The sequence below is a fragment of the Actinomadura kijaniata genome, from assembly GCF_014138665.1.
Taxonomy (GTDB): Bacteria; Actinomycetota; Actinomycetes; order Streptosporangiales; family Streptosporangiaceae; genus Spirillospora; species Spirillospora kijaniata.
The window spans coordinates 754,902-802,968 of record NZ_JACJIA010000004.1; the positions used below are offsets into that span (position 1 = coordinate 754,902).

The 48,067-nt window shown below is 73.2% G+C and carries 46 protein-coding genes; 19 read left to right on the forward strand and 27 right to left on the reverse strand.

Translation table 11 applies throughout. From position 1 onward, the window contains the following. Together HNR61_RS47930 and HNR61_RS19520 are read left to right on the forward strand one after the other, a co-directional pair. Positions 1-3,073: ATP-binding protein (locus HNR61_RS47930; RefSeq protein ID WP_246443023.1), on the forward strand; the 3,073-nt coding region annotated here is incomplete at its 5' end. Continuing rightward, on the forward strand, positions 3,066-3,713 hold the full coding sequence (locus tag HNR61_RS19520) for a response regulator (protein WP_182844543.1): 648 nt from the start codon (positions 3,066-3,068) through the stop codon (positions 3,711-3,713). The genes HNR61_RS47930 and HNR61_RS19520, both read left to right, overlap by 8 nt. Here the strand turns inward: HNR61_RS19520 and HNR61_RS19525 are convergent. From HNR61_RS19525 to HNR61_RS19545, 5 genes are all read right to left on the reverse strand, one after another. After that, entirely contained in the window at positions 3,693-4,397 is a 705-nt protein-coding gene (locus HNR61_RS19525) for a response regulator (RefSeq protein WP_312897978.1), read from the reverse strand. The genes HNR61_RS19520 and HNR61_RS19525 overlap by 21 nt on opposite strands. Beyond that, a complete protein-coding gene (locus HNR61_RS19530; RefSeq protein ID WP_182844544.1) occupies positions 4,394-5,653 on the reverse strand; it encodes an ATP-binding protein in 1,260 nt (419 codons plus the stop codon). The genes HNR61_RS19525 and HNR61_RS19530 overlap by 4 nt, the downstream gene beginning before the upstream one ends. 5 nt (positions 5,654-5,658) lie before the next feature. After that, a complete protein-coding gene (locus HNR61_RS19535) occupies positions 5,659-6,393 on the reverse strand; it encodes an ABC transporter permease (RefSeq protein ID WP_182844545.1) in 735 nt (244 codons plus the stop codon). Then, complete coding sequence (locus HNR61_RS19540) at positions 6,393-7,307, reverse strand: ABC transporter ATP-binding protein (RefSeq protein ID WP_182844546.1); 915 nt, start codon at positions 7,305-7,307, stop codon at positions 6,393-6,395. Before HNR61_RS19540 ends, HNR61_RS19535 begins: the two co-directional genes overlap by 1 nt. Positions 7,308-7,416: 109 nt before the next feature. Further along, positions 7,417-8,859, reverse strand: coding sequence for an aldehyde dehydrogenase (locus tag HNR61_RS19545; protein WP_182844547.1), 1,443 nt, complete (start codon positions 8,857-8,859; stop codon positions 7,417-7,419). A gap of 128 nt (positions 8,860-8,987) precedes the next feature. On the opposite strand from HNR61_RS19545, the gene HNR61_RS19550 reads away from it, so the two are divergent. Then, positions 8,988-9,602, forward strand: a complete 615-nt coding sequence (locus HNR61_RS19550) for a DsbA family protein (protein ID WP_182844548.1) — start codon at positions 8,988-8,990, stop codon at positions 9,600-9,602. A 221-nt stretch (positions 9,603-9,823) separates the two neighbouring features. On the opposite strand, the gene HNR61_RS19555 is transcribed toward HNR61_RS19550, so the two are convergent. Both HNR61_RS19555 and HNR61_RS19560 read right to left on the reverse strand, forming a co-directional pair. Continuing rightward, on the reverse strand, positions 9,824-11,350 hold the full coding sequence (locus HNR61_RS19555; protein WP_182844549.1) for an FAD-dependent oxidoreductase: 1,527 nt from the start codon (positions 11,348-11,350) through the stop codon (positions 9,824-9,826). A 25-nt stretch (positions 11,351-11,375) separates the two neighbouring features. Continuing rightward, complete coding sequence (locus tag HNR61_RS19560) at positions 11,376-12,344, reverse strand: AurF N-oxygenase family protein (RefSeq protein WP_182844550.1); 969 nt, start codon at positions 12,342-12,344, stop codon at positions 11,376-11,378. Positions 12,345-12,540: 196 nt separating this feature from the next. On the opposite strand from HNR61_RS19560, the gene HNR61_RS19565 reads away from it, so the two are divergent. Next, positions 12,541-13,209 carry a TetR/AcrR family transcriptional regulator gene (locus HNR61_RS19565; RefSeq protein ID WP_312897979.1) on the forward strand — a complete coding sequence of 223 codons (669 nt, stop codon included), beginning with the start codon at positions 12,541-12,543 and terminating at the stop codon, positions 13,207-13,209. 193 nt (positions 13,210-13,402) lie between these two features. Here HNR61_RS19565 and HNR61_RS19570 read toward each other — a convergent pair whose 3' ends face one another. Together HNR61_RS19570 and HNR61_RS19575 are read right to left on the reverse strand one after the other, a co-directional pair. After that, positions 13,403-13,852, reverse strand: coding sequence for a deaminase (locus HNR61_RS19570; RefSeq protein ID WP_182844552.1), 450 nt, complete (start codon positions 13,850-13,852; stop codon positions 13,403-13,405). Next, on the reverse strand, positions 13,845-14,531 hold the full coding sequence (locus tag HNR61_RS19575) for a RibD family protein (protein ID WP_182844553.1): 687 nt from the start codon (positions 14,529-14,531) through the stop codon (positions 13,845-13,847). Before HNR61_RS19575 ends, HNR61_RS19570 begins: the two co-directional genes overlap by 8 nt. Before the next feature lie 160 nt (positions 14,532-14,691). Here HNR61_RS19575 and HNR61_RS19580 point away from each other — a divergent pair, with 160 nt between their 5' ends. The 3 genes from HNR61_RS19580 to HNR61_RS19590 are packed head-to-tail and all read left to right on the forward strand — an operon-like array spanning position 14,692 to position 19,533. Continuing rightward, entirely contained in the window at positions 14,692-15,825 is a 1,134-nt protein-coding gene (locus HNR61_RS19580; RefSeq protein ID WP_182844554.1) for an exonuclease SbcCD subunit D, read from the forward strand. Positions 15,826-15,841: 16 nt separating this feature from the next. After that, complete coding sequence (locus HNR61_RS19585) at positions 15,842-18,808, forward strand: AAA family ATPase (protein WP_182844555.1); 2,967 nt, start codon at positions 15,842-15,844, stop codon at positions 18,806-18,808. 2 nt (positions 18,809-18,810) lie between these two features. Further along, positions 18,811-19,533, forward strand: coding sequence for an aminoglycoside 3'-phosphotransferase (locus HNR61_RS19590; protein WP_182844556.1), 723 nt, complete (start codon positions 18,811-18,813; stop codon positions 19,531-19,533). A gap of 109 nt (positions 19,534-19,642) precedes the next feature. Here the strand turns inward: HNR61_RS19590 and HNR61_RS19595 are convergent, their stop codons facing one another. The 6 genes from HNR61_RS19595 to HNR61_RS19620 form a co-directional block, all read right to left on the reverse strand. Next, complete coding sequence (locus tag HNR61_RS19595; RefSeq protein ID WP_182844557.1) at positions 19,643-20,842, reverse strand: MFS transporter; 1,200 nt, start codon at positions 20,840-20,842, stop codon at positions 19,643-19,645. 132 nt (positions 20,843-20,974) lie between these two features. Further along, a complete protein-coding gene (locus HNR61_RS19600; protein ID WP_182844558.1) occupies positions 20,975-21,295 on the reverse strand; it encodes a GroES family chaperonin in 321 nt (106 codons plus the stop codon). Between the two features lie 9 nt (positions 21,296-21,304). Beyond that, on the reverse strand, positions 21,305-22,219 hold the full coding sequence (locus tag HNR61_RS19605; protein ID WP_182844559.1) for an NAD-dependent epimerase/dehydratase family protein: 915 nt from the start codon (positions 22,217-22,219) through the stop codon (positions 21,305-21,307). A gap of 13 nt (positions 22,220-22,232) precedes the next feature. Next, positions 22,233-23,177 (reverse strand): DMT family transporter, encoded by a 945-nt coding sequence (locus HNR61_RS19610; protein WP_182844560.1) that lies wholly within the window; start codon positions 23,175-23,177, stop codon positions 22,233-22,235. Between the two features lie 111 nt (positions 23,178-23,288). Further along, positions 23,289-24,050: an SDR family NAD(P)-dependent oxidoreductase gene (locus HNR61_RS19615; protein WP_182844561.1), complete on the reverse strand. Its 762-nt coding sequence runs from the start codon at positions 24,048-24,050 to the stop codon at positions 23,289-23,291. Positions 24,051-24,059: 9 nt separating this feature from the next. Continuing rightward, a complete protein-coding gene (locus HNR61_RS19620) occupies positions 24,060-25,520 on the reverse strand; it encodes a flavin-containing monooxygenase (RefSeq protein WP_182844562.1) in 1,461 nt (486 codons plus the stop codon). A 109-nt stretch (positions 25,521-25,629) separates the two neighbouring features. Between HNR61_RS19620 and HNR61_RS19625 the strand changes: the two genes are divergently transcribed. Genes HNR61_RS19625 through HNR61_RS19635 form a run of 3 tightly spaced genes read left to right on the forward strand, consistent with a single transcriptional unit; the run spans position 25,630 to position 30,727 of the window. Then, a complete protein-coding gene (locus tag HNR61_RS19625) occupies positions 25,630-28,077 on the forward strand; it encodes a DUF4132 domain-containing protein (protein ID WP_182844563.1) in 2,448 nt (815 codons plus the stop codon). Next, positions 28,074-30,338, forward strand: a complete 2,265-nt coding sequence (locus HNR61_RS49975) for a DUF4132 domain-containing protein (protein WP_312897980.1) — start codon at positions 28,074-28,076, stop codon at positions 30,336-30,338. The genes HNR61_RS19625 and HNR61_RS49975 overlap by 4 nt, the downstream gene beginning before the upstream one ends. Continuing rightward, positions 30,335-30,727, forward strand: a complete 393-nt coding sequence (locus tag HNR61_RS19635; RefSeq protein WP_182844564.1) for a hypothetical protein — start codon at positions 30,335-30,337, stop codon at positions 30,725-30,727. The genes HNR61_RS49975 and HNR61_RS19635 overlap by 4 nt, the downstream gene beginning before the upstream one ends. Here HNR61_RS19635 and HNR61_RS19640 read toward each other — a convergent pair. Continuing rightward, positions 30,699-31,703 carry a GlxA family transcriptional regulator gene (locus HNR61_RS19640; RefSeq protein ID WP_312897981.1) on the reverse strand — a complete coding sequence of 335 codons (1,005 nt, stop codon included), beginning with the start codon at positions 31,701-31,703 and terminating at the stop codon, positions 30,699-30,701. The genes HNR61_RS19635 and HNR61_RS19640 overlap by 29 nt on opposite strands. Before the next feature lie 76 nt (positions 31,704-31,779). Between HNR61_RS19640 and HNR61_RS19645 the strand changes: the two genes are divergently transcribed. The 3 genes from HNR61_RS19645 to HNR61_RS19655 all read left to right on the forward strand — a co-directional run bounded on the left by HNR61_RS19645 (position 31,780) and on the right by HNR61_RS19655 (position 35,118). Next, positions 31,780-32,604 carry a dienelactone hydrolase family protein gene (locus HNR61_RS19645; protein WP_182844566.1) on the forward strand — a complete coding sequence of 275 codons (825 nt, stop codon included), beginning with the start codon at positions 31,780-31,782 and terminating at the stop codon, positions 32,602-32,604. 319 nt (positions 32,605-32,923) lie between these two features. Further along, on the forward strand, positions 32,924-33,793 hold the full coding sequence (locus HNR61_RS19650; RefSeq protein WP_182844567.1) for an esterase/lipase family protein: 870 nt from the start codon (positions 32,924-32,926) through the stop codon (positions 33,791-33,793). Positions 33,794-33,918: 125 nt separating this feature from the next. Continuing rightward, positions 33,919-35,118 carry a PucR family transcriptional regulator gene (locus HNR61_RS19655; protein ID WP_182844568.1) on the forward strand — a complete coding sequence of 400 codons (1,200 nt, stop codon included), beginning with the start codon at positions 33,919-33,921 and terminating at the stop codon, positions 35,116-35,118. Positions 35,119-35,136: 18 nt separating this feature from the next. On the opposite strand, the gene HNR61_RS19660 is transcribed toward HNR61_RS19655, so the two are convergent. Further along, complete coding sequence (locus HNR61_RS19660) at positions 35,137-36,096, reverse strand: CU044_5270 family protein (protein ID WP_182844569.1); 960 nt, start codon at positions 36,094-36,096, stop codon at positions 35,137-35,139. Beyond that, on the reverse strand, positions 36,093-36,641 hold the full coding sequence (locus HNR61_RS19665) for an RNA polymerase sigma factor (protein WP_182844570.1): 549 nt from the start codon (positions 36,639-36,641) through the stop codon (positions 36,093-36,095). The genes HNR61_RS19660 and HNR61_RS19665 overlap by 4 nt, the downstream gene beginning before the upstream one ends. A 132-nt stretch (positions 36,642-36,773) precedes the next feature. Here HNR61_RS19665 and HNR61_RS19670 point away from each other — a divergent pair, with 132 nt between their 5' ends. Then, the gene (locus HNR61_RS19670) at positions 36,774-37,613 is read left to right on the forward strand and encodes an alpha/beta fold hydrolase (RefSeq protein WP_182844571.1); all 840 of its coding nucleotides are present in this window, start codon (positions 36,774-36,776) and stop codon (positions 37,611-37,613) included. 12 nt (positions 37,614-37,625) lie between these two features. Continuing rightward, positions 37,626-38,225, forward strand: coding sequence for a kinase (locus HNR61_RS19675; protein WP_312897982.1), 600 nt, complete (start codon positions 37,626-37,628; stop codon positions 38,223-38,225). Here the strand turns inward: HNR61_RS19675 and HNR61_RS19680 are convergent. The 3 genes from HNR61_RS19680 to HNR61_RS19690 all read right to left on the reverse strand — a co-directional run bounded on the left by HNR61_RS19680 (position 38,115) and on the right by HNR61_RS19690 (position 40,293). After that, positions 38,115-38,504, reverse strand: a complete 390-nt coding sequence (locus HNR61_RS19680; RefSeq protein WP_182844572.1) for a ClpX C4-type zinc finger protein — start codon at positions 38,502-38,504, stop codon at positions 38,115-38,117. The two genes, HNR61_RS19675 and HNR61_RS19680, sit on opposite strands and share 111 nt — an antisense overlap. Positions 38,505-38,585: 81 nt before the next feature. Continuing rightward, the gene (locus HNR61_RS19685) at positions 38,586-39,287 is read right to left on the reverse strand and encodes an HAD family hydrolase (RefSeq protein ID WP_182844573.1); all 702 of its coding nucleotides are present in this window, start codon (positions 39,285-39,287) and stop codon (positions 38,586-38,588) included. 115 nt (positions 39,288-39,402) lie between these two features. Then, the gene (locus HNR61_RS19690) at positions 39,403-40,293 is read right to left on the reverse strand and encodes a helix-turn-helix transcriptional regulator (protein WP_182844574.1); all 891 of its coding nucleotides are present in this window, start codon (positions 40,291-40,293) and stop codon (positions 39,403-39,405) included. Between the two features lie 258 nt (positions 40,294-40,551). Here HNR61_RS19690 and HNR61_RS19695 point away from each other — a divergent pair, with 258 nt between their 5' ends. After that, positions 40,552-41,568 (forward strand): zinc-dependent alcohol dehydrogenase family protein, encoded by a 1,017-nt coding sequence (locus HNR61_RS19695; RefSeq protein WP_182844575.1) that lies wholly within the window; start codon positions 40,552-40,554, stop codon positions 41,566-41,568. A gap of 251 nt (positions 41,569-41,819) precedes the next feature. Here HNR61_RS19695 and HNR61_RS19700 read toward each other — a convergent pair whose 3' ends face one another. Continuing rightward, positions 41,820-42,764: a hypothetical protein gene (locus HNR61_RS19700; RefSeq protein WP_182844576.1), complete on the reverse strand. Its 945-nt coding sequence runs from the start codon at positions 42,762-42,764 to the stop codon at positions 41,820-41,822. A 248-nt stretch (positions 42,765-43,012) separates the two neighbouring features. After that, positions 43,013-43,189, reverse strand: a complete 177-nt coding sequence (locus HNR61_RS19705; RefSeq protein ID WP_182844577.1) for a hypothetical protein — start codon at positions 43,187-43,189, stop codon at positions 43,013-43,015. 30 nt (positions 43,190-43,219) lie between these two features. On the opposite strand from HNR61_RS19705, the gene HNR61_RS50475 reads away from it, so the two are divergent. After that, entirely contained in the window at positions 43,220-43,537 is a 318-nt protein-coding gene (locus HNR61_RS50475; protein ID WP_376770262.1) for an SDR family oxidoreductase, read from the forward strand. Here HNR61_RS50475 and HNR61_RS19715 read toward each other — a convergent pair. From HNR61_RS19715 to HNR61_RS19725, 3 genes are read right to left on the reverse strand one after another with little or no spacing between them, the layout of a single operon-like run. Further along, the gene (locus HNR61_RS19715; protein WP_182844578.1) at positions 43,446-44,441 is read right to left on the reverse strand and encodes an ankyrin repeat domain-containing protein; all 996 of its coding nucleotides are present in this window, start codon (positions 44,439-44,441) and stop codon (positions 43,446-43,448) included. The two genes, HNR61_RS50475 and HNR61_RS19715, sit on opposite strands and share 92 nt — an antisense overlap. A 50-nt stretch (positions 44,442-44,491) precedes the next feature. Further along, positions 44,492-44,677 carry a DUF397 domain-containing protein gene (locus HNR61_RS19720; protein WP_182844579.1) on the reverse strand — a complete coding sequence of 62 codons (186 nt, stop codon included), beginning with the start codon at positions 44,675-44,677 and terminating at the stop codon, positions 44,492-44,494. Next, the gene (locus tag HNR61_RS19725; protein ID WP_182844580.1) at positions 44,668-45,429 is read right to left on the reverse strand and encodes a helix-turn-helix domain-containing protein; all 762 of its coding nucleotides are present in this window, start codon (positions 45,427-45,429) and stop codon (positions 44,668-44,670) included. The genes HNR61_RS19720 and HNR61_RS19725 overlap by 10 nt, the downstream gene beginning before the upstream one ends. A 197-nt stretch (positions 45,430-45,626) precedes the next feature. On the opposite strand from HNR61_RS19725, the gene HNR61_RS19730 reads away from it, so the two are divergent. Both HNR61_RS19730 and HNR61_RS19735 read left to right on the forward strand, forming a co-directional pair. Then, positions 45,627-46,058: an ATP-binding protein gene (locus tag HNR61_RS19730; protein WP_182844581.1), complete on the forward strand. Its 432-nt coding sequence runs from the start codon at positions 45,627-45,629 to the stop codon at positions 46,056-46,058. Next, a complete protein-coding gene (locus HNR61_RS19735; protein ID WP_182844582.1) occupies positions 46,055-46,282 on the forward strand; it encodes a hypothetical protein in 228 nt (75 codons plus the stop codon). Before HNR61_RS19730 ends, HNR61_RS19735 begins: the two co-directional genes overlap by 4 nt. On the opposite strand, the gene HNR61_RS19740 is transcribed toward HNR61_RS19735, so the two are convergent. Continuing rightward, positions 46,267-47,604: a tetratricopeptide repeat protein gene (locus tag HNR61_RS19740; protein WP_220509482.1), complete on the reverse strand. Its 1,338-nt coding sequence runs from the start codon at positions 47,602-47,604 to the stop codon at positions 46,267-46,269. The two genes, HNR61_RS19735 and HNR61_RS19740, sit on opposite strands and share 16 nt — an antisense overlap. Positions 47,605-48,067: the final 463 nt, after the last annotated feature.

A 48,067-nucleotide genomic window follows, 5' to 3' on the forward strand; every position in this document is an offset into this window, starting at 1 on the left:
CGAGGGGCGGCTCGGCGGTCAGGCGCAGGTGCGGGGTGTGTCGGGGGTGTGGAAGGACCTGACCGACAACGTGAACTCGATGGCCAACAACCTGACCAACCAGGTCCGCAACATCGCCCAGGTCGCCACCTCCGTCGCGGGCGGCGACCTCACCAAGAAGATCACCGTGGACGCGCGCGGCGAGATCTTCCAGCTCAAGACCACCATCAACACGATGGTGGACACGCTGTCGGCGTTCGCCGACGAGGTGACGCGCGTCGCCCGCGAGGTCGGCACCGAGGGCGAGCTCGGCGGCCAGGCCCGCGTGCGCGGCGCGTCCGGGGTGTGGAAGGACCTCACCGACAACGTCAACGCGATGGCCAACAACCTCACCTACCAGGTCCGCAACATCGCGCAGGTCACCACCGCCGTCGCCAACGGCGACCTCACCAAGAAGATCGACGTGGACGCCCAGGGCGAGATCCTGGAGCTCAAGACCACCATCAACACGATGGTGGACACGCTGTCGGCGTTCTCCTCCGAGGTGACCCGCGTCGCCCGCGAGGTCGGCAGCCGCGGCGAGCTCGGCGGCCAGGCGCAGGTCCCCGGCGCGTCCGGGGTGTGGAAGGACCTGACCGACAACGTGAACCTGCTCGCCTCCAACCTCACCACCCAGGTCCGCGCCATCGCCGAGGTCGCCAGCGCCGTCGCGCGCGGCGACATGACCCGCTCCATCACCGTCGTGGCGCAGGGCGAGGTCGCCGAGCTCAAGGACAACGTCAACCTGATGGTGGCCAACCTCCGCGAGACCACCCGCGCCAAGGACTGGCTGGAGAGCAACCTGGCCCGCATCGCCGGGCTCATGCAGGGCCACCGCGACCTGGTCGAGGTCGCCGGGCTGATCCTGTCGGAGCTGACGCCGCTGGTCGCCGCGCACTACGGCGCGTTCTTCCTGGCGCAGCGCGAGAAGGGCCGCGAACCGGTCCTGCGGCTGATCGCGGGCTACGGGTACCGCGGCCACCACCGCCGCAAGGAGGAGATCGAGTTCGGGGTGGGGCTGGTCGGCCAGGCCGCGGTGGAGCGCAAGCGCCTCATCATCGTCGACGCCCCGCCCGACTACATCAAGATCTCCTCCGGGCTGGGCGAGGCCGCCCCGGCGTGCGTGGTGGTGCTGCCGATCGTGTTCGAGGACGAGGTGCTCGGCGTGATCGAGCTGGCGGCGTTCAGCCGGTTCTCGGACGTGCACCTGGCGTTCTTCGACCAGTTCGTGCACACCATCGGCGTGGCGATCAACACGATCATCGCGAACGCGCGCACCGAGTCGCTGCTGGCCGAGTCGCAGCGCCTCACCCACGAGCTCCAGGAACGCTCGGCCGAGCTGCAACGCCAGCAGGGCGAGCTGCGCCGCTCCAACGCCGAGCTGGAGGAGAAGGCGGCGCTGCTGGCCCAGCAGAACCGCGAGATCGAGGTGCAGAACACCGAGATCGAGCAGGCCCGCCGCGCCCTGGAGGAACGCGCCGAGCAGCTCGCGCTGTCCTCGCGCTACAAGTCCAACTTCCTGGCCAACATGTCGCACGAGCTGCGCACCCCGCTGAACAGCCTGCTGCTGCTGGCCAAGCTGATGTGGGCCAACCCCGACGGCAACCTCACCGACGAGCAGGTGCAGTTCGCCCGCACGATCTACGGCGCGGGCCGCGACCTGCTCCAGCTGATCGACGACATCCTCGACCTGTCCAAGATCGAGGCGGGCAAGATGGAGATCCACCCCGAGGACATCCCGCTGACCAAGCTGGTGGACTACGTCGAGGTGACGTTCCGGCACGTGGCCGTCGAACAGGGCCTGGACTTCGAGGTGGCGCTGGCCGACGACCTGCCGCGCACGCTGCGCACCGACGAGCAGCGGCTCCAGCAGATCGTCCGGAACCTGCTGTCCAACGCCATCAAGTTCACCAGCGAGGGCGCGGTCCGGCTGGAGGTCTCGGTCGCCGGCGGGGTGGTGTTCGGGTCACCGGCGCTGCACGCCTCCGAACGGGTGATCGCGTTCAGCGTCATCGACACCGGCGTCGGCATCGCGCCGGGCAAGCTGGAGGTCATCTTCGACGCGTTCCAGCAGGCCGACGGCACCACCAGCCGCAAGTACGGCGGCACGGGGCTGGGCCTGTCGATCTGCCGGGAGATCGCCGAGCTGCTGGGCGGGGAGATCAGGGCGCGCAGCGTCCCGGGGCACGGCAGCACGTTCGTGCTGTACCTGCCCGAACGCAGCCCGCACGGCCCCGGCACGGCGGAGCCGTCCGGTGACGGCGTGGAGGTCCCGGCGGGCCTGGCGGTGACGCCGCCGCCCGGCCCGGACGCGCGGATCGAGACGGCCGCGCGGCTGGCCGACCCGGGCCCGGTCGTGGCCCGCGACCCGCTGTTCGAGGGCCGCACGGTGCTGATCATCGACGATGACATCCGCAACGTGTTCGCGCTGTCGACCGTGCTGGAGCGGTCGGGGATGCGGGTGCTCTACGCCGGTGACGGGCGCAAGGGCATCGAGACCCTGGAACGCGAGGACGGCATCGCGCTGGTGTTCATGGACGTGATGATGCCGGAGCTGGACGGCTACGCCACCACCCGGGAGATCCGCGCGATGCCGAGGTTCGCCGGGCTGCCGATCGTCGCGCTGACCGCCAAGGCGATGAAGGGCGACCAGGACAAGTGCCTGGCCGCCGGGATGTCGGACCACGTCACCAAGCCGGTGGAGATCGAACGGCTGTTCGCGGTCCTGCGCCACTGGCTCGACACCCCGAAACCCGCCGACGAACAGCATCCCACCGGGGAAGAAAAACCCGCCGACCAGGGAAGACCTCTCAACAAGGGGCTCGCCGACCCGGTGGAGCCCATCGGCCGAGGGAAGCCCGCCCGAGAGGAAAAGACCTCCGGCGAAGGCACGCCCTCCAGCAGGGAGAAGCCCGCCGACAAGCAGAAGCCCATCGGCCGGGAGGGACCCGCCGAGCAGCGGAAGGCCGGCGAAGAGGGGATGTCCTCCGGCCAGGGGACGTCGGGCGATCAGGGGGAGTGCATTGACCGGCGGAACGGAACCGTTCATGGATGACGCGACTCGTGTGCTGCTGGTCGATGACCAGGAGGAGAATCTGATCGCCCTGGCGGCGATCCTCAAGAACGTGGACGCCCGGGTCGTGTCGGCGCGGTCGGGGGAGGACGCGCTGCGGGCGTTGATGACCGACGACTTCGCGGTGATCCTGCTGGACGTCGTGATGCCGGAGATGGACGGCTTCGAGACGGCCTATCACATCAAGCGCAAGGACCGGACCCGCGACGTTCCGATCATCTTCCTGACGGCGGCGCGCAGCGAACCGGACCTGGCGTTCCGCGGGTACGCCGCCGGGGCGGTGGACTACCTGGTCAAGCCGTTCGACCCGTGGGTGCTGCGCTCCAAGGTGGAGATCTTCATCGAGCTGCACCGGGCCCGCCGCCGCGCCCGTGAGCAGGCGGCGATCATGAGTGGGCTGGTCCCCGGCCTGACGGACCTGGTGCGGGGCGTGACGCTGGTCGGCGAACTGCACGAACGCATGGCGTCGGTGCGGGAGGCGGCGGTCGCGCTGGGCGACGCGGTCGACGAGGACGCGTCCGCGGTCCACCTCAAGGAGGTGTGCGACCGTCTCAAGAGCGAGCTCGCCCGCCTGGACGCCGCCCACGCCGCGGTGCTCGGGTCACCGGTCGCCGGGGCGTAGCAGTCCGCGGTCGAACGCGGCGGCGACGGCGGCGGCGCGGTCGTTGACGCCGAGCTTGGCGTAGAGGTGCAGCAGGTGGGTCTTGACGGTCGCCTCGCTGACGAACAGCTTCGCGGCGGCCTCCCGGTTGGTCGCGCCGCGCGCGACCAGGCCCAGCACCTCCCGCTCGCGGGGGCTGAGGGGCTCGGCGGGAGGCGCCTGGACGGGGGCGCGCAGGCGCTGGAGCAGCAGCGCCGCCACCGACGGCGACAGCACCGACTCGCCGCGCGCCGCCGCCCGCACCCCGCGCAGCAGTTCCTCCTGCGGCGCGTCCTTCAGCAGGTAGCCGGTCGCGCCCGCCTCGACGGCGGGCAGCACGTCGCGGTCGGTGTCGAACGTGGTCAGCACCAGCACCCGCGCGGGCAGGCCCCGTTCGGCCATCCGCCTGATCGCGGTGACGCCGTCGGTGCCGGGCATCCGCAGGTCCATCAGCACCACGTCGGGCCGCAGCCCCTCGGCCAGCCGGACCGCCTCCGCGCCGTCGGCGGCCTCGCCGAGCACGGTGACGCCGGGCACGCCGGTGAACATGCCGCGCAGCCCGTCCCGCACCACCGGATGGTCATCAACGATCAGCAACCCGACCGAAGCACCACCCGTGCCGCCGTTCGCGCCGTCGGCCGTGCCGTCGTTCGGGTCGGGGCTCACGCCGGGCTCCCGGCGGGGACGGCTGGGACGCTCGCGTAGACGGCGGTGCCCATGCCCGGCTCGGACTCGATTTCCAGGGTTCCGGCGACGCGGCTCACCCGGCGGCGCATCGCGGTCAGCCCGTAGCCGCCGTCCGCGCGCGGCCGGACCAGCTCGGGTGCGAATCCGGTCCCGTCGTCGCGGACGTCGAGGGTCACCACGTCGCCCATGTAGGACAGGGTGACCGCGACGCGGGTCGCGGCCGCGTGCTTGGCGACGTTCGCGAGGGCCTCCTGCGCGGTGCGCAGCAGCGTTCCCTCCACCTCCGGATGCATGGGCCGCACGGTACCGGTCGTGGTGACCTCGGCGGGAACGCCGTGGTCGTCGCTCCAGCGCCGCGCGGTCGCGGCGAGCGCGTCGGGCAGCGCCGCGTCCTCCAGGGCCTGGGGCCGCAGCGCGCGCACCGAACGCCGCGCCTCCGTCAGGCTCTCGCGCGCCATCCGCTGCGCCAGGTCGATGTGCCGCAGCCGCCGCGTCTCGTCGTCGCGCGCCTGCTTGGCGGCCTGGAGCTGGGTGACGACCCCGGCCAGGCCCTGGGCGATGGTGTCGTGGATCTCCCCGGCCATCCGCTGGCGCTCGTCGTGGACGCCCGCCTCGCGGGCCTGGGCGAGCAGCTGGGCCTGGAGCCCGGCGTTCTCGGCCATGGCCCGTTCCAGTTGGATGTTGGCCTCGGCGAGCTGCTCGATCATCGCCTTGCGGCGCAGGGACTCCTGGTCGCCGCGCCAGGCGAAGAAGGCGAACGCCCCGGCCATCAGCGCGTTCACCGTGAGCATCCCCACCCAGACCGGCCAGCTCTCGGCGGTGATGTTGCCGATGCCGCCGATCTGGGACACCGCCGCCAGCGACGCGGTGGCGACCACGCCGGGGACGCGCCAGGCGGCGGGCAGCAGGAACGCGTACAGGTAGCCGGAGATGATCGCGAACCCGAACATCGGGTTGACGAGGACCAGCGCGGTGAGCAGGCCGAGCAGCCCGACGTAGGAGAGGGTGCCGGGCAGGGGCCGGTTCCGCCAGCGGGTGTACCGGAACGCCATCCAGGTGACCCACAGCGCGGTGGCCCCGGCCAGCGCCAGCACGGCCAGGACGCGTCCGGGCGAGGAGTGGTCGACCAGCAGCGCGAGGACGGTCGCCACCGTCAGTGACACGTGCGGCACGGCCGACAGGCCGAAGCGTTCGCGGCGCTGCCATGCCTCCAGCCCGGTCGTCGGCCCGTCCATCCCGTCTACTCCCACCGGAAGAGTCTGGCGGCGGCCACGGTGGCGACCAGTCCGTAGAGGGCCATTATCGCCAGCTGGGAGATCCGGACGTCGTGCCCCATCCAGGCGTCCCGCATCGCCCGCAGGCCCGCGCCGAGCGGGGTGAGGTCGCAGACGCGCTGGAGGAGGCCCGGCATCCTGTCGTAGGGCAGGTACACCCCGGCGAGGAACAGGCTGGGGAAGAACAGCAGCGAGCCGAGGGCGTTCCCGGCCCGCGCCGACGGGGCCACGGCGGTGACCAGCGCGCCGATCGCCAGCAGCGCCCCCAGGCACAGCAGCGCGGCGGCGGCGAACGCGGCCGGGTCGCGCGGCAGGGCGGTGCCGAACACCGCCGTCCCGACGGCGAGCAGCGTCGCGACCGACACCAGCGCCGCGCCCGCGTTGACGACGAGCTGGGCGACCAGCAGGGCCGACGGTTTCACGGGGGTGGCGCGCATCCGCCGCAGCACGCCCTTCTCCCGGTAGTCCGACAGCACGCCCGGCATCATCATCAGCGCCAGGATCGCGAACGCGACGGCGATGCCGAGCGCGGCCATGTACTCGGTGAGGGCCTGCCCGCCCAGGTCCTCGGCGGGCCGGTCGGCGTCGGGGACCAGCCCGAACCCGAACAGCAGGGCCAGCGGCAGCGCCAGCGCGAACAGCGGGGTGAGCAGCTCGCGCATCCGCAGCCGGAACTCGACGGCGATGATCCTGCCGAGCATCAGACCTCCAGGGGGCGGCCGGTGAGGGCAGGGTAGGCGTCGTCGAGGGTGCGCCGGTCGATGCGCAGCTCGGCGACCAGGACGTGGTCGCGGGCCAGCGCGGCGGTGACGGCGGTGGCGAAGTCGCCCGCGCCGGTGACGACGACGCGGCGGCCGTCGCGTTCCACGCCGGTCACGCCGGGCAGGGACGTCAGCAGCGACGGGTCGAGGTCGTCGACGGGTCGGAAGCTCATCCGGTGCTCGCCGCCCACCCGCGCGATCAGCTCGGCGGGGGTGCCGGTGGCGCGGACCCGGCCGCCGTCCAGCACGGTGACCCGGTCGCACAGCTCCTCGACCTCGTCCATGAAGTGGCTGACCAGCACGACGGTGACGCCGGACTCCCGCACCCGGCGGATCAGCCGCCAGGTGTCGCGGCGGGCCTGCGGGTCCAGTCCGGTGGTCAGCTCGTCCAGGAACGCGACGCGCGGGCGCCCCACCAGGGCGAGCGCGATATGAACGCGCTGCCGCCAGCCGCCCGACAGCTTGGAGTAGCGGACGTTCCGCTTGTCCTCCAGCCCCCAGTCGGCGAGCAGTCCCGGAAGGTCGCGGGGCTCGCGGTAGAACGAGGAGTACAGCTCCAGGGCCTCCCCGACCCTGATGGACCCGGGCAGCCCGGTCTCCTGGAGCTGGACGCCGATGCGCTCGCGCAGGCGGTCGCCCTGGGCGTGCGGGTCCATCCCGAGCACCCGGACGGTCCCGGTGTCGGGGACGCGCAGCCCCTCCACGCACTCGACGGCGGTGGTCTTCCCGGCCCCGTTCGGCCCGAGGATCCCGAAGATCTCGCCCTCCGCGACGGTGAAGGAGACGCCGTCCAGCACGGGCCGTCCCCCGTACCGCTTGCCGAGGTCCTCGACCTCGATGACCGCATGACTCATGCCTCCAGCGTCGCGGCCGCGGGGGCGCCCCCACATCCTCCGATCGGTTCCGGAAAGGCTGATCCCCCGTATCCACCGAACGGGGGACACGGGGGATCAGGGGGGCGGGTCAGGAAGCCGGGTGGGGCCGGGGGATGGCCTTGTGCTCCAGGTAGGCGGTCAGGCCCTCGGGGCCCAGCTCGCGGCCCAGGCCGCTGTCCTTGTAGCCGCCGAACGGGGTGTTGGGGTCCAGCACGTAGAGGTTGACGCCGCAGCTTCCGGTGCGGATGCGGCGGGCGACCTCGACGCCGTGGTCCACGTCGGCGGTCCAGACCGAGCCGCCGAGGCCGTAGTCGCTGTCGTTGGCGATGCGGACCGCGTCGTCCTCGCCGTCGTAGGGGATCAGCGCCAGCACCGGGCCGAAGATCTCCTCGCGGGCGATGCGCATGTCGTTGGACACGTCGCCGAACACGGTCGGGGCGACGTACCAGCCGCGGTCGTGCGGGCGGGTGAGGCCGCCGGTGAGCAGCTTGGCGCCCTCGTCCTGGCCGACGCGGATGTAGTTCTCGACGCGCTCCTGCTGGCGGCGGGCCACCAGCGGGCCGATCTCGGTGCCGTAGTCGGCGGGGTCGCCGACGTTCAGGCCCGCGACCATCGCGGTGAGGGCGTCGGCGACCTCGTCGTAGCGGCTGCGCGGGGCCAGGATGCGGGTCTGCGCGGCGCACGCCTCGCCGTTGTTCATCAGCGACGCCATCTTGAAGCCCTCGATGGTGGTCGCCAGGTCGGCGTCCTCCAGGATGATCGCCGCGGACTTGCCGCCGAGCTCCAGGGTGACGGGCTTGAGCTGGCGGCCGCAGACCTCGCCGATCTGGCGTCCGGCGGCGGTGGAGCCGGTGAAGGCGACCTTGTCGACGTCGCGGTGCGCCACCAGGTACGCGCCGACCTCGCGGCCCGCCGGAACGAAGTTGATCACGCCGTCGGGGACGCCCGCCTCGCGGACCCACTCGGCCAGCAGGTAGGCGTCCAGCGGGGTCTCGGGGGAGGGCTTGGCGACGACCGTGCATCCGGCGAGCAGGGCGGGGGCCAGCTTGAGCATCAGGGTGAACTGCGGGACGTTCCAGGGGTAGACCGCCGCGACGACGCCGACGGGCTCGCGGGTCACGGTGACCGGGCCGAGCATGCCGGGCCGCTCCTCCTCCCAGGGGTAGGAGGCGGCGAGGTCCGCGTAGTACTGGAGCACCATCTGCGGCAGCGCCGCCTGCCCGAAGATCGAGAACAGGATCGGCGAGCCCATCTCGGCGGTGACCAGGTCGGCCATCTCCTGCTGCCGTTCGGCGTAGATCGCCGACAGGCGGCCGAGGACCGCGGCGCGTTCGGCGGGCGTCATCCGGGGCCAGGGCCCGTGGTCGAACGCCCGGCGCGCGGCGGCCACGGCGGCGTCGACGTCGGCCTCGGTGCCCTCGGGGACGCGGCCGATGACCTCCTCGGTGTGCGGGGAGACCACCTCGATGACGCCGGTTCCGGCGGGGGCGGCCCAGTTCCCGCCGATGAACAGCCGATCGTGCTCGCGCATGCCGGTACGCCTTCCATCCCGGGGTTTGACCGAATGCTTGCTTGGTGAACAGCATCGCACGGCTCCCCCGGGGATTGGCAAGAGGCGATGAGACGCCAGTCTCACCCAAAACGGGGAAGGCTGGGGGCATGACGGACACGACGATCGCCGACCTGTGGTTCGACCCGGCCTGCCCCTACACCTGGATCGCCTCCCGCTGGCTGCTGGAGGTCACCGAGGTCCGCCCGGTGGAGGTCCACTGGCACCTGCTCAGCCTGGCCGCGCTCAACGAGGACAAGGAGGAGGACCCCGAGGGCGACACCGAGGGCTACCTGTGGCTGCCCGCCCGGATCTGCGCCGCGGTCACCGAGCGCCACGGCCAGGCGGCCCTCGGCCGCTTCTACACCGCGCTCGGCGAACGCGTCCACGGCGGCGAGTGGACGACCGAGACCGTGCCCGACGCGCTCACCGAGGCGGGCCTGCCGCCCGAGCTGGCCGGGGCCGCGATGGACACCGGCCTCGACGACGCCGTGCGCGCCTCCACGCGGGAGGGCGTCGGGCTGGTCGGGGAGCACGTCGGCAGCCCGATCATCGCGGCGACGCGGCCGGACGGCGGGCGCGCCGCGTTCTTCGGCCCGGTCCTGTCCCGCATCCCGCGCGGCGAGGAGGCCGGGCGGCTGTGGGACGGCACGCTGCTGGTCGCGGGCGTCCCGGGCTTCCACGAGCTGAAGGGCGCCCCGCACGCCGCGCCCGACTTCGACTAGACGGTGTTTCAAGGCCCTGGCCCACGGCGCTCGCCCCGGGGGCTAGGCCGTGTTTCAAAGCCCTGGCCCACGGCGCTCGCCTGGCGGCTCGCACCTCACCAGGGCTCGGCGAGCGCGACATCGCTTCGCGATCTGACCTGCGGGCCCTCGCCTCCGGCGTCGGGCCCGCAGGTCAGGTAACGCGCTCGCGTGCGCGGCTGAGGCCCACTTTGAAACAGGCCCTAGGCGTAGGCCGCGCCGAGGACCGCGTCGGGGCGCCGGGACCGCAGCAGCGCCTCCAGCTCGGCCACGTCGGCGGCGGGCTCGGTGAGGAGGCCCTCGTTGTAGTCCCGCACGAGCGTGGCGACGGTCTCGCGCGCGCACGACTTGTTGGTGCCGATGAACCCGGTCGGGCCGCGTTTGATCCAGCCGGTGACGTAGGCGGCGTCGGCATCGGTGACGCGCCCGGCGGTGTGCGGGACGGTGCCCGACGCCTCGTCGAACGGCAGCCCCGGCACCGGCAGCGCCCGGTAGCCGATCGAGGCCAGCACCAGCCCGGCCTCGACGTGCTCGACCTCGCCGGTCGGAACGGCGTGGACGGCGCCGTCGCGCGCCTCCAGGGCGGTGCGGGCGAAGTCCACGCCGTCGCCGGTGAGGCGCTGGGGGGCCAGCAGGTACCGCAGGACGACGCGCCGCCGGGCCCCGGCCGCGTCGCGTCCGGCGAGCTCGCGCAGCAGCCGCAGCTTGTGCCGGAGGGAGTGGGAGGTCTCGTCGGCGCCGGTGAGGTCGAGGTCGGCGGCCGGGACCGACACCGCGACGTCCGGCGCGTTCGCCAGGCCGACCAGCTCGGGCAGGGTGAACGCCGAGTGCGCCGGGCCGCGCCGCCCGACCACCCAGACCTCCTCGATCCGGCTGCCGCGCAGCGCCGCCAGCGCGGCGGGGGAGATGTCGGTGGCGGCCAGCCGGTCGGGGTCGGCGGTCAGGACGCGGGCGACGTCGAGGGCGACGTTGCCGTTCCCGATCACCACGGCGCGCCGGTGCGACAGGTCGAACGCGCGGTGCGCGTGGTCGGGGTGGCCGTTGTACCAGGCCGTGAACTCGGTGGCCGGCACCGCCGCCTCCGCGCCCGGGACCGTCAGGCGGCGGTCGGCGGACGCGCCGACCGCGTAGACGACGGCGTGGTGGTGGCGCAGCAGCTCCCCGTGCGTGACGTCGCGGCCGACCTCGACGCCGGTGTGCAGGTGGAAGCCGGGCTGCGCGGCGATCGTGTCGAACTGCCGGGTGACGCGGCGGGTGCCCTGGTGGTCGGGCGCGACGCCGGCGCGGGCCAGGCCGTAGGGGGCGGGCAGCTTCTCGTACACGTCGACGCGCGCGCCGGGAACGGTCAGCACCTCGTCGGCGGCGTACATCGCGGCGGGCCCGGACCCGACGATCGCCACGCGCGGCGGCGTCGGCCGCGCCCTCACCTTCAGCCGCGGCGGGACGGGGGCCAGGACCGGCAGGCCGTCGCGGGACCGGTCGCGGTAGAAGTCGGCGTTGATCTCCAGGAACGGAAGCTGCGCCCCCTCCAGCCTCCGGTGCGGGACGATCGCCCCGACCGGGCACGCGGTCACGCAGGCCCCGCAGTCGACGCACGCCCGCGGGTCGACGTACAGCATCTCCGCGGTGTGGAAGTCCGGCTCGTCCGGGGTGGGGTGGATGCAGTTCACCGGGCAGGCCTGGACGCAGGAGGCGTCGTTGCAGCAGGACTGCGTGACCACGTGGGTCATGGATGCTCCCTCTCCGTGCCGGGGTTCAGGCGGCGGGCTGGGCGGTGCGGTGGGGCTCGCTGCGGAAGCGCGACGGGTCGCCGTCGATGCCGAGCCTCTTCCACAGCCGCCGGGACGCGGCGTTCATCAGGCCCAGCTCCTCGGCGAGGGTGCGCACGTCGCCGAAGTAGGCGCGCAGGATCTCCTGGGACCTGGGGCTGTCCCAGAACGCCTCGCGCATCACCTGGCGCGGGATGTCGAACCTCCTGGCCATGTCACGCGGCGGCGTCATGATCGCCCCGGCGAGCCAGCGCATGATGATCGGGAAGGCCAGCGAGGTGGCCGCGCGGCCCGTCCTGGTCTGCCGCCGGACCCGCTCGGTGAGGAAGCGGTGCGCGAACGAGATGTGCCGCGCCTCCTCGGCGATGTGGATCTGCATGGTGCGCAGCAGCGCGGGCGGCAGCTCCTCGCCGCGCCGGATGGCGTCCTTCTGGAAGTGGTCGATCGGCTCCTCGCCGGCCAGGATGCCGATGAAGAAGACGATGGGCAGGTAGGCGCCCAGGTGCCAGAAGTGGGAGGTCGCGCGGTAGTCGGCGCGCATGCCCGGCACGTCGACGCCGATGCGGTTGACCAGCTCCTGGAACATCTGGATGTGGTTGCACTCCTCGGTCATCTCGTGGAGGCAGTACCGGAACTCCGGGGTCTGGTTCGGCAGCCGCATCGCGTACTGCATCATGCCGCGGATCAGCACGCTCTCGAACTGGAGGCCGACCTTCTGGATGTTGGCGATCCGCCACATCCCGATCTCGATCTTCCGCTCCTCCGGCAGCGCCCGGTACCAGGGGTGCGCGCCGAGCGGGTCGCAGTCGTCGGGCAGGATCCAGCGCGGGTCGTCCGGGTCGATCCGGTATTCGGGGGAGTCCCAGTCGATGTCGAGGTAGGGGTCGAAGCGCCGCGCGACCGAGCCCTCCGACAGGGTCGCCAGCACGTCCCGGTACTCCTGGTCGATCATCATCCGCAGCCACCTCCGGGGGTGTCCCGCGTCGCCGCCGCGCGGGCCAGATTTACGATTGCGCCCTGGACTGTAAATAGTAAGTGATCCCTTGGTCAAGGGAGAAGGGTCCTATAGTTGGGGTGGGCAACATCACCCTCATCCCGCCGCCCCGTCGGCGACGACCGGCTGACACCGCGACATGACTGCGAGACGACCCGTGACCGAACCGGCTGACGGCGCGCCGGACGACGCCCCGGCGCCCGGCCGGACCCGCCGGGGGGCGGCGGGCCGGACGCCCGACGAGATCCGCGCCCTGATCCTGGACGCGGCCGCCGAGTGCCTGGTGGAGGGCGGCTTCGCCAACGGGCGGCTGCTGTCGGCGATCGCCCGCCGCGCCGGGATCTCCCGCCCCACGCTCTACAAGTACGGCGGCACCGTCGAGGACATCCGCGAGGCGCTGGTCCGCCGCGAGATCGCGGTCTTCGCCGAGGACCTGATCCCCCGGCTGCGCACCGCCGCCTGGACCGGCGACGACCTGGTGGACCTGCTGGTGTTCGTGGTCGGCTACGGCCGCCGCCACCCGCTGCTCCAGGCCGCGCTGCGCGACGTCCCCGAGATCATCCTGCCGGTGTTCACGGTGAACGCCGAGTCCACCATCCGCCGCATCTCCAAGCTGCTCCAGCCGCTCATGCAGGAGCACATCGACGCCGGACGCGTCCCGCCGGTGGACGTGTCGCTGCTGGTGGACGCGCTGTTCCGGGTGGCGGTGTCGCTGATCCTGGTGCGCGGGCCGCTCGACCTGGACGACCCCGAGACGCTGCGCGGCTACCTCGACGTCGCGCTGGGCGCGGTCGCCGACCTGCGCGCCCAGCCGGTGCCGAGCTGACCCGGCACCGGGACTAGGCCGTGTTTCAAAGCCCTGGCCCACGGCGCTCGCCTGGCGGCTCGCACCTCACCAGGGCTCGGCGAGCGCGACATCGCTTCGCGATCTGACCTGCGGGCCCTCGCCTCCGGCGTCGGGCCCGCAGGTCAGGTAACGCGCTCGCGTGCGCGGCTGAGGCCCACTTTGAAACAGGCCCCTAGGCGCCGGGCAGGTGGGCGTTGGGCCGCCGGGCGCGGTCGGCCAGTTCGGGGATCACCACGACCTCCACGCCGTGCGCGCGCAGCAGCTCCGCGCCCGTCCCCTCCACGAACAGCGACGGCTCGGACCAGGCGAACACCACCCGCCGCACCCCCGCCGCGACGATCAGTTCCGCGCAGGGCCGGGGCCGCGACCCGCGCCGCCCGCACGGCTCCAGCGAGGAGTAGACGGTGGCGCCGCTCAGGTCGGCCGCGCCGAGCCGGGCGAGCGCGGCCTCCTCGGCGTGGTCGTGCGGGTCGTGCTGCCGGGAGAATCCGCGCGCCAGCTCGCGGCCGTCGCCGTCCACGACCACCGCGCCCACCGAGAACGCGGTCGGCGACGGCGGGCACCGCTCGGCCAGGTCGCAGGCGAGCCCCAGCCAGGCCCGGTCGCCGGGGCGCTCAGCCACGCGCGCCCCCGACCAGGTAGCGCAGCAGCGCCAGGTTCCCGATGCGGGTGACCTCCTCCAGCCGCATCGGCCGGTCGGGCGACTGCGGGAAGACCCCCGACTTGGCGAACCGGGGCGCCGACGGGTCGCCGATGAAGAACGGCGCGACCACCAGTTGCAGCTCGTCCACCAGCCCCGACGTCAGGAAGTGCGTGTGGATGCCGCCGCCGCCCTCCACCATGAGCCGCCGCACGCCGCGCGCGCCCAGGTCGTTCAGCATCGCCGGGAAGCTCACCGGGTCCCCGGCGTCGACCACCTCGGCGCGGTCGCCGAGCCGGACCGCCACCTCGTGCGCGGTCTGGGAGTGGGAGTAGACGAGCTTGGGCGCCTCCCCGGTGGTGAAGAACCGCGACTCCGGGTCCAGGTCGCCGCTCCAGGTCACCGTCACCTTGACGAGGTCGGGGCTGCGGCCGCGCGCCTTCCGCCTGGCCCGCCGCGCCTCCGACTTGACCAGCAGTTTGGGATCGTCGCGGCGGACGGTTCCGGCCCCGACCAGGATCGCGTCGCAGGTCGCGCGCACGTCGTCCACCCGGTCGAAGTCGGCGGGGCTGGACAGCCGCAGCCGCTCGGGGGAGGCGTCGTCGATGTAGCCGTCCACCGACATCGCGCAGCTCAGCAGCACATAGGGACGCTCGCTCACGCCGTGAGCATAGGGCAGGAGACCCGCCGGCGCGTGCGGTGATGAAAACATCACTCCTTGTGACCGAAAAGGATCGTGTCGGCCCGGAAGTGTGATCCTTTGGTGCGGACCGGCGTTTCTGTGCCGGATGTGCCCCCGTGGTGCCTAAGGTGAGTGCGCGATGCGAATCCTCCACACCTCCGACTGGCACCTCGGCAGGTCCTTCCACCGCGAGGACCTGCTGACCGCGCAGGGGACGTTCGTCGACCACCTGGTCGAGACGGTGCGCGCCGAACGGGTCGACTGCGTGCTGATCTCCGGGGACGTGTACGACCGGGCGCTGCCCGGCGTGGACGCGGTGAGGCTGTGCAACGAGGCCCTGGAACGCCTGGTCGCGCTCGGCGTCCGCGTCGTGCTGATCGCGGGCAACCACGACTCGGCGCACCGCCTCGGCTTCGGCTCGGCGCTCATGGACGCCGCGGGGGTCCACCTGCGCACCGACTTCGCGCGGGTGGGGGAGCCGGTCCTGCTCGACGGCGCCGCGGTCTACGGCGTCCCCTACCTGGAGCCGGAGCTGCTGCGCCACGACTGGGAGCTGGACGAGCGCAGCCACGCCGCCGCGCTGACCGAGGCGATGCGCCGCGTCCGCGCCGACGCCGCCACCCGCCCCGGCACCCGGACGGTCGTGCTGGCGCACGCGTTCGTCACCGGCGGCGAGGCGTCCGACAGCGAGCGCGACATCTCCGTCGGCGGCACCTCCCACGTCCCGGTCGGGGTGTTCGAGGGCATCGACTACGTGGCGCTCGGCCACCTGCACGGGCGGCAGGCGATGACCGACCGCGTCCGCTACTCGGGGTCGCCGCTGGCGTACTCCTTCTCCGAGGAACGCCACCTCAAGGGCTCCTGGCTGGTGGACCTGCGCGACGACGGGATGGAGGCGGCGTTCGTCGAGGCCCCGGTGCCCCGCCGCCTCAAGCGCCTGCGCGGCACCCTGGAGGACCTGCTCCACGACCCCGCCCTCGACGCGTACGAGGACCGCTGGATCCAGGCGACGCTGACCGACGCGCGCCGCCCGCCCTCGGCGATGGAACGCCTGCGCCGCCGCTTCCCGCACGCCCTGGTGCTGGGCTTCGAACCGCGGGAGGGGCCGGGCGAGGACGCGCGGACCTGGACCGAGCGGGTGAGGGGGCGCTCCGAGCTGGACGTGGCGGGCGACTTCGTCGCCGAGGTCACCGACGGCCCGGCGGGCGAGGCCGAACGCGCCCTGCTGCACGAGGCGTTCGAGGCGTGCCGGCTGAAGGAGGCCAGAGCGTGAGGACGGGGGGCGGGGCGTGAGGCTGCACCGGCTGGAGGTCACCGCGTTCGGGCCGTTCTCCGGCACCGAGGTGATCGATTTCGAGGCGCTGTCGGACGCGGGGCTGTTCCTGATCCAGGGGCAGACCGGCGCGGGCAAGACCAGCGTGCTGGACGCGGTCTGCTTCGCCCTGTACGGGGCGGTGCCCGGCGTCCGCAACGACGTCAAGGGCCTGCGCAGCGACCACGCCGCTCCGGGCGCCGCGCCGCGGGTGGTGCTGGAGGCCACCATCCGGGGCCGCCGGTTCCGGATCACCCGGTCCCCGGCGTGGGAGCGGCCCAAGCTGCGCGGCACCGGCACCACCACCGAGAACGCGAAGATCGTGCTGGAGGAGCACGACGGCGACTGGACCGGCCTGACCACCCGCATCGACGAGGCGAGCGACCTGGTCGGGCAGTTGCTCGGGATGAACCGCGACCAGTTCTGCCAGGTGGCGATGTTGCCGCAGGGGGCGTTCGCGAGCTTCCTGCGCGCCGACGCCGCCGAGCGCCGCAAGGTGCTGGAGCGCCTGTTCGCCGCCGAGGTGTTCACCCGCGTGGAGACCTGGCTGGCCGACCGCCGCGCCGCCACCCACCGGCAGGCCGAGGCGCTGCGCGCGCGGGTCGCCGACGTCGCGGGCCGGATCGCCGAGGTCGCCGCCGCCGAGCTCCCCGCCGACCTGCCGCCGGAGGCGCTGCCCGCGTGGGCGGCCGAGGTCGCCGCCCACCACGCCGACATCCTGGCCTGCGCCGAGACCCTGCGCGCCGAGGCCACCGCCGGCCTGGCCGCCGCGCGGGCCGAGGGGGAGGCCGCGCACGCGCTCGCCGAGCGGCAGGCCCGCCACGCCCAGGCGCTGCGCCGCCGCGAGGCGTTCACCGAACGCGCCGAGGAGCGCCGCCGCCTCACCTCCCGCCTCGACGAGGCCGAGCGCGCGGGCCGCGTCGTCGGCCTGGTCCGGCAGGCCCGCCGCCACGCCGAGCAGGCCGACCGGTCCCGCCGGTACGCCGCGCACCTGCGCGAGCGGGTGGAGCCGCTGGTCGGCGCGGACGTCGCCGAGGACGTGCTGGGCAAGGCCGAACGCGACCGCCGCGACGAGATCGCCACCCTGGACGGCCGCCGCGCCGACGCCGAGCGCCTGCGCCGCTACGACGCCGAACGCGCCCAGCTGGCCGGGGAACGCGCCCGCCTCGAACCCGCCGCCGCCGACCTGGCCCGCCTGCTCACCGAACTCCCCGACCAGGTGCGGGCGCGCGCGAGGGCGCTGGAGGCGGCCAACGTCGCCGCCGCCGAACGCCCCGGCGCGCAGCACGCCGTGGAGACCGCCGAACGCCGCTTGGCCGCCGCCCACCGCCGCGACCGCCTGGACGACCTGGTCGTGCAGGCCGAGGACGCCCACCGCGCCGCCACCGACGTCGCGCAGGAGGCCCGCGACCGCGTCCAGGCGCTGCGCCAGGCCCGGCTGGACGGCATGGCGGCCGTGCTGGCGCGGGAGCTGGTCCCCGGCGAGCCGTGCCTGGTCTGCGGCTCGCCCGACCACCCGCGCCCGCTGGCCTCCTCCACCGACATCCCGGGCCAGGACGAGGTGGACCGCGCCCAGGCCGAGGCCGACCGGGCGCAGTCCCGGCGCGAGGAGGCCGCCGCCGAGGTCGCCCGGCTCCGCGCCGAGCACGCCCACCTGGCCGAGGACGTCGGCGACACGACCGCCGAGGCGCTCGCCGAGGACCTGGAGGACGCCCGCGCCGCGCTGGAGTCCGCCGCCGCGCGGGCGGCGGAGGCCGACCGGCTGGCGTTCGAGCTGAGCCGGGCCGAGGAGCGGCAGGACAAGGCCCGCGCCGAGCACGACCAGCTCACCGAGCGCCTCACCCGCAACCGCGCCCGCGACGAGGAGCTGGCCGCCGAGCGGGACCGGCTGGCCGCCGCGCTCGACGAGGCGCGCGGCGAGGACCCGTCCCTGGACGCCCGCGTCGCCCGCCTCACCCGCGAGGCCGACGCCCTGAAGGAGGCCGTCGAGGCGGAGCGGCAGGCCGCCCACGCCGAGCGCGCCCACGCCGAGTCCCGCGAGGTGGCGGCCACCGCCCTGGCCGACCAGGCGTTCCGCACCGCCGAGGAGGCCCTGACCGCCTGGCTGGAGGACGAGGAGCAGGGCGAGCTGCGCGGCCGGATCGACTGGTTCAGCCGGGAGGAGGCCGCCTTCCGCGACCGGCTCGCCGACCCCGAACTGATCGCCGCCGCGGCCGAGCCCGCGCCCGACCTGGACGCGCTGCGGGCCACCCTGGAGACCGCCGAGGCGGTCCACACCACCGTCGCGTCGTCCGCCGAACGCGCCGCCCGCCGCCGCGCCCGCCTGGCCGAGCTGCGCGCCGACCTCGACGCCGCCGTCGACGCCTGGCTCCCGGCCGCCGAGGAGCACCGCGTCGCCGAGCACCTGGCAGGGGTGGCCTCCGGCAAGTCGGGCGCCAACCGCCTGGGCATGTCGCTGTCGGCGTACGTCCTGGCGGCCCGCCTGGAGCAGGTCGTGAACGCCGCCAACGAGCGCCTGGCCCGCATGTCGGCGGGCCGCTACGCCCTGCTCCACACCATCGACAAGGCGGCGGGCGACCGCAAGAAGGGCGCGGGCGGCCTGGGGCTGCGCGTCACCGACGCCTGGACCGGCCAGGACCGCGACCCGGCGACGCTGTCGGGCGGCGAGTCGTTCATCACCTCGCTGGCGCTGGCGCTGGGCCTGGCCGACGTGGTGACGGCCGAGGCCGGCGGCACCGAGATCAACACGCTGTTCGTGGACGAGGGCTTCGGCACCCTGGACGAGCAGACGCTCGACGAGGTGATGGACGTCCTGGACGGCCTGCGCGACGGCGGCCGCGCCGTGGGCATCGTCAGCCACGTGGCCGAGCTGCGCGCCCGCATCCCCGCCCAGCTCCGCATCCGCAAGGGCCGTACCGGCTCCACGACGACGGTGATGGTGTGACCATGGACCTCTCGGAACTCCTCGGCCCCGGCGCGGTCTGGTCGTCCGACCACGAGGGGGCCAGCGGCACGGTCCGGCGGGTGACGGCGGGCGGCGGGACGTTCTACGTCAAGCAGGGCCCCCCGGCCGCCGCCGAGCATCCGCGCCTGCGCTGGCTGGGCAAGTACCTGCCGGTGCCCGAGGTGGTGGCGTTCACCGGCGGCGCGCTGGTCCTGGCCGACGTGGGCGCGCCGTCCCTGGAGGGCGCCGCCCCGGCCGACATCGGCGCCGTCATGGGCCGCGCCCTGCGGGCCCTGCACACGCTGCCGGTCCCCGACTGCCCGTTCGACGGCCGCCTGGCCACGGTCCTGGAGCGCGCCGCCGCCAACGTCCGCGACGGCGCGGTGGACCCGGACGACTTCGACGACGACCATCGGGACCTGACCCCCGGGCAGGTCCTGGACCGCCTGTTCACCACCCGCCCGCCGACCGAGGACCTGGTGGTGGCGCACGGCGACTACACGCCGTCCAACGTCCTGCTGCCCGCGTCGGGCGACCCGGTGCTCATCGACGTTTCGGCCCTCGGCGTCGCGGACCGCTACCGGGACCTGGCGATCGCCCGGCGCGACCTGGTCGAGGACCACGGCGAGGCGGCGTGGGAGGCGTTCTGGGAGTCCTACGGACTGGTCCCCGAGCCCGACGCGGACCGCCTGGACTACTACCGCCTGCTGGACGAGCTGTTCTGATCCCCCGGCCGGGCGGGCGAAGGCCCCGCGCCGATGACGGCCGGGGGGCGACGCGGGGCCTTCGGTCCAGGGGGACCTGCCCGTGTTACGGGCGATCACGGCGAAAGGTTCATTCCGGGCCTGGAGGCGCCCCGCGCCACGGGAGGGTCAGGGCCGTCGCCAGCAACAGCAGCGCGCCGGCCGCCATCGCCACGCGCGGCGCGGTCAGCGTCGCCAGCAGCCCCCAGGACAGGACGCATCCGGCGCGGGCGAGCTGGGAGGTCACCGACCAGGCCGTCAGGACGCGGGCGAGGCCGTCGCGGGCGGCGCGTTCCAGCCGGTACGTCGCCATGATCGGGTTGAACATGCCCATGGCGAGGACCGTGCCGGTGTGGACGGCGATGATGAGGGCGAGCCCGCCCCAGCCCGGCCCCGCCAGCGGCAGCAGCGGCATCCACAGCACCCGCGCGACGCCCGCGCCGAGCAGCACGGCCCGCCGGTTCCGCCGGGCCAGCCGGCGGCCGACCCGCGCCCCGACGACCCCGGCGACGCAGGGCACGCCGACCGACAGCCCGTACTGGAACGGCGTGAACCGCAGCTCGCGCAGCATCAGCACCGCCAGCACCGGCGCGACCGCCATGATCAGCGCGCTCACCGCCACGGTGTTGAGGAACAGCGGCCACAGCACCCGGTCGCGGCGGATGATCCGCCACCCCTCGGCGATCTCGCGGCTCCGGCGGGCGTCCCCGGCGCGGCGCGGCGGGGCGGGCTCGGCGGCGCGCAGGGACCGCACGCCCACCGCCGACAGCAGGTAGCTCGCGGCGTCCACCAGCATCGACGCGGCGGGCCCGAGCGCCGACACCAGCAGCCCGCCGACCGGCGGCCCCACCGCCGAGGACGTCCACTGCACGCTCTCGAACCGGGCGTTGGCCGCCGTCAGCGCCTCGGCCGGGACCAGCGCCCGCAGGTGGGGGCCGGAGGCGGCCACGAAGACGATCTGCCCGACCGCCATGAGCACCGCCGCCAGCAGCAGGTGGACGTAGGTCAGCGCGTCCAGCGCCAGCGCCACCGGAACGGTCAGCAGCACCGCGCAGCGGGCCAGGTCCGCGCCGACCAGCAGCGGCCGCTTGCGCCGGAACTCCACCCACGGGCCGAGCGGCAGCGCCAGCAGCGCCCCGAACGCCCCGCCCACCGCCATCAGCAGCGACACCTGGAACGCGCCGACCGCCAGCACCGTGACCGCGAGCCACGCGAACACGTCGGTCGCCACCGCGCTGCCGACCGCGCTGACCGCGTACGCGGTCCACAACCGCGAGAAGTCCGTTCCCACGCCGGTCCCTCCACCTCGACGACCAGCGCAAGCAGACCGGATCCGGCGTCCGGAGACAAACAGCCGCCGGGCGTGGGGGGACAACCGGCGGTTGTCCGCGCCGGTCGCCGGGGGCGCGGGGCGCCCCGGGGGTCAGAGGTAGAGGCCGGTGCCGTGCTCGGGACGCTCGGAGGCGATGGCGTGCAGGTCGCGTTCCCGCATCACCAGGTAGTCCTCGCCCTGGATCTCCACCACGAACTGGTCGTCGGGGTGGAACAGGACGCGGTCGCCGACCTTCACGGTCCGCGCGTGGTGCCCGACCCCGCAGACCTCGCCCCATTGCAGGCGGTTGGACTGCTCGACGGTGGCGGGGATGACGATGCCGCCGCTGCTGCGGCGTTCCCCGCTGTCCTTCTCGACCTTGATCATGACACGGTCGTGGAGCATCTGGACTTCGAACTTGGCCTCGGACACGCTGGGAGTTTATCCGCCCGATCGGGGCAGGGCGCGCCACGCGCCCTCGATGATCTCCGGCAGCGCCGACCGCTCGGGCCGCCAGCCCAGGTCGCGGCGGATCGCCGCGGAGTCCCCGACCAGCAGCGGGGGCTCGGGGCGCGGGGGCCGCCGCAGCACCGGGACGGGCCGTCCGGTGACCTCCTCCACGGTCGCGACCACCTCGGCGACCGAGGCCCCGGAGCCGCCGCCGACGTTGTAGACTGCCTCGGCGCCCGGCCGGGCCGCGTCCAGGGCCGCGACGTGCGCCGCCGCGAGATCGTCCACGTGCAGGTACTCGCGGACGGCCGAACCGTCGCCGTTGACCTCCAGGTGCGGGGCGTGCCCGGCGGCGACGGCCAGGGCGCGCGGGATCAGCCGGGTCGGGTCGGGGTCGGGGCGGCCCGCCACGGACCCGGCGGCGTTGAACGTCCGCAGCACCACCGCCCCGGCCGCCCCGGTCCGCGCGTGGTACCGCACGGCCTCCTCGGCCGCGAGCTTGGACGCCCCGTACGGGCTGGCCGGGGCGGGCGGCTGCGTCTCGGGCACCGGCTGGACCGGCGGCGCGCCGTACACCGCGGCCGTCGATCCGTACACCACGCGCGGCGCGGGCACCGCGCGCAGCAGGTTGACGGTGCCCTGCACGTTCACCTCGAAGTACCGCAACGGGTCGGTGAACGACTCGCGGACCCGCGTCAGCGCCGCCAGGTGCACCACCGCGTCGAACGGCCCGTCGAACGTCAGGCTCCCGGCGTCGAGCAGGTCCCCGACGACCGGCCGCACGCCCGGCGGCAGGTCCCGCGCGGCGTCGCGGACCAGGCCCGCCACCTCGTGCCCGGCGGCGACCAGCCGCCGCCCCACCGCGTACCCGACGTACCCCGCCGCCCCCGTGACCAGCACCCGCATGGCCGCCAGCCTCTCACCGGGGCGCGACCGCGCGCGAACCCGCCCCCCGCACCCCGCGCGCCGACTCCTCCTCGTACCGGGGGAACAGCAGCAGCGCCGCCAGCGCCAGCGCGAACCCGGCGGTCCGCAACGCCGACGGCCCGCCCTCCCGCGGCCACGCCTCCCCGAACAGCACGGCGCTGCTGAGCACCAGGTACATCCGCCCGATCACCGTCAGCACCGTCGCGACGACCGCGACCCGGCACCGCTGCAACGCCACCTGCAACTGCCCCAGCGCGATCGCCGCCATCCCCAGCGTCAGGTACGGGTAGGGCGACCCCAGCACCGCGACCGCGTCGCCGGTGTCCTCGTACACGAGGGACATCCCGCGGATGCCCGCCTCGGCGAGCCCCGCGCACACCCCGGCGCCGATCCCGTAGGCGACCCCCGCCAGCCGCCGCGCGTGCCGCCCGGCGCCGCGCCGGTCGCCGACCAGCCACACCAGCCCCGCCACCAGCACCGCCGGGGCCACCACCGCCAGCATCGCCCACGGTTCGCGCAATGCGGCGGTCAGCGACGGCTCGGCCCGCAGCGGCCCCGCCGGCTCCGCCGACAGCCCGATCAGCATGGTGGCCAGCACGAACAGCGCCACGCTCGCCCACTCGCGGACGACGAGGCGCTCGCCCAGCCGCGCCACCGCGTAGACCACCAGCAGCACCAGGCTGACCGCGAACACCGGCTGCGCCACCGCCAGCGGCAGTTCCGCGAACGCCACCACCTCCGCCGCCAGCCCCACGAACAGCAGCAGCCCGCCCGCCAGCCACACCGGGTCGGTCAGCATGTGCCAGGCCACGTGGAAGGGGCGGCTGCCGCGCAGCGGCGGCATCCGCCCGGCCGCGGCACGGAACACCAGGAACGCGGTGTAGTAGGTGACGGTGGCGAACAGCGCGAGGGCGGCGTGCCCCAGGTCGTGGCCCATGCGCGGAGGGACCTCTCAGCGGACGGCGGGCGGGTGCGCCGGAGGTCCCCCCGCTCCGGCGGTGTCAGGACACCCTGCCGTGTCCCCGCCGGTAGATCAAGACCGGGCCGGTCAGTCGTACCTGCGGCCCGTCCGGGCCGACAGCCGCCCGACGAGGTCGCGCGGCATCATCCGCGTCGCCGCCACGATCGCCTTGTACTGGGCGCCGGGGACGCTGACCTGGACGCCCCGCCGCAGGTCCCGCAGCGCGGTGTCCACGACGGCGTCCTGCTCCAGCCACAGGAACGACGGCACGTTCGAGGTGTCCATCCCCGCCCGCTGGTGGAACTCGGTGCGCACGAACCCCGGGCACAGCGCCATGACGCGCACGTTCCCGCGCCCGGCGATGTCCTGCGCGACGCCCTGGCTGAACCCCACGACCCATGCCTTGGACGCGCCGTAGGTGCCGCGCGAGGCGAACGCCGCGACCGACGACACGTTGACGACGCCGCCCCGGCCGCGTTCCAGCATGCGGGGGAGCGCGGCGGAGGTGAGGCGCAGCACCGCCTCGCAGTGCACCTTCAGCATCGCGAGCTCGTCGGAGACCGGGACGTCGAGGAAGGTGCCCTTGTGGCCGAACCCGGCGTTGTTGACCAGCAGGTCCACGCCCTCGCGCAGCCGCGCCTCGGCGGCGGCGATCCCGTCGTCGGTCGCCAGGTCCGCGACCAGCGTCCCGGCGCGCACGCCGTAGCGTTCGGCGAGGTCGCGGGCGCTCCTGTCCAGCCGCTCGCCGTCGCGCGCGAGCAGCACCAGGTCGAATCCGTCGGCGGCCAGTCGGCGGGCGAACGCGGCACCGATCCCCGCGGTGGCTCCGGTGATGAAGGCAGTCGGCATGCACCGAGCCTAGGACGCGCGGCGGGCGGTGAAGTCGCGGGGGTCGGGGCGGCGGGTCGCCCGGCGGTAGGCGAAGGTGAAGCCGGGCCAGTTGTTGACGACCTTGCCGTCGGCGGTCATGTACCAGCTTTCGCAGCCCGCCTCCCAGACGGTGGCGCGCAGCCGTTCCTGCATCTGGCGCCCGAACGCGTCCTGCACGTCGGCGCGCACCTCGATCCAGTCGAGCCGGTGCCGCCGGAGCGCCTCGACGCACCCCAGCACGTACCGGAACTGGGATTCGAGCATGTAGATGATGCTGTTGTGCCCCAGGTTCGTGTACGGCCCGTACAGCAGGAACAGGTTGGGGAAGCCGTGCACGGTGATGCCGAGGTGGGCCTCCGCTCCGTCGCGCCACTCCCGGCCCAGCTCGCGCCCGCCCCGCCCGTGGATCCGCATCGGCGCGAGGAACCCGGTGGACCGGAACCCGGTCGCGTACACGATCACGTCGGCCTCGTGGGTGGCGCCGTCGCGGGTGACGATCCCCGCGGGGACGACCCGGTCGATCGCCTCGGTGACCAGTTCGACGTTCGTCCTGGTCAGCGCGGGATAGTAGTCGTTGGAGATGAGGATGCGCTTGCATCCCATCGGGTAGTCCGGCTCCAGGGCCGCGCGCAGCCCGGGATCGGGGATCTGGCGGTGCAGGTTCCGCCGGAACCGCGCCCTCATCCCCTCCATCAGCTTCGGGTACTTCACGAACGCCAGCGCCCGCGACTCGTACAGCGCGTAGGTCCTCGCGCGGCTCAGGTGGTAGGCGCCGGGCACGCGTTCCAGGACGGTCCTCTCCCAGTCCCGGTAGGGCCGGTCGGGCTTGTCGACGACGTAGGGGGCCGACCGCTGGAACAGCGTCAGCCTCCCCGCGACCCCGGCGATCTCCGGAACGATCTGGACGGCGCTGGCGCCGGTCCCGACGACCGCGACCCGCTTCCCGGCCAGGTCCACCCCGTGGTCCCAGCGCGCCGAGTGGAAGCCGGCGCCCGCGAACGTCTCGCGCCCCTCGATCGGCGGCAGCGCGGGCCGGTTGAGCTGCCCGCACGCCGAGACCAGCACCCGCGCCGACAGGTCGCCGTCGCTGGTGGAGATCCGCCACAGCGCCGCGTCCTCGTCGAACCGAGCCCCGGTCACCTCGCACCCGAACCGCACGTGCGGCAGCACCTCGTACTTGCGCGCGCAGTGCCACAGGTACTCCAGGATCTCCCGCTGCGGCGGGAACCGGCGGCTCCAGTCGGTCCTGGGCTCGAACGAGAAGGAGTACAGGTGCGAGGGGACGTCGCAGGCCGCGCCGGGGTAGGTGTTGTCGCGCCAGGTCCCGCCGAGCCCGCCGGCCTTCTCCAGCACCACCAGGTCGTGGATCCCCGCCTGTTTGAGACGGATCGCCATCCCGATCCCGCCGAACCCGCTCCCAATGATCACAACCGTGCGCGGAGAGGCCATCGCTGCGTCCCGAATGTCGTTCTGGCTGTCGACCTCCGAGCGTAGTGACCGACGGGTCACCTGAACAGCCTCACACGCTTCTGTCGGCCGCCCCTGGCATGATCCCGCCATGCCCCTCGACGACCTGCCCGCGGACTGCCTCCGCGACGACACCTTGGACGGCGTCCGCCTCGACGCCCTGGAACGCGGCGCGTGGCTGCCGGACCTGCTGCGGCGGGGGATGGCGGACGCGCGGCGCCTCCGCGACGGCGAGCCGGGGGCGTTGCGGGCGGTGGAGCGGATCCGCGCCGAGATCTCCGAACGCCTGGCCGCGCTTCCGGCCGGGGAGACCCGCCCCGCCGTCCTGGCCTTCCTGCTGGCCGCCGCCCGGGAGGCGCAGGTCGCGTGGTACTTCGGCGCGCGCGTGACCCCGACGCTGGCGAGGACCGAGGGCTTCGGGCCGTCCGAGACCGCCGTGCTGGTCCGGGCCGCCCTCGAATACGAGCGGTCGGACGGTTGGTTCACCGACGTGACGAAGTTCGCCGCACGCGTCGCCGAAGGGCTCCCCGCCGAGGAACGCGCGGCGGCGGACGAGTGGCTGCGGGCGCTCCAGGAGCGGGTGCTCGCCGACCCGGCCTTCGCCGGAGGCGAGCGGAGCGCGCTGGTGCGGCGGCTGGAACGGCTGCTTCCCGAGCGGGACCCGGCGCTGCTCCCCGAGGGCATGGTGCCCGGACGGCAGTGGTGGGCGGCCCCGCTCCGCGACCGCCTCGCCGAGGCGCCCACCGCCGGGCTGGCCGCGCTCGTGTGGCACCTCGCGGTCTTCTCCGGACCGCGCCCGCCGCAGAAGTGGCGCAGGGAGTGCGTCCGTCTCGTCGAGGCCGCCAAGGCGGGGGAGACGCTCGTGGCGTGCGTGCGCGAGATGGCCGTCGAACCCGAGGAGGTCGAGCGCGGGCACGGCGACTACGTCGACCCCGCCTACAAGGACCTGGCCTGCGGCGTCCTGTGGGCGGCCGCGCTGACCGCCGGGGCGGAGACGGCCCCGCACCTGGAACGGCTCGCCGGGCTGGCGGGCATGTTCAACCGCGCGACCTGGGACGGCAAGCTCGCGGGAGCGGCCGTCAACGCGCTCGGCGCGGTCGAGGACCCCGCCGGTCTGGACGCCCTCCGGGAACTGGACGCCCGCCTCCGCCACAAGGCGCTGCGCAAGCAGCTCGACACCGCGATCGAGACGGCCGCCGGGCGCCAGGGCGTCACCCCGCGGCAGCTCGTCGAGAGCGCCGTCCCCGACCACGGCCTGGCCCCCGGCGGCACGCTCACCCGCACGGTCGCCGGCCACACCGTCACCCTCGCGGTCGAGGACGCCGTCACCGTCCGCCTCACCTACACCGCCCCCGACGGGACGGCCCGCCGCACCGCGCCCCCCGCCGTCAAGGACGCCCCCGAGGTCACCGAGATCAAGGCGCTGGCCAAGCGCGTCCGCGCCACCCTGGCCGCCGAACGCCGCCGGGTCGAGGCGCTGCTGTCCGCCGACCCCGAGTGGTCCCACGACGAGTGGGCCCGCCACTACCGCGACCACCCGATCGTCGGCGTCATCACCCGCGACCTGATCTGGGACTTCCAGGACGAGGCGGGGGAGTGGCGCGCCGCCCTGCCCGCCGACGCCCCGCCCGCCGCTGCTGCGAGGACCGTCCGGCTCTGGCACCCGATCCACCACACGCCGGACGAGATCCGCGCCTGGCGCGCCACCGTCGCCGACCGCGGGATCCGGCAGCCGTTCAAGCAGGCGTTCCGCGAGATCTACCTGCTGACCCCGGCCGAGGAGGAGACCGCCGTCTACTCCAACCGCTTCGCCGCGCACATCGTCCACTACAACCGCTTCTACGCCCTCACCAAGGAACGCGGCTGGCAGTCCAACTACCTCGGCCGTCACCACGCGGGCGCGTTCGGGCAGGCGCGCGGCACGTTCGGCGACGGAGGGTGGCGGGCCACGTTCGAGCACACCCCGGCGACCGAGGACTTCGACTGGGCCCCCGAGCACGCCGCCACCGACCGGATCGTGTTCGAGCGCCGCGCGGGCAAACGCTGGACCGAGGTCCCCCTCGGGGAGGTCCCGCCGGTCGTGTTCAGCGAGGCGATGCGGGACGCGGACCTGTTCGTCGGCGTCACCTCGATCGCCGCCGACCCCGGCTGGGTGGACCGCGGCGACGACCGGTACACCGAGTACTGGCGCACGGCCACGTTCGGCGCGCTCACCGCGACCGCCGAGACCCGCCGCGCCGCCCTGGAGCGCGTCCTGCCGCGCCTGCGGATCGCCGGCCGCTGCGAGCTGACCGACCGCTTCCTGAAGGTCAGGGGCGACCTGCGCACCTACAAGATCCACCTGGGGTCGGCCAACATCCTGATGGAGCCCGACGACTCCTACCTGTGCATCGTGCAGGCCAGGGGCGGGACGAAGGTCCACCTGCCGTTCGAGGACGACCGCCTGTCGCTGATCCTCAGCAAGGCGCTCCTCCTCGCCGCCGACACCACGATCACCGACGAGACGATCCTGCGCCAGATCCGGAGGACGGTCCCGTGACCCCCGACCAGATCCGCGTCGCGCTCCGGACCGGCGACCACCACGCCCACCCGGCCGTCGACCTGACCGCGCTCAGCGCCACGGACCTGGGCGACCTGCTGCCCGACGCCTACACCAGCGCCTCGACCGGCCTGCGCTTCCTGATCGAGGACGAGGCGCAGGCGCGCCCGGCGGACTTCACCCCGCGGGCGTGCCTGCGCCTGTTCGACGCGCTGGTCACCGACCTGGACCGGCGCGACTGGGCCGACCTCGGCCTCGGCCTGGCCGCGCTGCTGCGCTGCACCGGGCCCTGGCCCGACGGCCTGGCCGAACGCGCCGACACCCTGGCCCGCTTCATGAACGCCAAGGGCGAGGACCGCCACGTCCACGACCAGCTCGCCGTCGCGGCCCTGGCCGGTCCCGACCGCCACCGCGAGACCGCCGAACGCCTCGTCTCCGGCCGGGGCCCGAGCGCCGAAAGGGAACTCGACCTGATGTCCCGCTGGCCCCTGGTCGACCGGGTGCGGTTCGCCGTCCTGCACGGCGTCGCCGAGAGACGCCGCGCGATGGTGCCGCCCGACACGGAGGAGCGCCTGCGTTCGCGCCCCGGCTACCTCGGCTTCCTCTACGCCGAGCTGCGGGAGGCCGAACGCCGCCTCGCCGACATCCAGTCCGGCAGGACCCCCTACAAGGCCGACGCCGCGTTCACCCCCCACGAGGTCGAGGCCCTCGAACGCGCCCTCCGCGCGGCCCTGGCCAACGACGAACCCTGGCTGCCCGACTACCTGGCCCGCGTCCTGCCCGCCACCGCCGTCGCCCCCACCGCGGCGAGGACGCTGCCCTCCCAGGCGTTCCTGTACGCGGTCGCCCGCGCGGGCCAGGACCACCCCACCCCCGAGCTGGTCACCGCGCTCCGGCACGTCAAGACGGTCGTCCGGCACGCGGGAGTGCCCAAGCAGCTCGACAAGATGCTCAAACGCATCGAGGCGGCCCTCGCCGAACGCACCGACGTCGCCCTCCGCGTCCCCGACCCCGGCCCCCTGCGCCGGCGCGTCGGCGACCACGAAGCGGAGATCACCGTCACCGACACCGCCACCCTGGTCTGGCACCGCGACGGCAAACCGCTGCGCGGCGTCCCGGCCGCCGTCCGCGCCGACCACAGGACCGTCCTCAAGGACCTGCGCGACCGCACCAAGCGGATCAACACCCAGCTCGCCACCCTCGCCCGCGCCCTCGAAGGCGGCTACACCGCCGACCCCGCCCACACCTACGCCCGCTGGCGGTCGGCCCTGCTCGACCACCCCCTGGCCGGGGCCGTCGCCGGCCGCCTCATCTGGGAGATCGACGGCCGCGCCGTGCTGCCCGCGCTCCAGGACGTCCCGGACGCCGCCCCCGACGCCCCGGTCCGGCTGTGGCACCCGATCGGCCACGCGCCGGAGGAGATCCGCGCCTGGCGCGACCTGATCACCGAACGCGAGCTGCGCCAGCCGTTCAAGCAGGCGTTCCGCGAGATCTACCTGCTGACCCCGGCCGAGGAGGAGACCGCCGCCCACTCCCACCGCTTCGCCGCCCACCTGGTCCACTACCGCCGCCTGTTCGCGCTGTTCCGCGCCCGGGGCTGGAGGAGCGACCTGCTCGGCCCCTGGGACGGCGGGGACGAGGACGAGGCGACGCGCGTCCTGGCGGCGGGGGAGTGGCGGGTGGCGTTCCGCCACGTCTACGCCGACCCCGCCGGGGAACGCGAACTCGCCTCCACCGACCGGGTCCGCTTCTCCCGCCGCGAGGGCGGCGCCTGGCGGGAGGCCCCGCTGCGCGAGGTCCCGCCCGTGGTGTTCAGCGAGGCGATGCGCGACGTGGACCTGTTCGTCGCGGTGACCTCGATCGCCGCCGACCCCGACTGGACCGGCCAGGGTCCCGGACGCGCCTACTGGGAACGCGACGGCTTCGGCGCGCTCACCGCGACGGCCGAGACCCGCCGCGCCGCCCTGGAGCGCGTCCTGCCGCGCCTGCGGATCGCCGGCCGCTGCGAGCTGACCGACCGCTTCCTGAAGGTCAGGGGCGACCTGCGCACCTACCGGATCCACCTGGGGTCGGCCAACATCCTGATGGAGCCCGACGACTCCTACCTGTGCATCGTCCCCGGCCGGTCCGACCCCCGGGTGTTCCTGCCGTTCGAGGACGACCGCCTGTCCCTGATCCTCAGCAAGGCGGCCCTGCTGGCCGCCGACACCACGATCACCGACCCGACGATCCTGGCCCAGATCCGACGAGGGGAACGATGAGCGCCGTCACCTTCCGCGACGAGACCGCGACCGGCACGTCCCTGGCGGGGTTCCAGGTCACCGGCCTGCCGTCGACCATGACCGTCCGCGAGCTGATCCGCCTGCGCGTCCGCGAGGAGGTCGCCCGCCACAACGCCCGCCCCGCCTCCCGCTTCAACGGGCTGGTCCAGCCCGACGACGCCGAGGCCGACCTGAACGGCTACCACCTGCCCCGCGCCCGCCGCCTGGACTGGGAGCGCCAGGCCGACATCGCCGAGCGGGCGTTCCTGCGCAACGGCTTCTTCGTCCTCACCGGCGACCGCCAGGTCGACGACCTCGACGAGGTCGTCGACCTGACCGGGGACCCCGACCTGGTGTTCATCAAGCTGATCCCGCTGGTCGGGGGCTGACCGGATCGGCGGCCTCGCGCCGGAAGGCCGCGCGGTAGTCCCTGGGGCGCCGGCCGGTGTGCTTGGCGAACAGCGCGGCGAAGGTCCCCGGGTCCCTGTACCCGACGGCGGCGGCGACGGCGGCGACGGTCTGGTCCGTGGTCTCCAGCAGATGGCGGGCCCGGCGGACGCGTGACGCCTGGAGGTACTCCAGCGGGCTCTGGCCGGTCTCGCCGGAGAAGCGCCGCAGCAGCGTCCGGGTGCTGACGTTGCAGGCCGCCGCCAGCGCGGTGAGGTCGTAGCGGGCGGCCAGGTCCTGGTCGAGCCGGCGCATGACCCGGTGGGAGAACTCGTCGCCGGGCCGGGGCAGCAGCCGGGCGTCCATGTAGGGCGACTGGGACGACCGCGCGTCGTCGAGCAGCGCGATCCGCGCCGTCGTCCGCGCGACGCCCGCGCCGCTGTGCCGCCGGATCACCTCCAGCGTGAAGTCGTACATGGCGCTGAAGGCCGCCGTCGTCGTGACCCCCCGGTCGGTGACGACCAGCTGCTCGGGCCGGACGTCGGCGTCCGGGCAGCGCCGGGCGAGCCGGTCGGCCAGGAGCCACGCCGTGGTGGCGCGCCGCCCGTCGAGCAGCCCCGCCTCGGCGAGCAGGAACGCGCCGACGCAGATCGACACGACCGCGCGGCCCGCGTCCGCGTGCGCCCGGATCGCCGCGACCTCCGGGCCGAGCGGCGCGAGCCTGCCGTCCACGTCCAGGCCGGGAGCCAGCTCGAACCCCGGCACCACCAGGACGTCCACCTCGCGCAACGGCGAGACGGCCAGCTCCTGCCCGCCCGACGCGACGACCCGCCGGCGCGGCGAGACGACCGAGACCCGGTACCCCGCGTGCCGCGGCCCCGCGACGTGCGCGGCCATCGTCAGCAGGTCGGGCACCCCGAAAACCTCGGACGCGAAACACCCCGGATAGGCCAGGACCCCGATCCTCAATGCGCTCACGCCTGGCGAGATTACCCCCTTGTCTGGCGATCCGGCCTCTCGCGGTCCGCCGCGCCCACCGTCCACGCTGGTCGCCATGAACGCCGCAGACCACCCCCTCGACGACCCCCTCGACGACTTCTCCCACCGCCGCGTGGACGTGGACGGGACGGTGAAGACGGTCCACGTCGCCGGTTCCGGCCCGGCCGTCGTCCTGATGCCGGAGATGCCCGGTATCAGTCCCGACGTTCTGCGCCTGGCCCGGTGGATCCGGGACGCGGGCTTCACCGTCCACGTCCCCTCGCTGTTCGGGACCGACGGCGCCCATCCCACGACCGAGGCGGGCCGCGAGGTCATCCGCCGCGCCTGCGTCAGCGCCGAGTTCCGCGCGTTCGCCGGGGGCGGCACCAGCCCCGTCACCGCCTGGCTGCGCGGTCTGGCCCGGCGGGCCCACGCCGAATGCGGCGGGCCGGGCGTCGGCGCCATCGGCCTGTGCTTCACCGGCAACTTCGCCCTCACCATGACGCTGGAGCCGTCCGTCATCGCCCCGGTCGTCAACCACCCGTCCCTGCCGCTGGACGACCCGGCCGGGCTCGAACTCGGCGACGAGGACGCCCAGGCCATCCGCGAACGCGTCACCCGCGACGGCCTGCGGGTGCTCGCCTACCGGTTCGAAGGCGACCGCTGGTGCACGGGCCGGCGCTTCGCCGCCTACCGGCGGCTCCTCGGCGACGCCTTCGACGGCCGCGTCCTCGACGGCGCCGTCGCCAACCCGGACCCGCCGCCGTTCTTCCGCGAGATGGTCGAGACGCCGCACAGCATCGTCACCGCCCACCTGGTGAACGAGGAGGGCCACCCGACGGTGAAGGCCCGCGACGAGATCCTCGCCTTCCTGGCGGAACGGCTCCAACCCGGCGGCTGACCTCCGCCCGCCGGATCGAAAGGACCGCGGCCGCGGCGTGACCAGCGGGAACGCCGCGCCCCGCGGGTTTTTGTGCGGGCCTGCTAAGCGGCCGGTGAAAGCCGGGCCTTCGCCCACAAGACTGCCGGCCGCGGCGGCCGTACCTTACTGGCAGCTCCCCAGGGGAACGGCGCCGCCCCTCTCCCATCCACCCCCACGGCAGGTTTCACCGAACGCCCGGACGAGGATCCCGCAACGCCGCGGGCCGGCCGGAGAAGGTTCCCGCCCCTCGCCGGGCGCGTTCGGCATGCCCTCGCCGTGCCTTCCGAAGGAGAGGCAGATGCCTTCCCACCGCACCCGCCCGCACACCCGCCTGCGCGCCGTCGCGGCGGCCGCGCTGGCCGCCGCCGTCGGCCTCGGCGTCATGACCCCCACCGCCGCGCACGCCGAGATCTCCCCGCCCGGGGCCAACGACTGGAACTGCAAGCCCTCGCTCACCCGCCCCCGGCCCGTCGTGCTGGTGCACGGCACGTTCGAGAACATGGCCTTCAACTGGCAGAAGGTCTCGCCCGCCCTGAAAAAGGAGGGCTACTGCGTCTACGCCCTCAACTACGGCGGCGCCCCCGACGCGCCCATCCAGGGCACCGGCGACATCCCCACCTCCGCCCGGCAGCTCGCGGCGTTCGTCGACCGCGTCCTGGCCGCGACCAGGACCACCAAGGTCGACATCGTCGGCCACTCCCAGGGCGGCATGATGCCGCGCTACTACCTGAAGAACCTCGGCGGCGCCACCAAGGTCAACAAGCTGATCGGGCTGGCGCCGTCCAACCACGGCACCAACATGAGCGGCCTGGTGGCGCTCGGCAGCCTGCTCGGCATCACCCAGGCCGTCGTCCGGGCGGCCCCGGCCGCCGGCCAGCAGATCACCGACTCCGCGTTCCTGCGCGACCTCAACTCCGGCGGCGACACCGTGCCCGGCCCGACCTACATCGTGCTGGCCACCAAGTACGACGAGGTGGTCACCCCCTACACCTCCGCCTACCTCAACGGCTCCAACACCCACAACATCCTGCTCCAGGACAAGTGCCCGAACAACACGAACGCGCACGTGGGAATGAACTTCGACCCCGTGACGATCCGGTTCGTCCTGAACTCCCTGGACATCCGGGGCCCCTACTGGCCCATCAACTGCTCCAACCCGCTCGGCTGACCCACCCCGGCCCGGCCGTTCCGCCCGCCCGGCGGAACGGCCGGACCGATGGCTTACACGACCGCTGACTCCTGGGTATTTTGCGGCCTACCGATGTGATGCGGCTACGGCGACATGTGGGGCCTATGCGCGACCGGCTGTTGCAGGAACTCTCCGAGGACGAGACCGCCGAGATCGTCGCGCTGCTCCGCGCGGAGGTCCCCGGGACGATCCGGGAGGCCGTCCGCGAGATCGAGGAGGAGTTCCCGCAGTACACGAGGCTCCAGGACCCGGCCCACGCCGACTTCCTCGAACGCACGGTGGAGCGGTCGATCGCCGGTTTCCTGGAACTGCTGCTCGACCAGCACGCCTCGTTCGACGCGGCGACGTCGTTCTTCCAGCGCGTCGGGGTGATCGAGACCGAGGAGGGGCTGTCCGAGGAGGTCTCGCAGGCCGCGTTCCGGCTCGGCGCGGCCGTCTCGATCCGGCGGCTGACGGCGGTGGCCGAGAGCCATCCCAGCGTCACCGTCACCGTCATGGGCCAGGTCGCCGCGGCGGTGCTCGACTACCTCAACACGATCGCGGCCGCCGTCTCCGAGGGGCACACCGACGCGAGCGCCCGCGCCACGGGGGACATGCGGGTGCGCCGGGGCCGCCTGGTCGACCTGCTCGTCGCCGCCGAACCCCAGCCCGACCTGGTCAAGCAGGCGGCCGACGAGGCGGCCTGGCCGCTGCCCCGGACGGTCGCGGCGGTCGCGCTCCGCCGCCCGAGCCGCCCGCCCTGGCCCGGCACCGCGCTGCCGCCCGAGGTGCTCGTCGGCCTGCACTTGGACGAGCCCTGCCTGATCGTCCCCGACCCCGAGGGCCCCGGCCGCCACCGCATGCTGCGGGCCAGCCTGCGCGAGTGGCGCGCGGCGATCGGCCCGCCCGTCGCGACCACCGACGTCGTCCGCTCCCTCGGCCTGGCCCGCCAGGCCCTCGACCTCGCCGACGGCGGCGCCCTGCCCGCCGGGGACCCCGTCGTCGTCACCGACCACCTGCCCCTGCTGATCCTGCTGCGCGACCGCCTCCTGACGGAGACGCTGGTCTCCCGCGCCCTCGCGCCCCTGCTGGAGAGCAGCCGCCCCCGCCACGCCCGGCGGCTGGCCGAGACGTTCCTCGCCGCCCTCGAACACGGCTTCAACGCCACCGCGGCCGCCGACAGCATGCACATCCACGCCCAGACGGTCCGCTACCGGCTGCGCCAGCTGGAGGCCCTGTTCGGCGACGACCTCCACGACCCCGACCGCCACCTCGAGTTCCACATGGCCCTCCGCGCCTGGCTGGCGACCACCCCGCCCGACTGACGCCCCGGCCGGCCGCGGCTAGGGCCGCTGGCCCGGCCGGTCCACGAACCCGGCGACCTGCCGCGCCGACTGGCTGTCGACCGTCCCCTTCCGGATCGCCCAGCCGCCCTCGCTCTGCCGGTCCTGGTGGTCGGCGACCGCGACCGAGCGGTGCCCCCGGTACACGTAGGTCTTCGGGTCCAGCAGCACGTCCAGCCGGATCCAGCCCTCCTCCACCACCGACACCGCGATCACCGGGCGGCCCGCGATGTCCTTGCCGCCCCTGGTGAGCCTCACACTGGGCAGCTTCGCCATCGCCCGGTAGATCGTGGCCTCCCGGTCGGGCGGCAGCACGCTGTTGTTGAGCGCCGAGCTGAGCATCGCGAACACGGACTCGTCGCTCTGGTTCATCAGATGCCACGTCTCGCGCACGTGCGCCAGCAGCGCGTCCGGGTCACGCGGCAGCCTCGACAACGTCGCGTAGTCCGTCGGCGGTGACCCGCCGCCGGTGGCGCTCTCCAGCAGCCTGCCCTTCTCGTAGAGGGCCATCCGGGTCCCGTCCACCCGCGTCCATATCCGCTCCACGGTCGTCTTGCGGGGCGTGGACACCGTCGCGACCTGCCCCCTCTTCAACGACCCCATGCCGATCCGCTCGTAGCGGGTCTCGATGTAGGCCCACTGGTGGGGCCGGGGCGCGGTGAACGACCGTTCCTGCGCGGCGGTCGCGGCGCGGTCCAGCAGCTCCCGCGCGTTGGCGACCTCCCCGCCGGTCAGCCCCGGCACGACCGCCGTCCCGGCCGCCACCGCGAGCCCCGCGCCGCCGACCGCCGCGACCCGCAGCCAGCGCCGCCGCGTCCACGCGTCACGCCCCCGGTCGGCGGTGATCCGCACGTAGGCGGCCTGCCCCCGGCCGTCCCGCGCGGCCCCGGCGAACGTCCCGGGCGGGCACGGGTCGGCGTCGGCGAGCAGCGCGCGCACGGTCCTCACATCGTCGTTCATGACGGGACACTCCTCTTCACGGTCGGGACGGGCACACGCCGCTCACCGGCGTCGATCTCTTCGAGCACGGCGGTCAGCCGCCTGCGCGCACGGTGCAGCCGCACCGAGAACGCCTTGGCCGAGCACCCGGCGGCGACCGCCGCGTCCCTCGGCTCCAGGCCCTCCCACGCGACCAGCAGCAACGTCTCGCGGTCGCGTTCGGGCAGCCGCCGCAGCGCCGCCACGACCCGGCCGCCCTCGGCGAGCCCGACCGCCACGTCCGCCACCGGCTCATGGGTGGCGCGGTCGTCGCGCAGCCGCCCCCACAACCGGAAGCGCCGCCGCTGCCCGCGGGTCTCGTTCGCCAGCACGTTGCGGGCCACGTTCAGCAGCCACGGGAACGGCCGGTCGGCCGGGATCCGCCCCCGCCGCCGCCAGGCGACCAGGAACGTCTCGGCCGCCACGTCCCGCGCCGTGTCGAGATCGACGCGCCGGGCCGCGTACCCCAGCACGTCCTCGTAGTGCGCGTCCCACAACTCGGCGAACCCATCATCGGGATCCGGCACACCGGCTCCTCTCTGGTGATGTCGCTGTCACCCCGAGATGTCCGGCATCCCACCCGCGACTACAGCCCGGGGAAAATACGCCCACGACGAAACAAGATCGAACAGACCGTACGGTCCGGCTACGTTCCTGGCATGCGCGAAGTGAGAACCGCCGACGGCCGCGTCCTCGCCGTCGAGGAGTGGGGCACCCCGGGCGGCACCCCCGTCCTCTACCTGCACGGCACCCCCGTGGGCCGGCTCGCCCGCCACCCCGACGACACCGTGTTCACCTCGCGCAGCATCCGCCTGATCACCTTCGACCGGCCCGGCCTCGGCGGCTCCACGCCCCGGCCCGGCCGCCGCGTCGTGGACGGGGCCGACGACGTCGCCGCCGTCGCCGACGCGTTCGGCCTGGACCGCGTCCCCGTCTACGGAGTGTCCGGCGGCGGCCCGCACGCCCTGGCGTTCGCGGCCCTGCGCCCCGACCGCGCCACCCGCGTCGCGTCCCTCGCCGCCCTCGCCCCCCGCGACGCCGACGGCCTGGACTGGACGGCCGGGATGATGGAGGGCAACGTCCGCACCGCCGCCGTCGCCCGCCGGACCCGCGAGGACATGCGCGCCCACCTCGGCGCGGACCCCTCGGCCCCGCCCCGGCTGCCCGAGACCGAGACCGCCGTGCTGTCCCGTCCCGGAGTCGGCCGGATGCTCGCCGCCGCCTACGCCGACGCGGTCCGCCCCGGCCTGGACGGCTGGATCGACGACGCGCTGGCGCTGTTCGGCCTGCCGTGGGGCTTCGACCCGGCGGCGGTCACCGTCCCGACCCTGCTGTGGCACGGCGCGCTCGACCCGGTCGTCCCCGTCGCCCACGCCCGCTGGCTGGCCGCCCGCCTTCCCCACGCCACCGTCACGATCGACCCGGACGCGGGCCACGCCGGCCACTTCGACGCGACCCCCGCCGTCCTCGACTGGCTGCTGGAGAAACCGTCCGCCTGACATCCTGGACGGGTGCGAACGCTGATCGTGCTGCGCGGCAACTCCGGCTCGGGCAAGACGACCGTGGCCCGGCGGCTCCGCCGGGCCCGGCCCCACCGCGACGTGGCCGTGGTCGGCCAGGACGTCGTCCGCCGCGAGATCCTGCGCGAGCACGACGTCCCCGGCGGCGCCAACATCGCCCTCATCGACACGATCGTCCGCCACGCCCTGGACGCGGGGTACCACGTGATCCTCGAAGGCATCCTGGCCGCCGCCCGCTACGCCCCCATGCTGGAGGCCCTGCGCCGCGACCACGGCGGCCCGAGCCACTGGTACTACTTCGACATCCCCTTCGAGGAGACGCTGCGGCGGCACGCCACCCGCCCGCAGCGCGCCGAGTTCGGCCCCGCCGAGATGGCCGGGTGGTACCGCCCCCGCGACCTGCTCCCCACCGCCCACGAAAAGATCATCCCGGCCGGCAGCACCCTGCCCGAGACGGTCCACCGCCTGCTGGCCGAGACCTCACTCCTCGCCGGTGAACCGCTCCCCGCCCGAGAACCGCTCCCACGCCGACTGCCGGGTGATCCCGAGCACGCCCCCGATCCGCGCCCAGGTGACCCCGCGCCGGCGTAGCTCCCGCACCCACACCCGCAGATCGGCCTCCACCTGGTCGGCGACCGCCGCGATCCGCGGGATCTGGGCGAGCATCTCGTCCTCGCCCATCCCGTCCCACCGGGGCAGCCGCACCTGGACGGCCCCGTCGGTGTACTCCCGCACGATCGCCTCGGCGGCCCCCGCGCACTCCCGGCAGATGTTCATCCCGGGACCGGCGAAGACCTCCCCGGCCTCCCCGGCCTCCCCGGCGGACCTCCCGCAGAACGAACACCCCGCTCCCTCGGTACCCGCGTCCATCCCACCTCTTTGTCAGGGGTTCCCTGACACGCTAACCCGTCAGGGAACCCCTGACGACCACGATGGCTCCCGCCGAGCGCGTCAGATCCGGCTGACGTCCAGGACCGCGCGGACGACGGCGTCGGTGTCACGCAGGTCGGCCAGCACCAGCTCGGCCCCGGCGTCCCGCAACGCGGCCTCGTCGCTGGCCCCCGTCGCCACGGCCACCACCCGGGCCCCGCCCTGATGCCCCGCCGCGACGTCGAGCGGGGTGTCCCCGACCAGGACCGTGGACCCGGGACCGAACGGCTCCCCGTACTTGGCCTCCGCGCGCTCCCTGGCCAGCCGGACCAGCGGCGGACGCTCGACGCCGTCCATGCCGTACGCGCCGACGCCGAAATCCACGAGCCCGTCCAGACCGAACGCCGCGAGCTTGCAGCGGGCGATGGACTCCATGTTCCCGGTCAGCAACGACTGCACGACGTCCGGGCGGGACGCCAACGCCTCCAGCCCGGCCCGCGCCCCGGGGAGCGCCCTGCCCCGGGACGCGATCTCGTGCCGGCGCTCGGCGAACCCGCGCCCGAGAGCGTCGGTGAACCTGACGACCAGCTCCTCGTCCGGATCCACGCCGTGCAGGCGGAGCGTCTCAGCCGTGATCGCCCGGTCGGTGCGCCCGGCCATGACGGCGACCCGCTCCAACGGCCACCCCACGACCTCCCGGAAGGCCGCCGCGTAGATCTCCCCGCTGAGCCCGGCGATGCTGAGAAGCGTGTGGTCGATGTCCCAGAGAACGAGGGTCCGCACCCGGCGATGCTACGACAGCCCGACGACGAGCCCCAGAGGACCGCCCCCAGCCATGCGCGGCCGGGGAGCAGGTCGGTGATGGCGGTGCGGATGGCGTCGCGCCCGTAGTGCGGGGTCAGCTACTGGAGGGTGGTGTGGGCGAGGGCGTCCGGGGGGTGGCGGCCCAGGAGGCGAGCAGGCGCAGGCCTTCTTCGGAGGGCGATCCGGGCTCGGCGGTGTAGATGGTGAGGGTGAGGCCGGGTTCGGCGTTCATCTCCAGGCTCTGGTAGGCGAGGGTGAGGTCGCCGACGGCCTGGTGGTGGAAGTGTTTGGTGCCGGTGCCGTGGAGGCGGACGTTGTGGGCGCCCCAGCGGGTGCGGAAGGCGTCGCTGCGGGTGGACAGTTCGCCGACCAGGTCGTGCAGGTCCTTGTCGTGGGGGTTGCGCCCGGCCTGGGTGCGCAGGATGGCCACGGTCATGTCGGCGGCCTGGTCCCAGTCGGGGTAGAAGCGGCGGGAGGCGGGGTCCAGGAAGTTGAAGCGGGCCAGGTTGGCCTGGTTGCCGGGATGGGCGTAGAGGTCGGTGTGGAAGGCGCGGGCGAGCTGGTTGGCGGCCAGCAGGTCCAGGCGGCCGTTGTGGACGAACGCGGGCCCGGCGGTGATGGCGTCCAGGGTCCATCGCAGGCTGGGGTGCGGCTTCCACCGGCCTGTGGCGCGTCGGCGGCGCGGGCGGGTGAGGGCGTCGGTGCCGTCGGCGGCCTGGGCCAGGTTCAGCAGGTGGGCGCGTTCGGCGTCGTCCAGCCGCAGGGCGCGGGCCAGGGCCTCCAGCACCGAGGGGGAGACACCGGCCAGGTTGCCGCGTTCGAGCTTGGCGTAGTACTCCACGCTCATGTCGGCCAGGGCGGCGACCTCGCTGCGGCGCAGCCCTGGCACCCGGCGCCGGGAACCGGACGCCAGCCCGGCCTGCTCGGGAGTGATCTTCGCGCGCCGCGAGGTCAGGAACTCGCGGACCTGCTCACGGTTGTCCACCCCTCAACGGTAGGTCCTGCCTGCGGCGGTAGAGGTGTACTGGCAGTACACCCTTCGCTGGTGACTGGTTGGGCGCGCCCACCGGGGGTTACCTAGAAGGTGTGGTGCTCCCTGGGCCGGAGGTGAAGCCGGTGACCGGAGGGGCCCCCACCTGGCCCGGGCGGTCGGCTGTCTGACGCCTCGGGCTCCCGACCGCACGCGGCGCCGCCCGGCACCCTGCCGGCGCGCGCCCATCCCACCACCTCAAGGAGCCTTTTCATGCGCGGAGCAGTGATCCACGCCCCCGGCGACATCCGGGTGGAGACCCTGGACGACCCCAAGATCCTCCACCCCACCGACGCGATCATCCGCACCGCGGTGACGTGTGTGTGCGGCTCGGACCTGTGGCCCTACCGCGGCGCCGAACCCACCGGCGAGCCGCACCCGATGGGGCACGAGTACGTCGGCTTCGTGGAGGAGGTCGGCTCGCAGGTGACCGCGGTCAAGCCCGGACAGTTCGTCGTCGGGTCGTTCGCGACCTCGGACAACACCTGCGCCAACTGCCGCAACGGCTTCCAGTCCAACTGCCTGGACCGCGAGTTCATGAGCACCTGCCAGGCCGACTACGTCCGCATCCCCAACGCCCAGGGCACGCTCGTGGCCACCGACGGAGTCCCCGAGGAGCGGTTCTGGCCGGGGCTGCTGGCGGTCTCGGACGTGATGGGCACCGGCTGGTGGGCCGCCGACGCCGCCGAGGTCAGGCCCGGCTCCACCGCCGTGGTGGTCGGCGACGGCGCGGTCGGGCTGTGCGCGGTGATCGCGGCCAAAGAGATGGGGGCTGAGCGGATCATCGCCATGTCCCGGCACGAGCCCCGCCAGCGGCTGGCCCGCCGGTTCGGCGCGACCGACATCGTCACCGAGCGCGGCGAGGACGGCGTGGCCCGGATCAAGGAGCTGACCGGCGGGATCGGCGCCGACAGCGTGCTGGAGTGCGTCGGCACGCCCGAGGCGATGCGCCAGGCCCTGCACGCGGCCCGGCCGGGCGGCAACGTCGGCTTCGTCGGCGTCCCCCACGAGGTGGCGCTCGATGGGCAGGAGCTGTTCTTCTCCCACGTCGGCCTGCGCGGCGGCCCGGCCCCGGTGCGCCGCTACCTGCCCGACCTGATCGACCGCGTCCTGACCGGCGCCATCGACCCGGGCCAGGTCTTCGACCTCACCCTTCCCCTGGACCAGGTCGCCGAGGGCTACAAGGCCATGGACGAACGCCGCGCCATCAAGACCCTGCTGCGGCCGTAGACGGAGATCGCGGGCCTCGACGCCCCGGCGGCGCGGGCGGGCGCCCACGACGACCACCACCACATGGGCCGGCCGAGGCGGCCGAAGCCGTCTGCCCGCGGTGCGCTGTGCCGCCGGCCCGGGCGCACAGCCGATACCGGCGGACGTCGCGAGATCTGCTCACCTCGATCGCGATAGCGCTGGCCAGCCGGGCCGGTGCCCGCCTGGCGGCCGTGGTCGGCGTACCGGAGGCCCCGAACCTGCGTGCTCGCTCATCCGGGGTTTCTGGGAACGATGGCCAGTCCGGCCTCGATGGTTTCGGCCAGGTGGTCGCCGAGAAGGTCGGCATGCTCGGTGAGGGAGGCGACCGCGGTCGTGTCGGCGGTGTGGGCCAGGAGGTCGAGGTACGCGGTGTCGTCGCCCAAGCGCTCGGACGCGCGGATCGAGTCGGCGCGGGCGACGAGGTCGGCGTAGCGTTCGAGGGTCTCGACGCGTTGTGTCACCTCATGGACCGATTGGTCGAGGGCGGCCAGCTGGGGACCCAGGGCCTTGTCCAGCTCGGGGGTGTCAGCCATGCGGTCGTACTCGTCGAGCTTGGCCCGCAGAACGGTCTGCCGGTGGAGCAGCTCGGCGATCTGCCAGCGTTCGTCGGGAAGGACGACCGCGTTTGCGATCTCGTCGAGTAGCCCGTCACGGGTGACCTCGGCGTCCAGGACGACGGCGATCGCCTGCCGGGTGCGCTCCATCAGCTCCTGTGAGGGCTGGTCCAGGTCGGAGGCCCGCAGGTACCGGCGGTGGTGGGCGCGGGCCCCGGCAAGCTTTGCCCGCAGCGGCCTGGGGAGGTTGGAATCCGATGTGGGGTCCAGGTAGACCCAGATCCCGAGGATGACCGTCACGGCGCCGAGGATGCCGGCGGGGATCAGGGCGAACTCCGACGCGGCGCCGGCGGGCAGGTCCGGGATCAGTCCGACCAGGCTGAGGATCCAGGTGACGAACAGGGTGACCAGGCCCCCCACGCCTGCGACCATCGCGGCGAGGATGGTGGTGAGGATGAGATGCAGGGTCGCGCTCAGGATCGTCAGGATGAGGGTGCTCCAGAACGGAATCCGGGGGAGCGGATCGCCGTACGGGTAGCAGACGGCGACGCAGGCGCTGAGGCGTTTGCGGGCCTTCTCCGGGACGTCCGGAGCGAAGACGATGAACTCGGAACTGGTCACGGGGGCCTTTCGGACTCTGCGGATGAGCGGCCTCTGCAAGATCGTGGAGGAGCTCTTGCCCTGACAGACGAGGTCCGGGTCCAGGACGACCTGCTGCCATCGCCAGAAGGCACGGTACAAGACGGGCATTAGCCGCAGAAGTCCGCAAAACCGAGACCGCCGCAAGCCTCCGTTCCCCTTGAAGAAGGCTCCGAGGCGGGACATGTGGCAGCCGCTCCGTGTTGCGCGCGGAATCAATGGGCTCTGGCTCACTCTCGATGATCGAGGCGGCAGAGCGTGATGTACGGGTCAGCGGTGGTGGAGTACTCGATCCTCGACAGGTCGAGGTCGGCGCGGCCGAACATCTGCCCCTTCAGGAACTTGATCTTGTTGACGGTGCCTTCGACGGCTCCGCCGCCGTGGGACGGGGACGACCCGGCGGTCACTGAGGTGAGCCCGCGGCTGCGGTCGCGGCGATCCAGCCCGAACGCGCCGCGGTCGAATACGCCCCCAGGGGCATCCGTATCAACGCCGTGCGCCCCGGCGTCATCGAGCCCCCGATGGTCGCCGACATGCTCGAAGGCCAGGCCGAGGCCATGGCCGAAATCATGGAGCAGCAGCCCGGCCGCCGCCTTCGTCCTCGCAGCTCAGACGGCAAGCCAGAAGCGACACGGCCATACCGGATCCATCGGACTCGGAAGGTCAGTCCGCGTACGCGTCAAGTTCCGCTCCGGCGTCATACAGCTGCTGGAGACATTCGTATATTTCGGGTGCATCGGTCTCCGGTGCGCTGAAGGTCTTACTGAACGCGATGTCCGCAGGACTGTAGTCCTCGCCGTCATGGATCGTGGGGTCCGCCCCTCCGGCCAGCATCAGCCTGACCACGTCCGGCAGCGACGCGCGTAGGCCGACGACGTAGTCGATGCCGAGTTTCCGCAGGGCCGAGTGCAGAGGTGTTTCACGCTCGTAGAGAGCCATGTCCAGCAGCGGGTCGAACTCCGTCCGGCGGCCACGGTACGGCTCGAAATAGGTCGACCAGACGTCGAGCGCCGACACCTCCTCGGTGATCGCCGCGTTGGGATCGGCTCCGGCGGCGAGGAGAAGACGCACGGTTTCCACGGATCCGGAGAACGTGGCCAGGTGAAGGGGCGTCAGGCCGGACCGCTCCAACGGCCCCGTGCCGAGACCGCCTTCCAGCGCCGCCCGTACGCGCTCCACGTCACCCCAGGCGCAGGCCCGTCCGAACTCGATAGCGGGGGTCGACCGCCGCAGGCCGGAGAGCCTGTCGGAGAGCCAGACCCTCACCGGCACCGGCTGGCGGCCCTCATGGTCGACGCGGTAGGTCGGCACCTCGGCCGTCGTCGCGGCCTCGGCCAGGTCGACGAGCAGATACCACTGCCCCTCGTCCTCGCCGATCGTGTACCAGGCGCGGTCCTCGGCCACGAGACCGGGCTCGGTTTCCGAACCCTTCCCGCTGTAGAGGTCGACCTCCCACTCGAAGTCGTCGGTCGTTCGCAGGCACTGTCCGGCGGGCCAGACCACGGCCAGCAGCGCCTGGACGGACGGCGGAACGGGGTACTTCCCCGCAGGAGTCGTGACGACCCACTCCCGTGGTTCGAAATCGTCACGGACGCGGCCATGGAGCCGCTCGATCTGCTCCACGACATGCGGGGAAAGGAGGTCGGTGCCGTCGGGCATGGACGATTGTTCCTTCTGCTCACCGGAGGCGGAGCGGGACGTCGCCTGTGTCAGGAGTTCTTGATGCGTGCGGCGAGTGCGCGTGCTTCCGTCCGGTTCAGGAGGATCGCGCCGCGGTCGGGGTCCTTGGAGTCCCTGATCCCGGCCACGCTGGCATCAGCGGCGACCTCGATGCAGGCGTCTCCTGAATCGCTGCTGAGGGAGGACTTCCGCCACTTCGCTTTGCTCAGGTCCATCGCTCGTCGATTACCTTCCTGATCAGCGCCCTAGAGTCCAGCTCATTGAGTGACTGCGCTTGCAGTGTAGCGAACGCCTCGCTTACCTGAGCTATACGGACAGGATCACTGGTGGTTTCACCGCCAAGAGCGTTGGCCGCGTAGGTGACTTCTTTCCGGTCCTGTTGGGTCGCGATGTGAAAGGCTCCCCGCACCCCACGGTAGAACCTGAACGGTGCTATCTGAATATGGATGCGGTCTCGCTGAGAGACCTCGATGAGATACTCAAGCTGCTCCCGCATGACCTCGGATGAGCCGACCAAGGTGTACAGGACCGCCTCGGACATGACGACGCAGACGAGCGGAGGACGCTCGCGTTCCAGAACGGTCTGGCGTTCCATGCGTCCCGCGAGCTCATTTTCATCACGCAGCAGGACGCTGGCGTACGCCTTCGTCTGGAAGAGCCCGTAGACCCAGCTCTGCTCATACGCGCGGATCATGGTCGCGTTCTGCTCGGCGCGGGGGAAGTTGGCGAAGAAGGTGGGGTACTTCTCCTCCTGCAACGGCTCGATGAACTCCCGCCACGCCGACTGGACCTCGTCACCCGTGTCCAGCGCGACGTCGATACGAGCGGCGAAATCCGCGCGGCACTGTGTCGCCCCGGTCTCTATCTGCGAGATGTAGGAGCGCACGACGTTCAGGCGTTCGGCCAGTTCGTCCTGCGTGATCCTCGCCCGTTTGCGACGCCTCCTGACTTCCTGGCCGAAGGACATGGACTCAGGCGTGCGAGGGGGGTTCGCCATGATCCGCCTTTCGCTAGCGATCCGTCAGTGGAGGTCAGGAGCGTCAGCCGCCCGCGCGTGTTGCGAGCGTGACGACGTTCTTACGTAGCGATGTTATGCCGCGTCATGACTACATGGAAGTGCGTTATCCGATATTGACCCGGAGTCACAAACCAAAGGCAGCAGCCATGATCGACGAGCCGAGGAATTCCCCCGTTCCCGCCATGACCGATCCGTCCGTGTTGATGCTGACTTCCTCTCCCGAGGCGATCAAAGCCGCACGGGATTTCGCACGCGGCTGGCTGGACGGGAAAGGCTTCCAGCGCACGGCCGTCGAGATCGCGTTGCTGATCGTCAGCGAGCTGGTCACCAACGCCTACAAGCACGGCAGCGAGCCGGGACAGGCGATCTCCGTCCGGCTGTACCTGTCCGAGGCCGGACCCGTGGTCGAGGTACGCGACGGCAGCGACGCCGAGCCGCACGTCAAGCCGCTGACCCTCGACACGTTCTCCGGCCGGGGACTGGCGATCGTCTCCGAGCTGGCGCGGGCATGGGGCTTCCGGCACCTGGCGTCCGGCGGCAAGACCGTCTACGCGGTGATGAGGGAGAAGACACCATGAATCCGCGCGTCGTGCTGCTGGCGATCCTCCAGGACCTGTTCCCGACCTGGGAAATCTGGATCTGTGACCGGGGAGTGTGGCGGGCCGCCGGCGTCATGCTCGTCAGCGCCTCGACGATCGACGGACTGGTGGAACACCTGGCGGGCGCGGACCCGGACGGCTTCACCCAGGCCGCGCGCCGGTTCACCAGGGGCACGTCGTCGCCGGGTCAGAACGGTGGCTGATCGACGAAGGCTCCTTCTGCGCGAGGGGCCGGAGGAGGGGTGCCGCGCCAGTCATGGAGCATCGCCACGGCCTCATCGGCGCGCCCCTGGCGGATCAGCAGCTCCGCGATGACGACGGTGCTCCGATGGCTGTCGCGGTTCGGCTCCAGAACGGCGATCGCCTCGTCGAGACGTCCCGCATCAGCCAACAGGCGGGCCAAACGTTCCGCCATGAACCACTCACCGGCCTCGGGGTGGGCGCGCAGTTCGTCGATCGCCTGCTCGGTCCGGCCGCAGTAGGACAGCAGCGACATGCGTTCCAGGAACAGATCGAGATCCAAGCCCGCCGACCGCGCGGCGAGTTCGTCGAAGAGCGCCAGCGCCTCCTCCACCCGCTGCTGGTCGACCAGCAGCGTCCACAGCATCCGCAGATCACATTCGCAGCCGCCTCTTCCCAGCACGGCGCGCAGCGCCTCAACCGCCTCATAGACGCGCCGGTGCCGGGTCAGCAGTTCCGCCAGCTTCATCGCGGCGTTGGAAGAACCCTCCGCCACGAACGGCCGATACACCTGCACGGCGGCGTCCACCTGCCCTCGCTTCTCCAGCATGTCGGCCAGGGGCTCGGCGGCGTACTCCTCACCCGGCCCCGCCACCAACTCCCGCAGCTCCACCTCCCGCCCGTGCCGGGCCAGCACGTCGGCGAGCTGTTCGAGTTCGTTGACATGGACGACATCGCCACGCTGGTAATGCGCGTACAGGAACGCCACCGCCTCATCCACGCGCCCCTGACGCTCCAGCATCCGGGCCCTGAGCTCGACGATGTTCGCGGGCTCGCACCAACGGCCGTCCCGGTCGACCTCCGGCAGCAGCGACATCACCCGTTCGTCGCAGCCTCGATCATGGGTCAGCTCGACCAGCGCGCTTGCGAGGAACCAGTCGTCGACCCGGGGACCCAACAACGCGATCACCTCGTCGGTACGCCCCTGCCGGGCCAGCAGCCTCGCCAGCCGTTCCACCGCGAGCCGATCCCCGGCCTCGGCCAGCGGACGCACCAGGGCGATCGCCTCGTCCGTGCGCCCCCACTCGTGCAGAAACGCCGCGACCGTCGACACCGCCTCCCACCAGCCGGTGTCGACGAAAGGAGTGAGCACGTCCAGGGCGGCGTCCCGTTCACCCCGCTCGATCAGGTCCAACGCGACATGGTGAGCGCAGTACCAGTCACCGCGCTGCGCCTGCATGCGCACCTCGTCCAGATGCCCGTGTTCGGCGAGCGACGTCACCACCCACGGCGGGACCCATCCCGAGTAGGTGCGGAACCGCCAGTCAAGATCCTCAGCGTCCATGGCGGCGGACCGTACCGACTGCCACCGACACGCCCTCGCCGATTTGACGGGCCCCGCGCGAGGGCATACCTTCTTCCCTTGTCCCCAACGGGATGCAGGACGCCCATGAGGCGGCCGGCCCGGGGAACCCACTAACGATCACGCCGACGAGGCGGTTTCGTCGCGTCCGCGTGCCCGTAGGTGGATCTCGATCTCTTCAGAACCACCCGATTTTGCAAAGTCGGACGGTTCTGGTGAAATAGAGACATCGCCCGAACGGGACCCGGAAACGGGAAACTGAAAGGGTGAAATCGGGGAAGACCGGTGAAATTGACAGACCGGCCGGAACTGATAACGTAAAGCGAGTCGCCCCGGAGCGAGAGACGCGCAAGCGGATCGAGCGCGGTGGGTGTCCGTTTCTTGAGAACTCAACAGCGTGTTAAAAGCCAGTGCCTTTATCGATCAGGCAAGGTCCTGATCGCCC

What these genes read in the sequence shown, in the direction of transcription:
- HNR61_RS19520 (WP_182844543.1), top strand. Translation starts at nt 3,066, where the DNA reads ATGGATGACGCGACTCGTGTGCTGCTGGTCGATGACCAGGAGGAGAAT.
- HNR61_RS19530 (WP_182844544.1), bottom strand. Translation starts at nt 5,653, where the DNA reads ATGGACGGGCCGACGACCGGGCTGGAGGCATGGCAGCGCCGCGAACGC.
- HNR61_RS19535 (WP_182844545.1), bottom strand. Translation starts at nt 6,393, where the DNA reads ATGCTCGGCAGGATCATCGCCGTCGAGTTCCGGCTGCGGATGCGCGAG.
- HNR61_RS19540 (WP_182844546.1), bottom strand. Translation starts at nt 7,307, where the DNA reads ATGAGTCATGCGGTCATCGAGGTCGAGGACCTCGGCAAGCGGTACGGG.
- HNR61_RS19545 (WP_182844547.1), bottom strand. Translation starts at nt 8,859, where the DNA reads ATGCGCGAGCACGATCGGCTGTTCATCGGCGGGAACTGGGCCGCCCCC.
- HNR61_RS19550 (WP_182844548.1), top strand. Translation starts at nt 8,988, where the DNA reads ATGACGGACACGACGATCGCCGACCTGTGGTTCGACCCGGCCTGCCCC.
- HNR61_RS19555 (WP_182844549.1), bottom strand. Translation starts at nt 11,350, where the DNA reads ATGACCCACGTGGTCACGCAGTCCTGCTGCAACGACGCCTCCTGCGTC.
- HNR61_RS19560 (WP_182844550.1), bottom strand. Translation starts at nt 12,344, where the DNA reads ATGATGATCGACCAGGAGTACCGGGACGTGCTGGCGACCCTGTCGGAG.
- HNR61_RS19580 (WP_182844554.1), top strand. Translation starts at nt 14,692, where the DNA reads ATGCGAATCCTCCACACCTCCGACTGGCACCTCGGCAGGTCCTTCCAC.
- HNR61_RS19590 (WP_182844556.1), top strand. Translation starts at nt 18,811, where the DNA reads ATGGACCTCTCGGAACTCCTCGGCCCCGGCGCGGTCTGGTCGTCCGAC.
- HNR61_RS19605 (WP_182844559.1), bottom strand. Translation starts at nt 22,219, where the DNA reads ATGCGGGTGCTGGTCACGGGGGCGGCGGGGTACGTCGGGTACGCGGTG.
- HNR61_RS19610 (WP_182844560.1), bottom strand. Translation starts at nt 23,177, where the DNA reads ATGGGCCACGACCTGGGGCACGCCGCCCTCGCGCTGTTCGCCACCGTC.
- HNR61_RS19615 (WP_182844561.1), bottom strand. Translation starts at nt 24,050, where the DNA reads ATGCCGACTGCCTTCATCACCGGAGCCACCGCGGGGATCGGTGCCGCG.
- HNR61_RS19620 (WP_182844562.1), bottom strand. Translation starts at nt 25,520, where the DNA reads ATGGCCTCTCCGCGCACGGTTGTGATCATTGGGAGCGGGTTCGGCGGG.
- HNR61_RS19625 (WP_182844563.1), top strand. Translation starts at nt 25,630, where the DNA reads ATGCCCCTCGACGACCTGCCCGCGGACTGCCTCCGCGACGACACCTTG.
- HNR61_RS19635 (WP_182844564.1), top strand. Translation starts at nt 30,335, where the DNA reads ATGAGCGCCGTCACCTTCCGCGACGAGACCGCGACCGGCACGTCCCTG.
- HNR61_RS19645 (WP_182844566.1), top strand. Translation starts at nt 31,780, where the DNA reads ATGAACGCCGCAGACCACCCCCTCGACGACCCCCTCGACGACTTCTCC.
- HNR61_RS19650 (WP_182844567.1), top strand. Translation starts at nt 32,924, where the DNA reads ATGCCTTCCCACCGCACCCGCCCGCACACCCGCCTGCGCGCCGTCGCG.
- HNR61_RS19655 (WP_182844568.1), top strand. Translation starts at nt 33,919, where the DNA reads ATGCGCGACCGGCTGTTGCAGGAACTCTCCGAGGACGAGACCGCCGAG.
- HNR61_RS19660 (WP_182844569.1), bottom strand. Translation starts at nt 36,096, where the DNA reads ATGAACGACGATGTGAGGACCGTGCGCGCGCTGCTCGCCGACGCCGAC.
- HNR61_RS19670 (WP_182844571.1), top strand. Translation starts at nt 36,774, where the DNA reads ATGCGCGAAGTGAGAACCGCCGACGGCCGCGTCCTCGCCGTCGAGGAG.
- HNR61_RS19680 (WP_182844572.1), bottom strand. Translation starts at nt 38,504, where the DNA reads ATGGACGCGGGTACCGAGGGAGCGGGGTGTTCGTTCTGCGGGAGGTCC.
- HNR61_RS19695 (WP_182844575.1), top strand. Translation starts at nt 40,552, where the DNA reads ATGCGCGGAGCAGTGATCCACGCCCCCGGCGACATCCGGGTGGAGACC.
- HNR61_RS19715 (WP_182844578.1), bottom strand. Translation starts at nt 44,441, where the DNA reads ATGCCCGACGGCACCGACCTCCTTTCCCCGCATGTCGTGGAGCAGATC.
- HNR61_RS19720 (WP_182844579.1), bottom strand. Translation starts at nt 44,677, where the DNA reads ATGGACCTGAGCAAAGCGAAGTGGCGGAAGTCCTCCCTCAGCAGCGAT.
- HNR61_RS19725 (WP_182844580.1), bottom strand. Translation starts at nt 45,429, where the DNA reads ATGTCCTTCGGCCAGGAAGTCAGGAGGCGTCGCAAACGGGCGAGGATC.
- HNR61_RS19730 (WP_182844581.1), top strand. Translation starts at nt 45,627, where the DNA reads ATGATCGACGAGCCGAGGAATTCCCCCGTTCCCGCCATGACCGATCCG.
- HNR61_RS19735 (WP_182844582.1), top strand. Translation starts at nt 46,055, where the DNA reads ATGAATCCGCGCGTCGTGCTGCTGGCGATCCTCCAGGACCTGTTCCCG.
- HNR61_RS19740 (WP_220509482.1), bottom strand. Translation starts at nt 47,604, where the DNA reads ATGGACGCTGAGGATCTTGACTGGCGGTTCCGCACCTACTCGGGATGG.